Source organism: Streptomyces sp. NPDC029956 (genome assembly GCF_055574655.1).
Genome location: NZ_JBVHZJ010000001.1, coordinates 95,257 through 136,855, shown reverse-complemented (window position 1 = coordinate 136,855; position 41,599 = coordinate 95,257). Strand labels below are relative to the sequence as shown.

The following is a 41,599-nucleotide window of genomic DNA, read 5'->3' as shown; positions in this document are numbered from 1 at the left end:
CGAGCTGGACTCCGGCGAGGTAGAGCTCTCCGGGGACGCCGACGGGGACGGGTCGGAGGCGGGAGTCCAGGACGTGGACCTGGGTGTTCCAGACGGGAGAGCCGATCGATGCCGAGACGCCGGTGGAGCCGCCCGGAGGGCATGGGGCAGCCGTGACGTCGACCGCCGCCTCGGTCGGCCCGTACAGGTTCTCCAGGGCGATCGTGAGATCCCCGGCGGAGGCGTGGAATCGGGACACGAGCTCGGAGGGCAGGGCCTCGCCGCTGCACACGACGACCCGCAGACTCGGGCACGACACCACGTCGCCGCCGTCCAGGAAGGCCTGGAGCATCGACGGGACGAAGTGGATCACCGTGACCCGCTGTGCGCGGATCAGTTCGGCGAGGTAGTCGGGGTCCTTGTGGCCCTCGGGTCGGGCGATGACGAGGGGGATGCCCTGGGCGAGGGGCCAGAAGAGTTCCCAGACGGAGACGTCGAAACCGGTCGGTGTCTTCTGGAGGACCCGGTCGGCGCGCGTCAGCCTGTACGCGTGCTGCATCCACGCCAACCGGTTCACGATGGCCCGGTGTTCGACCATCACGCCCTTCGGGCGTCCGGTGGAGCCGGAGGTGAAGATGACGTACGCCGGGTGGTGCGGCAGCAGCGGCGCGACCCGGTCCGTGTCCGTCACCTCCTCCTCCGACAGCTCCTCCAGCTCCGCCCGTACCTCGGGCGCGTCCAGGACGACCGGCTCGGCCTCGCACGCCAGGGGCAGCCCTCCGAGCCGATCGAGGTCGGTCAGCACGCACACCGGCGCGGCCGTCTCCGTCATGTGGGTGAGGCGGTCGGTGGGGAGGGTGAGGTCGAGGGGGAGGTAGGCGCCGCCCGCGCGGACGACGGCGTGGATCGCGATGAGCAGGTCGAAGGAGCGGGGGAGAGCCACGCCGACGACGGACTCCGGTCCCACTCCGCGCCCGATGAGGAGCCGGGCGAGGCGGTTGACGCGTGCGTCGAAGTCGGCCCGGGAGAGGTCCTCGCCCTCGAAGACGAGGGCGGGTCCCTTCGGGTCCACGGCTCCGGCGGCGACCAGGTCGGCCAGGTTCGCCGGCCCGTCCAGGACGCGCGCGGTGTCGTTCCACACGTCGAGCCGCTGCTGCTCGGCCGCGTCCATGAGGTCGATCGAGGCCACGGGAGCACCGGGAGACGCCACCAGGCCCTGGAGCAGCCGGAGCAGACGCTCCGTCAGCCGTTCGGCGCCGGAACGCTCGAACAGGTCCGTGGCATAGCGCACACCGCAGGTCATGCCGGGCTCGCCCGCCCGGTCCGTACGCCGGAAGAGGATCTCCAGGTCGAACTTGGCCGCGCCGCCCCGGACTTCGTACTCCTCGGTGTCCGTTCCGAGGAGGCGGGAGATGTCCGGGCCGCCGCCCTCGTACGCCACCATCGTCTGGAAGAGGGGGTGACGGGAGAGGGAGCGGGCGGGGTTGACCGTCTCCACGACGGCGTCGAAGGGCAGGTCCGCGTGGTCGAGCGCGACGAGGTCGGTGGCCCGCACCCTGCGGAGCAGCTCCGCGAAGGTGGGGTCGCCACCGAGATCGGTCCGCAGGACCGCCGTGTTGACGAAGAAGCCGACGAGGTCGTCCAGGGCGCTGTCGCCCCGGCCCGCGACCGGGGTGCCGAGGGGGATGTCGTCGCCCGCGCCGAGCCGGTGCAGCAGGGTCGCGACGGCGGCGTGCACCACCATGAACATCGTCGCGCCGGACTCCGCGACCAGCCGGTCGAGTGCGTTCACCAGCTCGGCGGGCAACTCGGCCGTGACCGTGTCGCCCTGGTGCGAGGGTGTGGCGGGGCGTGGCCGGTCGGTGGGGAGGGTCAGTTCCTCGGGGAGGCCGGTGAGGGTCTCGCGCCAGTAGGCGGCCTGGCGTGCGGCCAGGGAGTCCTGGTCGTCCGCGTCCCCGAGCAGTTCGCGCTGCCAGAGGGCGTAGTCGGCGTACTGCACGGGCAGAGCCGCGAACTCCGGCGCGTGGCCGGCGGCGCGGGCCGTGTAGGCGGTGTCGAGGTCGGCGAGGAGCGGGCCGGTGGACCACTCGTCCGTCGCGATGTGGTGCAGCAGCACCACGAGGACGTGCTCGTCGTCGGAGGCACTGTCGTCGGACGGACCGAAGAGGACCGCGCGCAGCGGGAGTTCGGCCGTCAGGTCGAACACCTCGGTCGCCTCCGCCTCCACCAGCCCCGGCAGGTCGGCGGCCGGCACCCGCCGGACCGCGAGGGACACCTCGGTCTCGCCGGGCGCGAGAATCCGCTGGTACGGCTCGCCGTCGATCTCCGTGAACACCGTGCGCAGCACCTCGTGCCGGCCCACCACGTCCCCGAGCGCCGCTCGCAGCGCGGGCTCGTCCACCACGCCCCGCAGCCGCAGGGCGAGCGGGATGTTGTAGGTGGCGCTGGGGCCCTCCACGCGGTGCAGGAACCACAGCCGCCGCTGGGCGTACGAGAGCGGCAGGAGCTCCGGGCGCTCGGCGGCCCGGGCCAGGACCGGGCGGGTGTGCGACGCGCGCTCCGCGAGGCGGGCCGCGAGCGCCGCGACCGTACGCGCCTCGAAGACGTCCCGGACGGAGCAGGCCGCACCGGTCGCGCGGACCCGGGCGACGACCCGGGTGGCGAGCAGCGAGTGGCCGCCGAGGGCGAAGAAGTCGTCCTCGGCGCCGACGGACGCGAGCCCGAGGACCTCGGCGTAGACGGAGGCGAGTCGTTCCTCCGCCTCCCCGCGCGGGGCCCGCGACGGCTCGGCGGCCGTGAGGGAGGGGACGGGCAGGGCCGCCCGGTCGAGCTTGCCGTTCACGTTCACCGGGAGGACGTCCAGGGCGACGACCGCCGCCGGGACCATGTACTCCGGCAGTTCCTCGGCGAGGGCCCGGCGGACCTCCGTCGGGTCGGCCCCGCCGGTCACGTACGCCACCAGGCGGGGTACGCCGGGGGTGTCCTCGCGCACGACGACGGCGGCCGAGGCCACGTCCGGGCGGGCCGTGAGGGCCGCCTCGACCTCGCCCGGCTCGACCCGGAAGCCACGGATCTTCACCTGGTCGTCGACGCGGCCGAGGAACTCGACCGGGCCGTCGGCGCGTCGGCGGACCACGTCGCCGGTGCGGTACATGCGGCTGCCGGAGGGACCGTACGGGTCCGCGACGAAACGCTCCGCCGTGAGGGCGGGCCGCCCCAGGTAGCCGCGCGCGTTCTGGACGCCCGCGAGGTACAGCTCGCCCGGTACCCCGGGCGGGACGGGCCGGAGGCCGGCGTCCAGGACGTGGGCCCGGGTGTTGTCGAGCGGGCGGCCGACGACGGGCGTCGCGCAGTCCGTCACGCGGGCGACGAGCGCGTCGACCGTGAACTCGGTGGGACCGTAGTAGTTGACGGTCTCGACCCCCGGGATCTCCCGGAGTTCGGTCCACAGCGCGGGCGGCACCGCCTCGCCGCCGAGGAGGAACAGCGGGGGCCGCCAGGCGCCGGTGAGCAGGCCGGCGTCGATGAGGTGGCGGGCGTACGACGGGGTGACGTCGAGCGCGTCGACCCGCTGCTCGCGGACATGGGCGACGACGGCGTCGGCGTCCCGGCGGCCGTACTCGTCCAGGACGTGCAGTTCATGCCCGGCGATCAGCCACAGGAGCTGTTCCCAGGAGGAGTCGAAGGAGAACGAGGCGGTGTGCAGGGCGCGGACCCGCCGTCCGAGGCGCTGGGCGACCGGGAGGTAGAGCTCGCGCTCGTGGTCCCGGTACAGGTTGGCCAGACCGGCGTGGTGCAGGCCGACGCCCTTGGGGCGGCCGGTGGAGCCCGAGGTGTAGATGACGTACGCCAGGTCGTCGGGGCGCGGCGTGCGCGGCGCGGGACCGGAGGCTGCCGCGAGCCGGGCCCGTACCGCCGGGTCGTCCAGGGCGAGCCGGGCCACCCCGGGAAGCTGCGGCACCGCGCCGTCGACGGACGTCGTGGTGACGACGCAGACGGGTCCCGCGTCCCGCAGCATGTACTCCAGGCGTTCCGCCGGGTGGTCGAGGTCCAGCGGCAGGTGGGCGCCGCCGGCCTTGAGGACCGCGAAGGCGGCCACGACGGAGTCGGTGGACCGGGGCACGGCGAGCGCCACGACCGCGTCGGGGCCCACACCCTCCTCGGCGAGCAGCAACGCGAGCCGGGAGACGCGCTCGCCGAGCTCGGCGAAGGTGAGCCGCTCGTCGCCGCCGACCAGGGCGACGGCCTCGGGGGTCCGGGCGATCTGCCGGTCGAGGACCTCGACCACGCTCCGGCCGGAGTGGGCGACGGCGGTGTCGTTCCACCGTTCCAGGAGGTCCCGCTCGGCGTCGGAGCGCAACTCGTACGAGGAGACCGGGGCCGAGGGGTCGGCCACGGCCTGTGCGAGGAGGCGCAGCAGCCGCTCGGCGAGCGTCTCGGCGGTCGCCCGGTCGAAGAGGGCGGAGGAGTAGAACACCTCCAGGTCGAGCGCGTCGCCGTGGGCGGTGTCGGAGAACGTGATGTCGAGGTCGAACTTGGTGACGCCCGGGTCGACCCGGTCCACGCGCGCGTCCAGGCCGAAGAGGGCGCGGACGTCCTGGGTGACGGTGCTGTGCGACACCATGGTCTGGAAGAGCGGGTGCCGGGTGAGGGAGCGGACCGGGTCGACGGTCTCCACGACCGTGTCGAACGGCAGGTCGGCGTGGTCGAGCGCGGCCAGGTCGGCGGCGCGGACCCGCTCGAGGAGCGTCGTGAAGGCGGGATCGCCGGAGAGGTCCGCGCGGAGCACGACCGTGTTGACGAAGAAGCCGACGAGTGCGTCGAGCGCCGGGTCCGAGCGGCCGGCGACGGGGCTGCCGAGGGGGATGTCGTCGCCCGCGCCGAGGCGGTGCAGCAGGGCCGCGACGGCCGCGTGGACGACCATGAAGACGCTGCTGCCGGACTCGCGGGCGAGCCCGCGGACGTGGGCGGCGAGAGCGGCGGGCACCTCACGGTGGACCATGCCGCCCGCGTTGCCCGCGACGGTGGGGCGGGGCCGGTCGGTGGGCAGCGGTTGCTCGGCGGGGAGCCCGGCCAGGGTGTCGCGCCAGTAGGCGGCCTGACGGGCCGTGAGGGACGTGGGGTCGGCCGGATCGCCGAGGAGGTCCCGCTGCCAGAGCGTGAAGTCGGCGTACTGGACGGCGAGTCCGGCCTCGGGCCGGGCGAAGTCCGGGGCGTGGCCCGCACGGCGCGCCGCATAGGCCTGCTCGAGGCCCTTGAGGAACGGCCCCATGGACCACTCGTCGCTCGCGATGTGGTGCAGCACGACCACCAGGGCGTCGGTGCCGCGTTCGGCGTCGCGCACCACCGTCACCCGCACCGGCGCCTCGGCCGCCAGGTCGAAGAGGTGCCCCAGGGCGCCCTCCACCACCGCGTCGAACCGCTCCCGGTCGGTCTCCTCCACCCGCAGGCGGACGTCCACGTCCTCGGGGGCGAGGATCCGCTGCGAGGGCTCGCCGTCGCGGTCGGCGAAGACCGTGCGCAGCGCCTCGTGGCGGGCGACGACGTCCCACAGCGCCGCGTCCAGCGCCTCCGTGTCGAGGAGTTCGTCGAAGCGGGCCACGAACGGGATGTTGTACGTGGTGCTCGGCCCCTCCAGCTGGTGGAGGAACCACAGCCTGCGCTGAGCGTGGGAGAGCGGCAGCACCTCGGGCCGGTCGCCGGCCGTGAGCGCCGGCCGGGCCGGGGACTCCGCACGGGCGCCGAGGCGTTCGGCGAGGATCGCCGGTGTACGGGCCTCGAAGACGTCCCTGACCCCGCACGCGGTGCCCAGGGCGCCGCGGACCCGGGCCGCGACCCGGCCGGCGAGCAGCGAGTGACCGCCCAGGTCGAAGAAGTCGTCGTCGGGACCGACCGACCCGATCTCCAGGACGTCGGCGAAGACGCCGGTGACGATCTCCTCGCGCGCGCCGCGCGGGACCCGGCCGCCTGCCGCGGCCGGCCCGGCGAGGTCGGGGGCGGGCAGCGCCCTGCGGTCGATCTTGCCGTTGGCGGTGAGGGGGAAGGCGTCGAGGACCACCACGGCGGACGGCACCATGTACGCGGGCAGTCGCTCGGCGGAGGCCTGCCGCAGGGCGTCGGCGTCCGGGGCGCCGCCGTCGGCGGCGGTCACGTACCCGACGAGGAGCTGCGATCCCGGCACGTCCTCGCGCACCACGACGACCGCGCGCGCGACTCCCGGACGATCCGTCAGAACTCTCTCGATCTCACCGAGTTCGATGCGGAAGCCGCGGACCTTGACCTGGTCGTCGGCACGGCCGAGGAAGTCGATGCGGCCGTCGGGGCGGCGGCGCACCAGATCGCCCGTGCGGTACATGCGGCTGCCGGGAGGGCCGTACGGGTCGGCGACGAACCGCTCGGCGGTCAGTGCGAAGCGGCCGAGATAGCCGCGGGCGAGCTGGGCGCCCGCGAGGTACAGCTCGCCGGGACGGCCGTCCGGGGTGGGGCGCAGCGCGCCGTCGAGGACGTGGGCGCGGGTGTTCCAGAAGGGGAGGCCGATGTCCGGGGTGCCGGTGTGGTCGGGCGGCAGGACGGCGGAGGTGGCCCAGACGGTGACCTCGGTCGGCCCGTACACGTTGGTGACGGACGCGGCCGTACGGGTCAGTCGCTCGGCCAGGACGGCGGGCAGCGCCTCACCGCCGACGAGGACCCTCGTCGTACCGAGGCCCTCCGGCCGGCCGTCCTCGAGGAGGGCGTGCCACAGCGACGGCGTGGCCTGCATGACCGCGGGCCGGTGGGTGTCGACCAGGGCGGCGAGCGCGGCCGGGTCGCGGACGGTGTGACGGTCGGCGAGCACCACCGTCGCGCCGCTGATGAGCGGGACGTGCAGTTCGAGCGCGGCGATGTCGAAGGAGATCGTGGTGACGGCGACGAGCCGTTCGCCGGGGGCCATGGCCAGCTCGTGGGCCTGCATCCGGAGGAAGTTGGCGAGCGCGGCGTGCGGGACGACGACTCCCTTGGGGCGTCCGGTGGAGCCCGAGGTGTGGATGACGTACGCCGGGTGGTCGCCGGAGAGCGCGGGCGCCTCGGCCGCGTCGAGCGGGGCGGGAGAGAGGTCCGCGAGCGCGGCCAGGGTGTCGGGCGCGTCCAGGACGACGGTCTCGGTGCCGCGTACGTCCGGGGCGTCCGCCGCCCCCGCGAGGGTGGTGAGCACACAGGCCGGGCGGGCGTCGCGGACCATGAACTCCAGGCGGTCCGCCGGGTAGTCCAGGTCGAGCGGCAGATAGGCTCCGCCGGCCTTGAGGACGGCGAGGACGGCGACGACGAGATCGGTGCCGCGCGGCAGGGCGAGGCCGACGAAGGACTCCGGTCCGACGCCGTGCGCGACGAGCAGCCGGGCCAGCGTGTTGGCGCGGGCGTCGAGCTCGGCGTACGTGAGCTCGTCCCGGCCCGCGATCAGGGCGGTCTCCGCCGGGTGGGCGAGGGCCCGCGCGGCGAAGGCGTCCACGACCGTGCCGGACTCGATCTCCCGCTCCGTGACGGCGGCCGCATCGCGCAGGGCGGCCCGCCGCTCGGCGTCCACCAGGTCGGGCCGGCCGACGGGGGTGTCGGGGCCGGCGGTCGCGGCTTCGGTGAGGAAGCGGGCGAACTCGGCGGTCCGCGCCGCGAGCGAAGCGGCGTCGTAGGCCAGGGGGTTGGCGTCGAGTTCGAGGCGGATGCGGCCCTCGGTGGCGTCGTGGCGGACGGCCAGGGTGAGGTCGTCCACCGGCCCGGCGGCGATGTTGTGCACGGCCCCGGGGGCGCCGGCGAAGCCGAGGGCGTTGTCGAAGGCCTTCACGTTGACCATGGGACCGAGCGGGCCGCGGTCGCCGCCGACGAGACCGAGGTCCCTTCGGATGTCCTCGGCGCGGTAGCGCTGGTGGCGGCGGAGGTCGCGGATGCCGTCCGCGACCGCGGCGACCAGCTCGGCCAGCGGTTGCCCGGGCCGTACCGCGACGCGCAGGGGGAGCACGTTGACGACCATCGCCGGGACCGTGAGGGAGGCGGAGCCGAGACGGGCCATCGCGGGCAGCGACAGGAGCACGTCGCGGTCGCCGGTCGAGCGGTAGAGGAAGGCGGCGAACGCGGCCGTCACCACATCGGCCCAGGTGGAGCGCGTGGCCCGGGCGAGGGCCAGCAGTCCGGCGGTTGCCTCGGGGCCGACGACGGCCTCGGCGCGCAGGAAGTCGGGCGCCGCCGGGAACGAGGCGCCGGAGAGCGGCTCGTGGGCGGTGCGGCCTTCGAGGCGGGCCAGCCAGTGGGCGCGGTCATCGGCGTACCGCGCGCCGGCGCGGTAGGCGCTCTCCTCGTCCAGTACGGCGGACAGCGGGCCGAACGGGGTCGGACCGGGCTCCTCGCCGCGCGCGAGTGCCGAGTAGACCTCCGCGGTGCGACGGGAGACCAGCGAGAAGCCGTAGGCGTCGAGCGCGATGTGATGGACGCGCTGGTACCAGAGGGTGCGGCCGGGGGCCACGATGTGCAGGGCGAACGCGAAGAGCGGCGAGCCGGCCGGGTCGGCCGGCGTGCCCATGTCGGCGCGCATCCGGGTGAGCGCGGCGGCCGTGGGGTCGGGCTCCGCGCGGTGGTCGACCACCTCCAGGACCGGTCCCCGGCAGGGCCCCTCGGCCAGGATCTGCCAGGGGGTGCCCGACTCGTCCTCCACGAAGCGGACGGTGAGGGCCTCGCACTCGTCGACGACGCGGCGGACGGCCGCCTCGAAGAGGTCCACGTCGAGCGTGCCGTCGATCTCGACGTACTGGCCGACGTTGTAGACCGGGGAGTCGGGGGCGAGCCGCTGCCCGTACCAGACACCGGTCTGAGCCCCGGTGAGGGGGAGACGCCGCAAAGCACGCTCGGTCATGGATCTTGCTCCAGGTTCACCCGCGGCGGATCGGTGTCCGTCCGTGGGAAGGAAAAGGCGAGGAGGGGAGTGGGGGAGGCGGAGGGGAGTGCGGCCGGGGAAGGCGCGGGGCGCCCGGTGGCGGTGCCCGTCGGCGCGGGTTCTCCGGCCGGGGTCAGGCGGCGGCCGGCCGGACGTCCCCGGCGGGGACCGGGGCCTCGCTGCCGCCGGTGGGCGGCGCGTCGTCGTCGGGCTCCTCGCGGGGCAGGGTCGCCTTGCGCAGTCCGGGGACGGTGACGGCCACGACCACGGCGGCGACGGCACAGATCGCGCCGTTCGCGACGGCGGCGCCGGCCGGGCTGAACCAGCGGGCCACCAGGGACACTTCGACGTCACCGAGAATGCCGCCCGTGGTGCCCTGGGCGGTGACGACGCTGACGATCCGGCCACGCAGCCGGTCCGGGGTGTTGTGCTGGACGAGGGCGTACTCGAGGATCTCGTACACCGTCCCGGCCGCGCCGCCCACCACCAGCATCACGTAGGCGACGGTGGCGCTGCCGCTCAGGCCGAAGCCGATGACGGCCAGGCCGCCGACGAACGCCGCGGTCAGCAGCAGCCGTCCGGGGCGCGCGGCTCGGGTGATCCAGCCACTCGTCGCGGAGACGAGCACGGCGCCCACGGCGGGAGCGGTGTAGAGCACGCCGAGCATGACGTCGCCGCCGCCGAACTCCGTGTAGACCAGCTCGGGGAAGAGGACGACCGGCAGGCTGAACACCGCGTTCACCCCGCCGAGGGCCAGCAGGCCGCCGACGACGCGGTTGCGCACGGCGAACCGGAAGGCGGCGAGCGGCGAACCCGAGTCCTCGGCGCCGTCGGGGTCGTCCCCGTCCTCGTCCTCGAACGGGGGCAGCGGGCGCAGCCGGAGCAGCAGCAGGGTGGTGATGCCGGTGGTGACCGCGGTGAAGGCGAACACCGGTCCGGGGCCGGAGACGGCGAGCAGGATGCCGCCGATGAACGGGGCGGTGACGGAGCCGATCTCGCCGGTGAGGGAGATCAGTGCGCCGGCGGCGGGCAGTTGGTCCGGCCGGACCAGGGTCGGCGCGACCGCCATGAGCGCGGTGACGCTCACTCCGGTGGCCAGTCCGTCCCAGGCGACGCAGAGGTAGATCGCCCACAGCTCCGGGGCGGGCAGGAAGGCGTTGACCGCGAGGCCGGCGAAGGCGAGCGCGGCGGAGCCGCGGGCCCAGAGGATCAGCGTCCTCCGGTCGGTCCGGTCGGCCATCCAGCCGCCCCACAGGGAGCCGACGAGCACGGTGATGCTCATGATCATGCTGGAGACGGCGACCCCGAAGGTGGAGCGCGTCAGGCCGAAGACCTGGGCGGAGAGGGCCACGGTGGCCATGCCGAGACCGAACAGCGAGACCACGCGGGCGATGAAGATCGCCCGGAACTCGCGGCTGGTCCGCAGCGGACCGATGTCGATGAGGAGGTCACCGGCGCGCACGGGGTGCTCCCGTCGTCGTGCCCAACAGCTCGAACCACGCGTCGAGGGTGGGGCGTTCGGCCAGGTCCACGAAGCCGATCTCCGCGCCGTCCGCGCGCCAGCCCTCGACCAGGGTCATCAGACGGATCGAGTCGAGACCCTGCTCGATGAGGCTCTCACCCGGCTCGACCTCCGAGGCCTCGACGTACAACACGTCGGCGACGTCCCGCGTGAGCCGCTCGCGAGTGAACGCCTGCTGTCCGGCCGTGTCGACCATGGTCGTGTCCTCTTCCCGTCCGACATGTGAAGTGCTGCGAATGCTGTGAATGCTGCGATGAGGCAGGCTTGGTTAGGTAAGGCTTACCTAACTATCTATGGTGTGGTGGAGTCAAGCGGCGACGGTCCCGGTGAACCCGCCGCCTCCAACACCACGAGAGCGAGAAGCCGTTGACCACAGCCACGCCCCGCCCGGGCCTCCGGTCGGAGTCCGTCGCCGTCGTCCGCCCCGCCGGGCGGTCCGACGCCGCCGCCGTGCACCGGCTGTCCGTGCCCTTCGTACGCGAGGGGGCGCTGCGGGACCGTCCGGCGAGCCGGTACGCCCGAGACGCGGCGGACTTCCTCGTCGCCGAGACCGCGCACGGAGACCTGGCCGGCTGTGTCGCGTTGCGTCGCCGTATCGACGCGCACGGCCGGGCGGCCGCCGTGCTCTACAACTTCTGCGTGGCGGCCGGGAACCAGGGGCGCGGTATCGGCTCCGCGCTACTGCGGGCCGTGCTCGCCGAGGCCGCGGCCCGGGGGGCGTCCCGGGTGTTCACCGCGACCGCCGGCAGCGGGCTGCTCTTCCTGCGCCACGGTTTCGTCGTGGGCGGCGAGGGCGAGGCGCCCCCGGAATGGCGCGCCCGCCTCGACCCGGCGCGGGGCTCCCGGGTCCTGGTGCGCGTCCTGGCCTGAGCGCGGGTGGGGCCGGTACGGACGAGGTCCGTACCGGCGCGGACCCCCGGCGCCGAAGCCGGTGTCGGGGGTCTCGTGGCGGGGGTGTCGCGGGGCGGGCGGGAGTGTGACGGCAGGGCCTAGGCGCGGGCCGCGAGGCTCGCGGGGCGCATGTCGGTCCAGTGGGCGTCGACGTACCGGGCGCAGCCCTCGCGGGAGTCCTCGCCGTGCACGACGGTCCAGCCGCTCGGGACCTCGGCGAACGCCGGCCACAGCGAGTGCTGGTTCTCGGTGTTGACGAGCACGAGGTAGCGGGCGTCGGCGTCCTCGAAGGGGTTGGTCGCGGTCATGCTGGATCTCCTTGCGGGGGGCTGGCTGTGTGGTGCGGGGGAGTCGTCCCGAACGGGCCGACCGCCGGGCGGGGTCGAGAGTCCGACCGCCCTGACACCTGAGCAATTAGGTAAGGCTAGCCTAAGATCCGTGAGGGGTGAGGGGGTGTCAAGCCGACGCGAGACCCGCGGCGCGGGGAGCCGATGGCTCCGGACGGCGACTCAGGCCACGTGCTCCGGAAGGGAGTCGGCGTGCTCCGCGCGCCCCTTCACCCAGGCCCCCGGCGTGCAGCCGAAGTGCTTCCGGAAGGCCAGGATGTAGCCGTTGGTGCTGACGAATCCCACCCGTGCCGCGACCGCGCTCACCAGGTGTCCCCGGTCCAGTAGATCCAGTGAACGGTTCAGGCGGACCCGGGTGCGCCACTCCGAGAACGCCAGCCCCGTCTCGTTGCGGAAGGCGCGGCGCAGGCTGGTCGAGCTGGTGTGGAGGCTCTCCGCCCACTCCGTGGCGGTCCGCTGGTCGTCGGGCCTGCGCAGGAGCGCGCCGGCGACGGACCGGGCCGACTCGCTCGTCGGGCGGGGCGCGGGCAGGGCGGCGGACGGGAGTCCGGTCAGCGTGGCGAAGGTCGACGCCTCGTCCGCGCCGGTCCCCGTGCCCCGCGTCCGGGCGAGCAGGAGGCGCCGCTGCGCCTCGTCGATCCGGATCACCGTGGGCTCCGCGTAGGGGAGTTCGTGAAGGTCGGCGTCGAACGGCTCGGCGACCACCAGGGAATCGGGGTGGAAACGCGCGCTGTGCGGGGTGCCCGCGGGGATCCAGAGGGCCACGGATGGGGTGAGCTCATGGGCGACGCCGGGCGTGGAGACCGAGATCCGCCCCAGGGGCACGTAGAGCAGCTGGTGGAAGTCGTGCGTGTGGGTCGGGTGACCCCCCGCCGTGATGAAGTCCTCGTCCGTGGCCGCGGACGTTCTCTCCTGGGCCATGGCCCACCCCCTGGTCCATGGAGGCCGGGACGGATTCCTGGCCCCTCGGTGTGATCGGTCGAGCTCCCACTTGGATCGTCGGAGCTTAGGTAAGGGTAACCTAACTGGCTGCACGACTCGTGAGGAACAGGAACATCCCATGACAGATACGTCCCCGCCGGTGAGGGCTCCGTTGCCACCGGTACGGACCCGGCTCTCGCGCGGCGCGACCGTCGCGGTGATCGCCACCGCGGCCGTGATCGCGACCCTGCTGGCCGGAATCGCGCTCGGCTCCCGGGACATCTCTCCCCCGGAAGTCGTCCGCATCCTGCTCCACCCGGGAGGGGAGGCGTACAACTCCCATGTCCTGTGGACCGAACGCATCCCCCGGACCCTGCTCGGCCTCGCCGTCGGCGCCGCTCTCGGCGCCTCCGGAATGATCATGCAGGCGCTCACCGCGAACCCGCTCGCCGACCCGGGCATCCTCGGCGTCGAGCAAGGCGCCGCCATGTTCGTCGTGTTCGGCATCATGTTCCTCGGTGTCACCGACGTACGCGGCTACTTCTGGCTCGCCCTCGTGGGCTCCGCACTCGCCGCGGCCCTCGTCTACCTCATCGGCACCCGCACCGACGCGGGCAGTTCCGCCGTCGGCCTCGTGCTCGCCGGTGTCGCCCTCGCCGCCGTGATGTCCTCCCTCATCACCCTCCTCGTCATCCGCGACGACGAGGTCTACGCCCACCTGCGGTTCTGGTCCGTCGGCCAACTCACCGGGCGCGCCCCGATCATGGGCGAGATCATGCCCTTCGCGATCGTCGGACTGCTGCTCGCGCTGCCCCTCGGCCGCACCCTCAACATCCTGGGCCTCGGCGACGACACCGCCCGAGCCCTCGGCGTACGCGTCGAACGTGCCCGCCTGGCCGGCGCGGCCATCGCCGTCCTGCTCTGCGCCGCGGCCACCGCCGCCGTCGGCCCGGTGGCCTTCGTCGGCCTGGTCGCCGCCCACTGCGCACGGCTCCTCACCGGCCCCGACCACCGATGGTCCCTGCCCGTCTCCATGGCCGTCGGCGCCGTCCTGCTCACGGCCTCCGACACCGCGGGCCGGCTGATCCTCGACCACGGAGAGGTCCAGGTGGGCCTCATGACCGCGATCGTCGGCACCCCCTTCTTCGTCTGGCTCGCCCGTCGCCGCGACCTGGTGAAGATGTGATGACCACGATCGACACCCGGCCCCTGCGCCCGGACACACCGACCACGCCCGCCGTCGTCGCGCACCTGCGCTCAGGCCGTCGCGCCCGCAACCGCCGCACCGCCGTGGTCTCCGCCGTGCTCGCCGTCGCACTGCTCGCGCTCACGGCCGCCTCCGTCCTGATCGGCGGCATCGGCCGGGTCGACCCCGCCGACGTCCTGCCCGCCATGTTCGGCCTGCGCACCGGCCTCGCCGACTACATGATCTTCCAGCTGCGGATGCCGCGCGCGCTGGCCGCGCTCCTGGCCGGAGCCCTCTTCGGCCTGGCCGGCTCGCTCTACCAGCGGCTCATCCGCAACCCGCTCGCCACCCCCGACATCGTCGGCATCTCGGCCGGCGCGGGCGCCGGAGCCGCGACCGCGCTCCTCTACGCACCAGCGGCCTTCAGCGTCGGCGTCCCGGTCGCCGCGGTCGTCGGCTCCTTCGTCCTGGTCGCCGCCGTCCAACTGCTCAGCTGGCGGGGCGGGGTCGACACCTACCGGCTCGTCCTGGTGGGCATCGGACTGAGCGCGGTCTGCACCGCGTACACCAACTACCTGTTCACCGTGGCCGACCAGCAGAGCATCGCCATCGCCATGCGCTGGACCGTCGGCAGCACCAACGCGGCGGACTGGGACGGGGTCACCACCCTCGCCCTCGGCCTCGGCGTCTGTCTGGTCGCCGCCCTCCTCGTCGGCCGTTCCCTCGGCACCCTCTCCCTGGGCGACGGGTTCGCCGCAGGACTCGGCACCCGGGTGACGACGGTCCGCGTCGGCGTCCTGCTGCTCGGCGCCGCCGCCGCGGCCCTCGCCACCAGCGTCGTCGGCCCCGTCGGCTTCGTCTCCCTCATCAGCGGGCCCATCGCCGTACGGCTGGTGGGGGTCGACCGCTCGACGGCCGTCGCCCCGGCCGTCGGCGCCGTCATCGTGATCGGCGCCGACGTCCTCGCGCAGCACGCGCCCGTGATCAGTCCGGTGCCCACCGGGGTCCTGACCGCGCTGCTCGGCGCGCCCTACTTCGTCTGGCTCATCCTTCGACGCAGGCAGGGAGCCTCGTGACACACGCCGCGACACCGCAGACCGGGACGCCAGGGACCGACGGACCCGAGACCGGGACGCCAGGGACCGACGGACCCGAGACCGAGGCCGCGAGACCAGTGACAGCCGACACCGACACCGAGGCCGCGAGACCAGTGACAGCCGACACCGACACCGAGGCCGCGAGACCAGTGACAGCCGACACCGACACGCCCGAGACTCGGTCACCGAAGACCGTCACCCCGCCGCGCGCCGACGAGGCGGCGGCGGCCCACCGCCTCGAAGCCCGTGGCATCAGCGCCGGATACGGCGGCGCCCCCGTCATCGAGGACCTCTCCGTACGGATCGAGGCCGGCCGCATCACCGCGCTCGTCGGCCCGAACGCCTGCGGCAAGTCCACCCTGCTCAAGTCGATGGCCCGGATGCTGCCCCTCACCGCCGGCTCCGTCCTCCTCGAAGGCGCCGACATCCACCGTCTGCCCACCCGCGAGGTGGCCCGCCGGCTCGGCGTGCTCCCCCAGTCCCCGATCGCCCCGGAGAGCATCACCGTCGGCGACCTGGTCTGGCGCGGACGCCACCCGCACCGCCAGTTCGGCCGGCGCCGTGACGCCCACGACGACACCGTCATCGCCGAGTCGCTCCGGGCCACCGGCACCGCCGAACTCGTCGACCGCCCCGTCGACCAGCTCTCCGGCGGACAACGGCAGCGCGTGTGGATCGCCCTGGCCCTCGCCCAGGACACCCCGACCCTGCTGCTCGACGAGCCCACCACCTATCTGGACGTCGCCCACCAGATCGAGGTGATGGACCTCCTCGCAGAACTCAACGAAGAGACGGGCAAGACCATCGTGCTCGTCTCCCACGACCTCAACCAGGCGGCCCTCTACGCGTCGACCATCGTCGCCATGCGCGACGGACGTGTCGTCCGCCAGGGCACGCCCGAAGAGGTGCTCGACGCGGAGACCGTGGCCGAGGTGTTCGGCCTGAGGTGCGTCGTCGTCCCCCACCCCCTCACGGCAAGGCCGCAGATCTTCCCCCTCGGCCGCCACCACTCGCAGGAGAACTGACCATGAACCGCCTCGCAAGACCAGCCGCCCGACGGTCCACCGCCCGCACCCTGATCGCCGCGGCCGCGGCCGCCGCCCTGCTCGTCGGCTGCGGCGGAGGCAAGGACGACAGGACCGACAAGGCCGACGCCGGGAAGCCGGCCGGCGGCACCGCCGCCCCCGCGGCCGCCTTCCCGGTCACGCTCACCAACGCCTGGGGCAGGACCGAGGTCGAGAAGAAGCCCCTCAAGGTGGCCACCGTCTCCGACGGCGACACCTCCATCGCCCTCGCGCTCGGTCTGATCCCCGTCATCACCCCGGACGTGGAGGACGGCGGCCCCGTCCCCGAGTACAAGCAGCGCGCCCTCACCAAGCTCGGCGCCGGCAAGCTCAAGACGTACGACGACACCGACGGCACCGACTTCGAAGCCATCGCGGCCGAGGCCCCGGACATCATCCTCGGCATGAACACCTGGTCCATGGACACGGACTACGCCAAGCTCGCGCCGATCGCGCCGGTCGTCACCTTCGCCGACAAGAAGCACGCCGACAACCTGACCTGGCAGGAGCGGCTGAAGAACGCCGCCAAGGCGCTCGGCATGACGGCCGAGGCGGACAAGGTGATCGCCGCCAACAGCAAGGCCATCGTCGACGCGGCCGCCGCGCACCCCGAGTTCAAGGGCAGGACGTACACCTACGCGGTCGTCCACCCCGAGCAGCTCACCTTCATGTCCCACGCCGACCAGGACCCGGGGATCTTCGAGCAGATCGGCCTGAAGAAGACCGCCAGGTCCGCCTCCTACTCGGCGGACAAGAACTCCGTCAGCCTGGAGAACCTGGACGAGCTGGAGGCCGACGTCCTGCTGATGACGTACCCCTTCGGTGACAACGGACTCCTCAGCGCCTCCGAGCTGGAGAGCAACAAGCTCTTCCAGTCCCTCACGGTCGTCAAGGGCAGGCACTACGCGGTGATCCCGTCGGAGAACACCCTCTCCTCCGCCGTCGCCTACCCCGACGCCCTCAGCTTCCCGTGGATCGTCGGGAAGCTGACCCCCATCCTCGCCAAGGCCGTCGCCGGCACGTGATCCCCGCTCCCGCGAGGGAGCGACCACACCCGGCACCACCCACCCGCGCGGGCCCGGCGGACCGGACGGCGTCTCCACGCCACCGGTCCGCCCGGCCGCGCTTCCCGGCCCACCGCAGTGTCAGAAGGAGCCCCTCCATGTCCACCCGCAGCCCCCGCTCGGTCGTCACCTTCCCCATCGTGCTGAGGGAACTGACCGTCCTGCGCGCCGAGAACATCACCCCGGGGATGCGGCGCCTCACCCTCGGCGGAGCCCAGCTCGACGCCTTCGAGAAGGACGGACTCGAACTGCCCGCCCTGCGCACCGAGGGCTTCGACGACCACGTGAAGTTCTTCTTCGCCGACGAGACCGGCCGTCTGATCCTCCCCGGCCAGAACGTCGGCAGCCTCGACTGGCCCGCCGACGGCCGTCCCGTCGCCAAGGACTACACCCCCGTCCGGCACGACCCCGAGGCCGGCGAGATCGACTTCGACTTCGTCCGCCACGAGGGCGGCATCGCCTCCACCTGGGCCGAGCGGGCCGAGCCGGGCGACAGCGCCTGGATCGCCGGACCGAAGATGTCGCACAGTCACCCCGAGGGCGCCGACTGGCTGCTCGTGATCGGTGACGAGACCGCCCTGCCCGCGATCGGCCGGTGGCTGGCCGAGATGCCCGAGGGCACCAGGGCCCGCGTCTTCATCGAGGTCGGCGACGACAGTCACCGCCAGGAGCTGCCCACCCGGGCGGACGCCGAGATCGTCTGGCTGTCGCGCAAGGGCGCACCCGCAGGCACCACCGATCTCCTCGAACAGGCGGTCCGCACGGCCGAGTGGCTGCCGGGCACCGTGTTCGCCTGGGTCGCGGGCGAGACCCTCACCCTCAAGGGCATTCGCCGTCATCTCGTGGCGGAGCGTCAGGTGCCGCGCGAGCACACCCACATCACCGGGTACTGGCGGCGTACGGAACCGGCGCCGGCCGCCCCGTCCGACGGGGAAGCGGTGGTCACCGCCGAGGTGGAGCAGGACGGGGACGCGCACGAGCGGCTGCACGAGCTGACGGACCTGGCACCCGGGTACGCGATCCGGACGGCCGTCACGCTGGGTCTGTTCGACCTGGTCGACGGTGGGGTGCGTGACGCGGACGAGCTGGCCCGTCGGGCCGGGGCCCACGCGCCCACCCTGAAGGCGCTGCTCGACTACCTGGTCTCGATCGACCTCCTCGCGGCGGGGGAGGACGGCTACCACCTCACCCCCGTGAGCGAGGAGTTGGTCGAGGACGACCACTCGGCCGACGAGTACCACCTGGAGGGCGCCCAGGCGGCGTTCGACGCCTCGCTCTCCGGGCTCCTGCACACCGTCCGCACCGGCGAGGCGGGGTACCGCACGCTCGCCGGGCGGACCCTGACGGCCGCGATGGAGGACGAGCCGAGGCTCGCGGGCACCGCCCGCGCCGCCGTCGAGGAGGAGGCCATGTGGATCGCCCCCGGCGTGCTCCGGGCCCATGACTGGTCGGCCGTCACCGAGATGACCGCGACCGGCCACGGCGCGGCGACCGTCGTCAACGCCCTGGTCAAGGAGTTCCCCGCGCTGCGCGCCCGCATCGCGGCCATGCCGTCGGCGCTGCGCGTGCTGCGTGACCGGATCCTCGACAGCGACGTCCTGCCGCGGGTCGAGCTGGTCGCCCAGTCCGCGGCCGCTCCCGGTGGCACGGACACGCTGCTGATGTCCCGTCAACTGGAGTGGCTCGCCGACGAGGACGCCGTCCACACCCTCGCCGAGGCGTCGGCGGCGCTGGCTCCGGAGGGCACGCTGATCCTGGTGGAGATGGTCACCGCGGCCGACGCCGACGACGTCGACGCCGTCCTGCACCACCTGCGCCTCAAGTGCGCCTTCGGCTCCGGAGTGCGGGGGGCCGACGAGGTGTCCGCGCTCGTGGAGCACGCGGGCCTGGTCGTGAAGGACCGCAAGGACATCGGCTGGGACCACCGTCTCTGGATCCTCGGCCGGGCCTGATCCCGGGGGTGTGACCGCGGGAACGCCGGTGCCCCCTCGCCCATCGGGGCGAGGGGGCACCGGTCGTCGTGGTGGATCCGGCGGGTGGTCAGGACCCGGTGCGCGGAGCCGGCGGAGCGTAGCCGCGCCCGCGCGCCGCACCGCCCGGGGGCCGTTCGAGGTGGCCGTGCACGCGGCGCAGCAGGGAGCCGAGCTGCTCGCGTTCCGCCGCGTCGAGCGGGGCCAGGATCTCGTCGTCCGCGGAGGCGATCTCCGCGCTGAGGCCGGCGAGGTAGGTCCGGCCCTCCGGGGTGAGCTGGACGACGACACGGCGCCGGTCCGTCCTGTCGCGGACGCAGTCCACCTGCCCGATGCGGTCGAGGTCGTTGACGATCTTCACCAGATCGCTGGCGTTCATGTCGAGCCGCGACGCGAGGGCCGTCTTCATCTGCGGGCCGAGGTCCGCCAGCAGGGTCATCACGGTGAGGTGCCACAGCCGCAGCCCACGGGCCTCCAGCCGCTCCGTGAGCCTCCGGCGCGCGACCTTGCCGAGCGCGTACATGAGGTACGCGTTGAGGTTCAGGACGCTGGGGGGAGTCATGCTCATGGAGGGCGGAGGGATGGTGACCGCGGGGGTGTCGTCGTGTTCCGTGCCGGTGGCGGCCGCCTCGGCGACGGCGCGCAGCAGGGTCTGTTCGCCGACGCTGCGGCCCGTGGCCGCGTCGAGCGTCAGGTCGGCGTTGGCGAGGGAGCTGAAGACCTTCGCCCAGTCGGTCGGCATGGTCGATATGCCGACGACGGCGAACGTCGCCCCCGAGGCGTCGCACGCCACACCGTTGACGATCGGCTGTTCCATCGCTGTGCCTCACTGTCCGCGCGGTCGGTCACCAACCGCCGGGCCTGGCCGATAGGTTGGGTTAACCTACCGAGATCTGACACGGGGGCCGCGATGCGGCTCGGGCGGGACCGGCGACCCCCGTCGACGTGCTCGGAGCCCATGCCGTCAGGGACGGGCGACAAGGTAGCCGCCCATGGAGGTGAAGTACTCGGTCGCGGGGAGTTCGCGGCCGTCCTCCGTCCGGACGCGGGTGATGGCCAGGCCGTGGTTGCGGCCGGTGCGGGCATCGGCGCCGGCGACGATCACGACACCCTCGCCCTCGCGGTAGAAGATGCGTCCGGGGGTGCCGCCGTACCGGCCCTCGGAGACGACCGCGGAGAGGACTTCGAGCCGCTTGCCCCGGTGGAAGGTGAAGGCGCTGGGGTAGGGCGCGGACTGGGCGCGGACGAGCCGCTCCAGGGCGTCGGCCGGCCAGTTCCAGTCGATCCGGATGTCCTCCTCGGCCCGCTTGTGGAAGAAGCTGGCCTGGGAGCGGTCCTGCCGGGTGAACTCGGCCTGCCCGGAGGCGATCTGGTCGAGGGCGCCGATGGTGACCGGGGCGATGAGGTCGACCGTCTTGTGGAAGAGGTCGGTCGTGGTGTCCTTCGGCCCGACGGGGACGGCGTGCTGCTGCACGATGTCGCCGGCGTCGAGCACCTCGTCCATCATGTGGGCGGTGACGCCGACTTCGGACTCGCCGTTGACGAGGGCCCAGATGAGCGGCGAGAAGCCGGCGTACTTGGGCAGCAGCGAGTCGTGGATGTTCAGCGTGCCGTGGCGGGGCAGGTTGTAGATGTGCGGCGGGATCCACGTACGCCAGTTGTTGGCGACGATGATGTCCGGGTCCGCCTCCTTGAGGCGCGCGAACAGCTCCTCGTCGTCAGGCCTGTTGCGGATCACGACCGGGACGCCGTGCTCCTCCGCCAGGTCGGCGACCGAGTCGCTCCAGATCTTCTCGTAGGCGTGCTCGCTCTTGGGGTGCGTCACGACGAGCACCACGTCGTGTTCGGAGTCCAGGAGCGCTTGGAGGGTGCGGTGGCCCCAGGTCTGATAGCCGAACATGACGACCCGCATATGGGGTTCCTCCTCAGGAGAGCGATTGACCGTCAGCAAGTAAAGCAAGGCTTACCTAACAGTGCAACTGGCTTGATTTGTGCGGTCGTTCATGGGCAACCCTCGCTGCATGTCCGTTTCATCCCGTCGACAGTCGCGCTTAATCAGGTTAGCTTTACCTAAGTTATGTGGGGCTGCCGGTGAACACCGGTGTGCTCGATGCCCCGTTCCCCAGCTTCTTTCCCGCACGATGGGAGTGACATGTCGCAGGGTTCTCCTGGTGACGCACCTCTGGTCCACGACCTCATAGGCATCGGCTTCGGGCCGTCCAATGTGGCCATGGCGATAGCGCTCAGCGAGCACAACGCACGCGTCGGAAGAGAGGAAGCGGTCACCGCCCACTTCTTCGAGCGTCAGCCGCAGTTCGGCTGGCACCGCGGCATGCTGATCGACGACGCGACCATGCAGGTGTCCTTCCTCAAGGACCTGGTGACGCTGCGGAACCCGACCAGCGAGTACAGCTTCCTCTGCTACCTGCAGAGCAAGGGCCGGCTGATCGACTTCGTCAACCACAAGAACCTCTTCCCCCTGCGCGTCGAGTTCCACGACTACTTCGAGTGGGCCGCGTCCAAGGTCGACGACATGGTCTCCTACGGGCACGAGATCGTCTCGGTGGAACCGGTCGAGCGGGACGGCGTCGTCGAGTACCTCGACGTGACCGCCCGCGCCGGGGACGAGCTGGTCGTCCACCGCGCCCGAAACCTCGTGCTCGGCACGGGACTTCGCCCGAAGATGCCCGAGGGCGTCGAGCGCAGCGACCGCGTCTGGCACAACTCCGACCTGCTCCGCAAGGTCGAGGGCCTGGAGGGCACGAGCCCCGAGCGGATCGTCGTCGTCGGCGCCGGCCAGAGCGCCGCCGAGAACGTGGCCTATCTGCACCGCCGCTTCCCCGACGCCGAGATCTGCGCCGTCTTCTCGCGGTACGGCTACAGCCCCGCCGACGACAGCGCCTTCGCCAACCGGATCTTCGACCCCGACGCCGTCGACGAGTACTTCACGGCTCCCGACGACATCAAGCGCAAGCTGATGGACTATCACGGGAACACCAACTACTCCGTGGTGGACATCGACCTCATCGACGACCTGTACCGGCAGGCCTACCAGGAGAAGGTCCTCGGCACCGAGCGACTGCGCTTCATCAACATCTCCCGGCTCACCGGCGTCGAGGACGGCCCGGACAAGGTCCGCGCCTTCGTCACCTCGCTCGTCACCGGCGAGGAGTCCGTGCTCGAGGCCGACGTCGTCGTCTACGCCACGGGGTACACGCCCGCCGAGCCCCTCGGTCTCCTCGGCCCGGTCGGCGACCGCTGCCACCGCGACGACCAGGGTCGGGTCCGCGTCGAGCGGGACTACCGTCTGGCCACCGACCCCGAACTGCGCTGCGGGATCTACCTCCAGGGCGGCACCGAGCACACCCACGGCATCACCTCGTCGCTGCTCTCCAACACCGCGATCAGGGTCGGCGAGATCCTCGACTCGGTCCTCGACCGGGCCCCCGCTCCGGCTGCCCCCTCCGCCTCCGTCCCCGCACCGCCCTCCGCCGACGAGGTCAGGTCCGTGGTCGACGGCGTGGGTACGGCGCGCTAGCGCCACACCGCCCCACCCCCCACGCGTCGATCGCCGCTCCCGTCGCACGGCACACCGTGCCCCGGCGGGCGTGGCGGCACTGTGAATCCCCGAAAGGAACGTCCGTGTCCGCTGGTGCACGTCCCGCTCTGGCGCGGTTCGCCAGATCCGCTCCCCGCGTCGCCGTTCTCGCCGTGGCGGCTCTCGCCCTCTCCGCCTGTGGCGGCGGGACCGAGAAGTCCGACTCGCCGTCCCCCTCCACCACTTCGGCCGCCGCCGACGGCGGAGCCAAGCCCGCCGCGTTCCCCGTCACGGTCGAGCACAAGTACGGCTCCACGACCATCGACAAGGAACCGAAGACGATCGTCACCCTCGGTCTCTCCGACCAGGACGCGGTGCTCGCGCTCGGCGTCACGCCCGCCGGCTCGGTCGACTGGTTCAAGGAGAAGCCGTACGGCAAGTGGCCCTGGACCAAGGACAAGTGGGGAACGAACACCCCCGAGATCGTCGGTGAGCGCGACGAGTACAACATCGAGAAGATCGCGGCCCTCAAGCCCGACCTCGTGATCGCCCAGTACTCGGGGATGAAGAAGGAGCAGTACGACACGCTCTCCAAGTTCACCAAGGTCGTCGCCCAGCCCAAGGACCACCCGGACTACGGTGCCCCCTGGCAGCTGATGACCCAGCAGATCGGCAAGTCGCTGGGCAAGGACGCCGAGGCCGCCAAGCTGATCTCGGACATCGACGCCCGCTTCAAGGCCGCCCGCGAGAAGCACCCCGAGTGGGCCACCAAGACGCTCGCCGTCGCCGACAGCTTCGAGGCCGGCAAGTACTCGGCGTTCACCAGGATCGACCCCAAGTCGATCTTCTTCCAGGAGCTGGGCTTCAAGCTCAAGCCGGAGATCGACACGCTGTCCAAGCCGGGCTTCAACGTCGCCGAGCTCAGCGCGGAGAAGCTCAACGTCCTCGACGTCGACCGCCTCGTCTGGGTCACCTCGAGCACCGAGGCCAACGACCGGATCAAGGCCGAGCCGCTCTACAAGAAGCTGAAGGTCAACCAGGAGAAGCGCGACCTGTTCGTGCCGTACCAGGACCCGGACATCGGCGCCGCGTTCTCCTTCAACACCGTTCTGTCGATCCCGTACGCCATCGACCAGATCGAGCCGCTCCTCGCGGCCGTCAAGTGACACACACCAGCTGACGTGCCACCAGCCAACAGCTGACCCGACCGACGGCGTGGCGGAACTCTCGCCACGCCGTCGGCGCTTGTGCCGTCACCGTCTGCCACGCACCTCCAGGGAAAGGCCACTTCGTACGATGTTTGACGTCGAGTCGTCGGACCGGAACACCCCCTCCGGCCTCCCCGTCACCGGCGGGCAATCCGGCATCTGGCTGGCCCAGCAGATCGAACCGGACAGCTCCGCCTACAACATCGTCTTCGCGCTGCACCTCCGCGGTGCCACCGACCTCGACCGGCTGACCGCGGCCGTCCGCCAGGCCGTCGAAGAGGCCGAGTGTCTGCACGTACGGGTCACCCCCGGCCAGGACGGGCCGCGTCAGACGCCCCGTCCCGCCGCCGTCGACATCACCGTCGTCGACCTGCGCGCCGCCGCGGACCCCGAGGCGGCCGCCGCCGCGTGGACGGCCGCCGACCGCGAGCGGCCCGTCGACCTCACCCATGACACCCTCTTCGCCCACGCCCTGCTGCGGCTCGCCGACGACCAGGTCCTCTGGGTGCAGCGCTACCACCACATCGTGGCGGACGGCATGGCCGTCGCCCTCATCACCCGCCGCGCCGGCGAGTACTACACCTCCGCGGGCACCCCTGCGGGCACCCCCACGGGCACCCCTGCGGGCACCCCCACGGGCACCCCTGCGGGCACCCCTGCGGGCACCCCCACGGGCACCCCTGCGGGCACCCCCACGGGCACCCCTGCGGGCACCCCTGCGGGCACCCCCACGGGCACCTCCGCGGGCACCTCCGCCGATGAGGTGCCCGCGCGCCGCGACTGGTCCCTCGCCGACCTCGTCGCCGCCGACCGCGCCTACCGCGCCTCCGAACGGCACGCCGCCGACCGCGCCTGGTGGCTGGAGAAGCTGGCCGGACGGACCGAGCCCGTACGGCTCGTCGACCGGGCCGCCGGCCCCATGACCCGACGGCTGCGCCGCACCGCCGAACTGCCCCCGGAGACCGTCGAGCGGCTGAACACCGCCGCCGCGACCGGCGGCGTCCGAGCCTCCCGGCTCCTGCTCGCCGCCGTCGCCGCCTACCTGCACCGCGTGAGCGGCGAGCAGGACCTCGTCCTCGGCCTGCCCATCGCCGCCCGCGAGGACGAGGTCTCCGCCCGCGTCCCCGGCATGGTGTCCAACATCGTCCCGCTGCGCCTCGACGTCCGCCCCGGCACCACCGGCGGCGCCCTCGTCGCCCAGGTCCGCGAGACCGTGCGCGACGCCGTCGCCCACGGCCGCTACCGCGCCGAGGACCTCGCCAGGGAACTCGGCCTCGTCGACGGCGTACCCGAGCTCGTCGGCCCCACCGTCAACGTCCTGCCGCGCTCCGAGGACCTGGACTTCGACGGCCACGCGACCGAACTGCGGCCCGTCTGGCTCGGTCCGGTCAGCGACCTCGCGTTCAGCTTCGCCGAGTGCGCGGGCGGCGAGGGCCACGCCCTCCACCTCGACGCGGACGCCGACGTCTGCGACGAGGCCACCCTCGCCGACCACGAGCGGCGCTTCCTCGCGCTCCTCCACACCTTCGCCGGCGACCTCGACCTCCCCGTCGGCCGGATCGAGCTGACCTCCGACAGCGAACGCGTGCTCCTTCTGGAGGAGTTCGGCGCCGCACCCTGCCCGTCGCCCGAGCTGTCCTGGCCCGCCGCCTTCGAGGCCCAGGTCCGCCGCACCCCCCAGTCCGTCGCGCTCGTCTGCGAGGACCGCGAACTGACGTACGCCGCACTCGACGAGGCCGCCGACCGGCTCGCCCGGCTCCTCCGCTCCCGGGGCGTCGGCGCGGAGGACGTGGTGGGCGTGGCCCTGCCCCGCTCGCCGGAGCTCGTGGTGGCCCTGCTCGCCGTGATGAAGGCCGGCGCCGCCTATCTGCCGCTGGACGCCGACCACCCGCAGGACCGCATCGCCTACATGCTGTCCGACGCCGGGGCGCGCACCGTCGTCACCGTCGGCGAACTCGTCGGCGAGCTCCCGGACACGGCCGGTGTCACCCATCTGCTGCTCGACGACCCGGCCACCGTCGACGCCCTCGCCGGCGCGACCGACCCCGACCCCGGCCCGCCGGTCGCCCTCGACCAGGCGGCCTACGTCATCTACACCTCCGGCTCGACGGGCCGCCCCAAGGGCGTCGTCGTCTCGCACGACGGCGTCGGCAGCCTGATCGCCACCGCCACCGAACGGATCGGCATCACCGCCGGGAGCCGGGTCGTCCAGTTCGCCTCCGTCGGCTTCGACGTGACGGTCTGGGACCTGATCATGTCGCTCTGCGTCGGCGGACGGATCATCGTCGTCCCCGCCGAGCGCCGCGTCGCGGGCCCCGCGCTCACCGAGTACATCGCCCGCCACCGCGCCACCCACATGATCCTGCCGCCCTCGCTCGTCTCCGCGCTGCCGCAGGAGTGCGAACTCCCGCAGGGCGCGGTCCTGATCGTCGGCACGGAAGCGGTCCCCAGCGAGCTGATCGCCCGCTGGGGCGGAAGGCTCCGGGTCGTCGTCGCCTACGGACTCACCGAGGCGACGGTCAACTCCACCCTCTGGCTCGCCGACCCCGACCGTCCCGGCCCCGCCCCCATCGGCGAGCCCGACCCCAACACCCGCGCCTACGTCCTCGACACGGCGCTGCGGCCCGTCCCCGTCGGCACGGAGGGCGAGCTGTACGTCTCCGGGCGCGGCCTCGCACGCGGATACCTGGGCCGCCACGCGCTGACCTCGGAGCGGTTCGTCGCCGACCCGTACGGGCCGCCCGGCACCCGCATGTACCGCACGGGCGACCGGGTCCGCTGGGGCGCCGACGGCAACCTGGAGTTCCTCGGCCGCGCGGACGGCCAGATCAAGATCCGCGGCCACCGCGTCGAGCCCGGCGAGGTCGAGAGCGCCTTCATGGCCTGCGAGGGCATCGCCCAGGCCGCCGTCCTCGCCCGCGAGGACCACCGGGGTGTGAAGCGGCTCGTCGCCTACCTCGTCCCGGAGGGCGAGCACGCGGACCCGGGCACCGAGACGGCGGTGACGGACGCACGCGCGCGCGTGACCGACGCCCTGCCCGACCCCATGGTGCCGTCCGCAGTCGTCGTCCTCGACGGCCCGCTCCCGCTCACCCCCAACGGGAAGCTCGACGCGAAGGCCCTGCCCGAGCCCCGCTGGACGTCCCTGACCGGCACCGACACCCCGACCACACCGGCCGAGAGCGCCCTGGCCGCGCTGTTCGCCGAGGTCCTCGGGCTGCCCACGGTGGGGGTCCACGACAGCTTCTTCGAGCTGGGCGGCGACAGCATCGTCGCCATCCAGCTGGTGAACCGTGCCCGCGAGGCCGGCCTCGCCCTCACCCCGCGTGACGTGTTCCGGAGTCGGACCGTCGCGGCCCTGGCCAGGACCGCCGGGGAGACCCCCGCCGCCCCGGCCCGCCCCGAGGTCGTCCTCGACGCCGACGCCCTGCCCGTCTCCCCGCTCCAGGAAGGTTTCTTCTTCCACGCGGAGTTCGACCGGGAGGCCGCCGACCTCTACTTCGTCCAGGAACTCCTCGACCTCACCGACACCGTCGACCCCGTCCGCCTCCGCGCCGCCCTCCAGCACCTCCTGGACCGGCACCCGCTGCTGCGCGCCTCCTTCCGCCAGCTCCCCGGCGGCGAGGTCGTCCAGCGGCTGGCGGACCGGGTCACCCTCCCCTGGCGGGAGGCCGACACCGCCACGACCGGCCTGGACGAGATTCTCCGCGCCGACCGCGCCGAACAGTTCGACCTCGACCGGCCGCCCCTCCTGCGCGCCACCCTCGTCACGGATGGACCGCGCCACCGGCTGCTCCTCACCCTGCACCACATCGTCGCCGACGGCTGGTCGGTCGGCGTCCTGCTGCGCGAGCTGACCGAGGCCTACCGGGGCGCCGAGCTCCCCGCCGCCGCGGCCCCGGAGCCGTACCTCTCCTGGCTCGCCGGCCGCGACCGGGACGCCGCGGGCGAGGCCTGGCGGCTGGCCCTCGCCGGGCTCACCGAACCCACGAGGCTCCCCGAGCTCGCCACCCCGGACGACGCCGACGCGCCCGCCCGCCCCGAGCAGGTCGACACCCGCCTCCCGCGCGACCTCACCGACGCGCTGACCACCTACGCCAGGACCCAGGGCCTGACCCTGAGCAGCGTCCTCCACGGCACCTGGGGCCTGCTCCTCGGCGGCCTGACCGGCGGCCGGGACGTCGTCTTCGGCACCACCGTGTCCGGCCGCACCACCGAGGTCGCCGGACTCGACTCCGCCGTCGGCCTGTTCATCAACACCGTTCCCGCCCGGGTCACCCTGCGCCCCGAGGAGACCCTCACCGAGCTGCTCCGCCGCGTCCAGGACGAGCACTCCGCCCTCCTCGACCACCAGCACCTCGGTCTCGCCGAGATCCAGCGGATCGCCGGCGTCGGCGAACTCTTCGACACCCTCGTGGTGTTCGAGAACCACCCCACCGGCGACCAGCCGGCCGGGCAGGACGGCGACGCGCCGCTCATCACCGGCGCCGAGGTCTTCGACGCCGTCCACTACCCGCTCGCGCTCGTCGTCGAGCCCGCCGACGCCGGTCTGCTGCTCCGCCTCAAGCACGACGCGACCCGCCTCGACCAGGTGGCGGTGGCCGTCCTCGCCAACCGGTTCACCGCCCTGCTGCGGACCGTGGTCGAAGAGCCCGGCCGCCTCGTCGCCCGCACGGACCTGCTCTCCGCCCGTGAGCACGCGCACCTCGCCGAGCTCAACGCCACCGGCCACCCCGTCCCCGAGGCGACGCTCGCCTCGCTCTTCGCCGACCAGGCCGCCCGTACCCCGGACGCCCCCGCCGTCGTCTTCGAGGACACCACCCTCGGCTACGCCGAACTCGACCGGCGGGCCGAGGCCCTGGCCCGGCGCCTCCGGGCGCGCGGCGCGGGCCCGGAGCAGTACGTGGCCGTCGCGGTCCCGCGGTCGGCCGAACTGATGGTCGCCCTGCTCGGCGTCCACAAGGCCGGCGCCGCCTATCTGCCCGTCGACCTGGACTACCCCTCCGACCGAGTGGCGTTCATGCTCGCCGACTCGGGCGCGCGCCTCGTGGTGACGACCGCCGAGGCTGCCGGGCGGCTGCCCGCCGTACCGGACCTCGACCTGCTCGTCGTCGGCGAGGAGGACCGGGAAGAGGCCGCGTCCGACACCCCGGTGCGGGCCGCCGGCCCGGACCACCCCGCCTACCTCATCTACACCTCCGGCTCCACGGGCCGCCCCAAGGGCGTCGCCGTCACCCACCGCGCCATCGTCAACCGGCTCGCCTGGATGCAGGGCGCGTACGGGCTCACCGCCGACGACCGGGTCCTCCAGAAGACCCCGTCCAGCTTCGACGTGTCGGTCTGGGAGTTCTTCTGGGCGATCACCGAGGGCGCCACCGTCGTCCTGGCCCGCCCGGACGGCCACCGCGACCCGGAGTACCTGGCCCGCCTCATCGCCGAACGGGCCGTCACCACCACGCACTTCGTACCGTCCATGCTGGCCGCGTTCGTCCAGGTCATGGAGGCGGCCCCGGAGGCCCCGGACTGGGCGGCGAGCCTTCGCCGGGTGTTCTGCAGCGGCGAGGCACTCACCGGAGCGGACGCCCGCCGCTGGTGGGAGCTGACCTCTCGCTCCGGGCGCACGCCCGTACCGCTGCACAATCTGTACGGCCCCACCGAGGCGGCCGTCGACGTCACCTTCTTCCCCTACGAGGGAGGCACCGGGCCGGCCGTTCCGATCGGCCGGCCCGTCTGGAACACCCGGCTCCACGTCCTGGACCCGTTCCTGCGCCCGGTGCCCGACGGAGTCCCCGGTGAGCTCCACCTCGCCGGCGTCCAGCTGGCCCGCGCCTACCACGACCGCCCCGGCCTCACCGCCGAACGGTTCGTCGCCGATCCGTTCGGGGCGCCCGGGGAGCGGATGTACCGCACCGGCGACCTGGTGCGCCGCCGCGCCGACGGCGCCGTCGAGTACCTCGGCCGCACCGACCGCCAGGTCAAGATCCGCGGCAACCGCGTCGAGCTGGGCGAGATCGAGACCGCCCTGGCCGCGCTGACCGGCGTCGCCCGCGCGGCCGTGATCGTCCGCGAAGGAGCCCTCGTCGGCTACGCCGTCCCCGCCCCCGGGGCCACTCCCGCCTCCGAGGCCCTGCACGCGGCCCTCACCGAGGCGCTGCCCGCCGCGATGGTGCCGAGCGCCGTCGTCGTCCTCCCCGAACTGCCGCTGACGCCCAGCGGCAAACTCGACCAGAACGCCCTGCCCGCACCCGAGACCGCCCCCCGCGCCGCCGGCCGCGCACCGCGCGACGACCGCGAGCGCGCCCTCTGCACGATCTTCGACGAGGTCCTCGGGTTCCTCGGGGTCTCCGGAACCGGCGTCGACGACGACTTCTTCGTCCTCGGCGGCGACAGCCTCAGCTCCGTCGGCGTCGCCACGCGGGCGCGTGAGCAGGGCCTGACCCTCAGCCCCCGCGACGTGTTCGAGCACCGCACCCCCGCCGCCCTCGCCGCGGCCGCAGCCACTCACGGGGCAGCCGAGGCACCCCCGACCACCGACTCCACCGAGGTACCCGTGCACTCCGACGGCGTGACCGTCTCCGCCTCCGACGCCGGGCAGGCAGCCGCCGCCCTCCAGACCGTCCTCGCCCTCCAGCAGCAGTCCGGCGCCGCCGTCGACCCCGCACTGCGCGCCCTCCTCGACCAGCTGACCGCCGCCGCACCGCCCGCGCAGCCGGAGCCCCCGGCCCCCGCGCCGCTCGCCGGACCGGAGCTCAGCCCGGAGGAGACCGCCCGCGTCCACGCCGTCGCCGGGCTGCCCGTCGCGGACATCTGGCCGCTCTCCCCGCTCCAGGAGGGCATGTACTTCCACGCCACCTACGACGCGGGCGACGCGCTCGACGTCTACCAGTCCCAGGAGACCCTGGACCTCGACAGCCGGATCGACGCCGACCGGCTGCGCGCCGCCTGCCGCACCCTCCTCGACCGCAACACCGGCCTCCGCGCCGGATTCACCAGCGACGGCCTGCCCAGCCCCGTCCAGTTCATCGTGGACGGCGCCGAGATCCCGCTCGTCGAGGCCGACCTCTCCGGACTGCCCGCCGACCAGCAGCGGACCCGGACCGAGGAACTCCTCGCCGCCGACCGCAGGCAGCGCTTCGACCTCTCCGCCGCGCCCCTCTGCCGACTGCTCCTCATCCGCCTCGGCGACGGCCGCGACAAGCTCGTCGTCACCCACCACCTCATCCTCTGGGACGGCTGGTCCGCCTGGCTGTTCCTGGAGGAGCTGTTCACGCTGTACGAGCGGGCCGGCGACCCCACCGGCCTCCCGCTGCCCGGCTCGTACCGCGACCACCTCGCCTGGCTGGCCGCCCAGGACACCTCGGCCGCCCTCGACGCCTGGCGCGCGGCCCTCGCCGGCTTCGACGAGCCGACGCTGCTCGCCCCGTCCGGGCGCGACACCGGACCGGTCATCCCGGTGGACTTCGACGCCCTCCTCACCCAGGAGGCCGGCGACCGGCTCCGTACCGTCGCCCGTCGGCACGGACTCACCCTGAACACCGTCCTCAACGCCGCCTGGGCCCTGGTCCTCTCGGCCATGACGGGCCGCGCCGACGTCGCCTTCGGCACGGCCGTCGCCGGACGCCCCGCGGACGTACCGAACGTGGCCGGCACCATCGGCATGTTCCTCAACACGATCCCCGCCCGGGTCGCCTTCGCCCCCGACGAGCCCCTCCTCGACCTGCTGCGCCGCATGCAGTCCGAGCGCGCCGCCGTCATGCCGTACGAGCACGTGGGCCTGGGCACCCTCCAGCAGGAGTCCGGCCACCGCCGCCTCTTCGACACCCTCTTCGTCCTCCGCTCGGCCGACGGCGAGGACCGTGCCGCCGCCCTGCGCGAACACCACGGCATCACCGACGTGTCGAACGTGGACGGCACCCACTTCCCGCTCACGCTGATCGTCACCCCCGGCGCCCGCCTGAAGGTGACCCTGGCCGCCCGCCCCGACCTCTTCGACGCCGACGCCGCCGGCACGATCCTCGCCCGGTTCACGACGGTCCTCGACCGCCTCGGCGAGGCCCTCGCCGGCCCCACCGCCGCATCCGCGCGCACCGTCGGCGTGGACCTGCTGCTCCCGGAGGAGAACGCCGCTCTGCGCACCGCCCGGGAGTCGGGGCGCGAGCCGGTGCCGGACGAGACCGTCGCCGACATGCTCACCGCCCAGGTCGCCCGGACCCCGGACGCGGTCGCGCTGGTCTTCGGCGACCGCGCCCTCACGTACGCCGAACTCGACGCGCACGTCAACCGGCTCGCCCGGCTCCTGCTCGCCCGGGGCGCCGGGCCCGAGAAGGTCGTGGCCCTCGCGCTGCCCCGGTCCATCGAGATGGTCGCCGCGCTGTTCGCCGTCCTGCGGACCGGCGCCGCCTACCTCCCGCTCGACCTCGACCACCCCGCCGACCGGCTGCGACTCATGGCCGAGGACACCGGGCCGCTCTGCCTGCTGTCCACCACCGCCGTCGCCCCGACGCTGCGGCGCGAGGACGGCCCCGTCGCCCTCGAAGTCCTCCTCGACGACGAGGCCGTGCTCGCCGAGCTCGCCGCGCTGTCCGGGGACGGGATCACCGACGCCGAGCGCCCGGCGTTCGCCCATGGAGTGCCCGACCGCCTGGAGTTCCCGGCGTACGTCATCTACACCTCCGGCTCCACCGGCCGCCCCAAGGGCGTCGTCACCCCCTACCGGGGCCTGACGAACATGCAGCTCAACCACCAGAAGGAGATCTTCGACCCGGCCATCGCCTCCGCCGGAGGCCGGCGCCTGCGCATCGCGCACACCGTGTCCTTCGCCTTCGACATGTCGTGGGAGGAGCTGCTCTGGCTCGTCGAGGGCCACGAGGTGCACGTCTGCGACGAGGAACTCCGCCGCGACGCCGAGGCGCTGGTCGCCTACTGCGACGAGCACCGGGTCGACGTCGTCAACGTGACGCCCACCTACGCCCAGCTCCTCATCGAGGAGGGCCTCCTCGACCAGGACGAGGCCACGGGCAAGCACCGGCCGGCGCTCGTCCTGCTCGGCGGCGAGGCCGTCTCCGACACCGTGTGGACGCAGCTGCGCCGCACCGAGGGCACGTACGGCTACAACCTCTACGGCCCCACCGAGTACACGATCAACACCCTCGGCGGCTCCACCACCGAGAGCGCCACCCCGACCGTCGGCCGGCCCATCCGCAACACCCGCGCCCATGTCCTCGACACGATGCTGCGTCCCGTCCCGCCGGGCTGCCCCGGCGAGCTGTACATCGCCGGCACCGGTCTCGCCCGCGGCTACCACGACCGGGCCGCGCTGAACGCCGAGCGGTTCGTGGCCGACCCCTTCGGCGAGCCCGGCGAGCGCATGTACCGCACGGGCGACCTCGTCCGCGAGCGCCCCGACGGACTGCTCGACTTCCTCGGCCGCACCGACGACCAGGTCAAGATCCGCGGCTACCGCATCGAACTCGGCGAGATCTCCACGGCCCTCTCCGCCCACCCCGAGGTCGCCCACGCGGCCGTCGTCGTCCACGAGACCGCCGGTACGAAGCGCCTCGTCGGCTACGTCGTACGGGAGGAGGACAGCCACGCCGCGGCGCCCGGAGGCGCGGACGACGACCTCGTCAAGGAGCTCCGCGAGCACCTCAAGGCCCGCCTCCCCGACTACATGGTCCCGTCGGCCCTGGTCCCCGTCGCCACGCTGCCGCTGACCGTCAACGGAAAGCTCGACGTCAAGGCCCTGCCCGCCCCCGACCTCACCGGCACGGGTCCGAGCCGTGCCCCGCGCACCCCGCAGGAGGAGACGCTGTGCGGGCTCTTCGCCGAGGTCCTCGGCCTGGCCGAGGGCGGCGTCGGCATCGACAGCGACTTCTTCGACCTCGGCGGACACTCCCTCCTCGCCACCCGGCTCGTCAGCCGGGCCCGTACCGCCCTCGACGCCGAGCTGGCGATCCGCGACCTGTTCGAGGCACCGACCGTCGCCGAACTCGTCGAGCGGGCGGCCGCCTCGCGCGGCGCGGCCCGCCCGGCGCTCGTCGCGGCCGAGCGCCCCGAAGAACTGCCCCTCTCGCACGCCCAGCAGCGCCTGTGGGTCATCCAGCAGATCGAGTGCACCTCCGCCGCGTACAACTTCCCCCTGGTCATGCGGCTGCGCGGCACCTTCGACCGCGCGGCGTGGAGCGCCGCCCTCGCCGATGTGACCGACCGCCACGAGGCCCTGCGGACGCTCTTCGCCGAGCGCGAGAGCGACGGCCAGGCGTACCAGCGGATCCTGCCCGCCGGCACCGCCGCCCCCGCCGTGGAGCATCTGCGTGCCGACGAGGACGAGCTCCCGGGCATCGTGGACGCCGCCGTGCGGCGGCCGTTCGACCTCGCATCCGAGCTGCCGATCCGTGCCACCGTCGTGGAGGTGGCGCCCGACGAGCACGTCGTCGTCCTGCTGCTCCACCACATCACCACCGACGAGTGGTCCGACCGCCCCTTCCTGCGCGACCTGACCACCGCCTACACCGCCCGCCTCGCGGGCGCCGCACCCGACTGGGAGCCGCTGCCGGTCCAGTACGCCGACTACGCCCTCTGGCAGCAGAAGCTCCTGGGCGACCCGGCCGACCCCGACAGTCTCGCCGCCCGGCAGCTCGAGCACTGGCGCACGGCCCTGGCCGGCGCACCCGAGGAGCTGGAGCTCCCGACCGACCGCCCGCGGCCCGCCCGCCCGGCCTTCACCGGCGCCGAACTCGACATCACCTTCGACCGCACCGTCCACGAGGGCCTGCGGCGGCTCGCCCGCGACACCGGCGCCAGCATGTTCATGGTCGCGCACGCGGCCGTGGCCGCCCTGCTCCACCGGCTCGGCGCCGGCACCGACATCCCGCTCGGCGCGCCCATCGCGGGCCGCGGCGACGAGGCCCTGGACGAGCTCGTCGGCTTCTTCGTCAACACCCTGGTGCTCCGCACCGACCTCGGCGGAGACCCGTCCTTCACCGAACTCCTCGGCCGGGTCCGGGAGACCGACCTCGCCGCGTTCTCCCACGCCGACGTGCCCTTCGAGTCGGTCGTGGAGAAGCTCAACCCGACCCGCTCCCTCTCCAGGAACCCCCTGTTCCAGGTGATGGTCGGCTACCACGCCCGTACGGACGAGGTCCTGCGGCTGCCGGGACTCGAGGCCGGCTATCTGCCGCACCGGATCGGCACCGCCAAGTTCGACCTGGTGTTCAGTTTCACCGAGCGCACCACGGCCGACGGCGTCGCCGACTCCCTGGGCTGCCGTCTGGAGTTCGCCACCGAACTCTTCGACCGGGAGACCGCCGAACGCATCGGCGACCGCCTCGGCAGGCTGGTCGCGCTCCTGGTCGAAGCCCCCGACCGGCCGCTGTCCGAGGCCGGGATCCTCACCGACGAGGAACACGGCCTCGTCCTCGAGGGCTTCAACGGGCTGCCCCGCGAGGTCGACGAGGAGACCCTGCCGGTGCTCTTCGCCCGCTGGGTGGCCGAGCGCCCCGACGCCGTCGCCGTCGTCGAGCGGTCCCGCTCGGTGACGTACGCGCAGCTCGACGCCCGCGCCGACCGCCTCGCCCGGCTGCTCGCCGCCCGCGGCGTCGGCGCCGAGAGCGTCGTCGGCGTGGCCGTCCCGCGCTCGGTCGACATGATCGCCACGGTCCTCGCCGCCCTGAAGCTCGGGGCCGCGTTCCTGCCGCTGGACCTCGTCCACCCCGGCGACCGACTCAGCTACATGATCGAGAACTCCGGCGCCGCCGTCGTGGTCGGCACCGAACCGGTCGCCGGGAAGATCCCCGGTGTCGACGGCGTTCCGGTGCTGCTGCTCGACGCCCCGGACGTCGCCGCCGAGCTCGACGCCCTGCCCGCGACCCCGCCGGCCGGCGGGCCGGCCGGCCTCGACCAGGCCGCGTACGTGATCTACACGTCCGGCTCGACCGGTCGCCCCAAGGGCGTCGTCGTCCCACACGAGGGCATCGCCAGTCTGGTCGCCACGGCGGTCGACCGGATGGGCCTGGAACACGACAGCCGGGTCCTCCAGTTCGCCTCCATCGGCTTCGACGTCTTCGCGTTCGAACTGGCCATGGCCCTCTGCCACGGCGGACGGCTCGTCCTCATCACCGACGAGGCCAGGGTCGCCGGACCCGCCCTCACCGACTTCCTCGAAGACCAGCGGATCACCCACATGATCCTGCCGCCGTCACTGGTGTCGGCCCTCCCGCCCGGCTGCCGGCTGCCCGAAGGGTCGACCGTCCTGGTCGGCACCGAGACCGTGCCGCCGGACCTCTTCGAACGCTTCGGCGCCACCGCCGACCTGATCTGCGCGTACGGGCTCACCGAGGCGACCGTCAACTCCACCCTGTGGCCCGCCCGCGAGCACGGCGGCCGCGCCGCCGGCCGGGTGCCCATCGGCCGCCCGGACCCCAACACCCGCTGCTACGTCCTCGACGAGCACCTCCGGCCCGTCCCGCCGGGCGTGATCGGCGAGCTGTACGTGGCCGGGCGCGGCCTCGCCCGCGGCTACCTCGGGCAGGCGGCGCTCAGCGCGCAACGGTTCGTCGCCGACCCGTACGGCGCCCCCGGCAGCCGCATGTACCGCACCGGCGACCGGGCCCGCTGGCGCGCCGACGGCAACCTGGACTTCCTCGGCCGGCTCGACACCCAGGTGAAGATCCGCGGCTTCCGCATCGAACTGGGCGAGATCGAGGCCGCCCTCGCCGGACACCCGTCGGTGGCCCAGGCCGCAGTCCTGCCCGACCGCGACGGCGACATCGTCCGCCTCGTCGGCTACGCCGTACCCGAACCGGGCGCGGCCCCCGCGCTCGACCCGCAGGAGCTCCGCGCCCACGTCGCCGCTGTCCTGCCCGAGTACATGGTCCCCGCCCTCGTCGTACCGCTCGACGGCCCGCTGCCGCTCACCCCGAACGGCAAGCTGGACCACAAGGCGCTGCCCGCGCCCGACTGGTCGGCGATGACCGGAGACGCCGCACCCGCGACCGAGACGCAGGCGCGGATCGCGGAGCTGTTCTGCGAGATCCTCAAGCTGGACACCGTCGGCGTGCACGACAGCTTCTTCGCCCTCGGCGGCCACTCCATGGCCTCGATGCGCCTCCTGGGCCGCATCCGCGCCGAGTTCGGCGTCGAGCTGAGCATCCGCGACGTCTTCGACGCACTCACCGTCGCCGGCATCGCGGGCAAGCTGGAGGGCGCGAGCGCGGCACGTCCCGCCCTGCGACCGGCCGAGCCCGCGGCCACCGACGGCACCGAGCCCCCGGTGGCGCCCGTACAGCGCTGGCAGTGGCAGGCCTACCGGCGCGCCCCCGGCTTCGACCACGCACTCGTCCTGCGCTCACCCGGCGGCCTGGACGCCGACGCGCTCGCCGCGGCGATCGCCGACGTGACCGCCCGCCACGAACCGCTCCGCACCGCCTTCACCGACCGCGAGGGAACCCTGGTCCGCCGGGCCGTCGAGGCCCCTGACCTGGCCGTGGAGCAGTGCGCCGACCTCGACGTACGGCTCACCGGGCTCGCGGCCGGCGCGCCGGACCTGGAGCGGGAGGCCCCGCTGCGGGCCCGGCTCCTCACCGACGCGGACGGCGCCCAGGCGGTGCTGCTCACCCTGCACTACCTGGCCGTCGACGAGTGGTCGGTGGTCCCGCTGTTCCGCGACCTCACCACCGCGTACGGGGCACGGACCGCCGGGCGGGCGCCCGACTGGCAGCCGCTCCCCGTGAGTTACGGCGACTACGCCCGCTGGGCGAGCGAGGTCCTCGGGGACCTGGCCGACCCCGACAGCCGGGGCGGACGCCAACTGGCCTACTGGCGAAGGACGCTCGCCGAGGCTCCACGCGAGCTGGCCCTGCCGGCGGAGACCGGTGCCTCCGTGCCCGCACAGCGGGGCAGCCGGGCCGCCGGAGTCGTCGAGTTCGTGCTCGACGAACGACTGCACGCGGATGTCGACCGGCTCGCGCAGGCCACCGGCACCAGCATGTTCATGGTGCTGCACGCGGCCCTCGCCGCCCTGCTCACCAGCCACGGGGCGGGCACCGACCTGCCCATCGGCACGATGGTCGCCGGCCGCGGCGACGACCAGCTCGCCGACCTCGTCGGCTGCTTCTTCAACACGGTCGTGCTGCGTACCGACACGGCCGGCGACCCCTCGTTCGCGGAGCTCCTGACCCGCGTACGGGAGACCACGCTGAGCGCCCTCGACCGCCAGGACGTGCCCTTCGACGAGGTCGTCCGCACGGCCGGCCTGCGACCCGAGGGCCCCCAGGTGATGGTGATCCACCACGAGCAGGCCGACCTGGAGCGCCTGGAGGGCGGCGTCGGCGACCTGATCGCCGTGCCGACCGGATCCACCCGCGCGGAGCTGACCCTCAGCTTCTACGAGCCCCGCGGAGAAGGCCCCGTGCACTGCGGCCTGATCCACGCGGAGGAGCGGCTCGGCGCGGAGAGGGCGCGGCTGCTCGCCGAAGAACTCCAGACCCTGCTGCGCACCGTGACAGACGACTCCGAACAGCCCCTGTCCCAGCTGTTCGGCGTGACACACAAGAGGAGTGAGAACGCATGAGCACCAACCCGTTCGAGGACCCGCAGGGCCGTTTCCTGGTTCTGGTCAACGACGAGAACCAGCACTCGCTGTGGCCCTCCTTCGCCGAGGTCCCCGCCGGATGGCGGACCGTCTTCGGCGAGGACACCCGCGAGGGGTGCCTGGCCTACGTGGAGGCGCACTGGACCGATCTGCGCCCGGCGAGCCTCATCGCCCTCCAGGACTGAGCCAGCGCCCTCACCCGCGCACCACCGGCACCGCCACCGACCGCCGCCCGCGGGGGAGTTCCCCTCGCGGGCGGCGGTGTGCGTGGTGGGTGGTGAGGGGCGCGGTGTGGCGCGGCGGAGCGCCGCGCGCGCGACGCGGCCGGGCGCGGCGTGCGGCGGGGCGTGCGGCGGGGCACGGTGCCGTGCGACACGACCGCCGAGGGATGCCGCCCGCCGCGCGCCCGTGCCCCTCGGACGACGGGGGCCGGCCAGGGCGCCGACAGCTCGAAAGGGGGCGGTACGACTCTCGTCGTACCGCCCCCTTGGGCGTGCCGCCGCCGGTTCTCAGGCGACCGGTGAGGCCTGGGCGTCGGGGTCCGGCGCCTGCCGGGGCACCTGCTCCCCGGGCTCCCGGCGGCTGGCCGACCACGCGGCCCACAGCACGGCGTACCGGCCGCCCGCCGCCACCAGTTCCTCGTGCGTGCCGGTCTCCACGACCCGGCCCTGGTCGAGGACGACCACCCGGTCGGCGGCCGCGGCCTGCGGCAGCCGGTGCGCGACGAGCAGCCCCGTGCGGCCCTCCAGGGCCCGCGCCGCCGCCTCCTCCAGGACGCGCGCGCCGGCGCTGCCCGCGTCGGCGGTGGCCTCGTCGAGGATCGCGATCGGCGGGTCCGCCAGGACCAGCCGGGCCAGAGCCAGGTGCTGCGCCTGCGTCACCGTCAGCCGGTGCCCGCCCTCCCCGACGACGGTGGCGAGACCCTCGGGCAGCGCCTCGGCCCACTCCAGCGCGTCGACCCGGTCGAGCGCCGCGCGAAGCTGCTCGTCGTCGGCCTCGGGCCGGGCGAGACGCAGGTCGTCGGCGAGGGTCCCGGCGAAGACGTGCACCTCCTGGCTGATGAGCGCCACCGCACGGCGGACCCCGGCCGGGCCCAGTTCCCCGGTGTCGATCCCGCCGAGGGCGATCGAGCCCCCGGTGGGGCTGTGGACGCCGGCGATGAGCTTGGCCAGGGTGGTCTTGCCGGCGCCGCTCGCGCCCACCAGGGCCACCCGCTCCCCGCTCCGCACCCGCAGGTCGACCTCGTGCAGGACGGGCGCGCCGGAGCCGTACGCGTGGCTGAGCCCGGACACCTCGACCGAGCCGTCGGCGAGGGCGTGCGCCTCGCTCTCGGCGCGCTCCTCGGGGAGGTTCGACACACCGACGAGGCGGGCGAAGCTCGCCCCCGCCGACTGGGCGTCGTCCAGGAGGTACAGGGTCGCGTTGATGGGGTTGAAGAGGCTGTGGAAGTACAGCGCGGCGGCCGTGGCCGTACCGATGCTGACGGAGCCGTTGTCGACCAGGACGAACCCGGTCGCGAGCATCGCGGCGAGACCGATGAACTCGCCGAGGTTGAGGCGGGAGAAGAAGCCGGTGACGATGTGGATGCCTCGCAGGCCCAGGTCACGAGCGGCCGCGGACCGCTTCTCCAGCAGGTCGGCGTGGGTGGCGTCGAGACGGAACGCCCGTACGGTCCGGACGCCGCCGACGCTGTCGAGCAGCTGGTGCTGCAGGGCCCCGGTGGCGACGCGGTGCTCGCCGTACACGGGGGCGGCCCGGCGCATGTACCAGCGCACCGAGATCACCTGGACCGGGGACGCGAGGAGCGCCGCGATCAGGAAGCGCCAGTCGAGGACGGCGAGTCCGACGAAGGTGAGCAGGATCGTCAGGGCGGAGCGGCTGAACTCCGGCAGTGCCTGCCGTACCGACTTCCCGATCATCGACACGTCGCTGGTGACCCGGGAGACCAGGTCGCCCGAGCCGGCCGCCTCGACCCGGTCCAGCGGCAGCCGCAGCGCCCGCTCGATGAACTGCTCCCGCAGCGCGGCCAGGACGGTCTCGCCCAGCCGGGCCACGAGGGTGCTGCCGACGGCCGCGGCCGCGCCCCGCGCGACGGCGACGACGACGAGCAGGACCAGGGGGAGGGTGAGTGCTGCCGCGCCCTTCTTGTCGACCACGAGGTCGACGATGTGTCCGAGCAGGGGAGCGGTGAGCAGTCCGACGGCGGTGCCGGCGACGAGGACGACCATCGCCACCGCGGCGAGGAGCCGATGGCCGTGCAGCATGGTGCGGAGCGCCGCGACGGAGTCGGCGCCGGTGGCGGTCGGCAGGAGCACGCGGTCCGGGCTGGTTCCGCTCATCGTCTGTTCCGTCTCTCTCGTCCGTCCTTCGTCCTGCCGGGGCCGGCTGTCGGTCCGTGTCTCGTCGGCGAGCGTCATGCGAGCACCGCCGCCCGGTACGTCGCGTCGGCCGCGAGGAGTTCGGTGTGGCGGCCGGTCGCCTGTACGGCGCCGTCCTCCAGGACGATCACCCGGTCGGTCACGGCGAGGAGGGCGGGGCTGGTGGTGACCAGGATCGTGGTGCGGTCGCGGCGGACCTCGCGGAGCCGGGCGGCGATGTGGGACTCGGTGACGGTGTCCACCGCGGTCGTCGGGTCGTGCAGCACGAGGACGGGCCGGTCGGCGGCGAGCGCACGGGCGAGGGCGACGCGCTGGCGCTGACCGCCGGAGAGCGAGCGGCCGCGTTCGGCGAGGAGGGTGTCCGCGCCGTCCGGGAGGAGCCGGGCGACGTCGTCGGCGGCCGAGGCCCGGAGGGCCCGCTCGACGGCCGGGGCGTCGTCGGCGGCCCCGGCCCGGACGTTGTCGAGCAGCGTGCTCTCGAACAGGTCGGCGTCGTGGTGGGCGACCAGGACGACCCGGCGCAGCGCGTCGGGGTCGAGCGAGGTCAGCGGAGTGCCGTCGAGCTCGACGGCGCCCTCGGAGGGGTCGGCCTCACGGGCCAGGCAGACGAGGAGGTCGTTGGCCGCGGCGGCGTCCCGGGCGACGATCCCGGTCAGGCTGCCGGCCGGGAGTTCCAGGTCGACGCCCCGGAGCGCGCCGAGCGTCACCCCGCGCAGGGCGACATGTCCGGCGGCCCCGTCGGCGGGCACGTCGTGTCCGGTCCCGACGGCCTCGGGCGAGGCGAGCACCTCGGCGATCCGCTTGGCGGAGGCGCGGCCCTGGGCGAGTTCGGCGTTCACGTAGCCGAGCAGCTGGAACGGGCCGAGGAGGAACTGCGCGAGACCGACGGCGGCGACCAGGTCGCCGACGCTGATGGTGCCGTCCATGGCGAGGTACGCGCCGACC

At 73.6% G+C, this 41,599-nt stretch carries 19 protein-coding genes (1 of these 19 cut by a window edge); 10 read left to right on the top strand and 9 right to left on the bottom strand.

What is annotated here, in order from left to right:
* The 3 genes from ACZ4XX_RS00470 to ACZ4XX_RS00460 all read right to left on the bottom strand — a co-directional run.
* Positions 1-8,857: amino acid adenylation domain-containing protein (locus ACZ4XX_RS00470; RefSeq protein WP_468505780.1), on the bottom strand; the 8,857-nt coding region annotated here is incomplete at its 3' end.
* A 154-nt stretch (positions 8,858-9,011) separates the two neighbouring features.
* On the bottom strand, positions 9,012-10,340 hold the full coding sequence (entS, locus tag ACZ4XX_RS00465) for an enterobactin transporter EntS (protein ID WP_468505779.1): 1,329 nt from the start codon (positions 10,338-10,340) through the stop codon (positions 9,012-9,014).
* Positions 10,327-10,596 carry a phosphopantetheine-binding protein gene (locus tag ACZ4XX_RS00460; RefSeq protein WP_468505778.1) on the bottom strand — a complete coding sequence of 90 codons (270 nt, stop codon included), beginning with the start codon at positions 10,594-10,596 and terminating at the stop codon, positions 10,327-10,329. The genes entS and ACZ4XX_RS00460 overlap by 14 nt, the downstream gene beginning before the upstream one ends.
* A gap of 170 nt (positions 10,597-10,766) precedes the next feature.
* Between ACZ4XX_RS00460 and ACZ4XX_RS00455 the strand changes: the two genes are divergently transcribed.
* Entirely contained in the window at positions 10,767-11,270 is a 504-nt protein-coding gene (locus tag ACZ4XX_RS00455; protein WP_468505777.1) for a GNAT family N-acetyltransferase, read from the top strand.
* Positions 11,271-11,389: 119 nt separating this feature from the next.
* Here ACZ4XX_RS00455 and ACZ4XX_RS00450 read toward each other — a convergent pair whose 3' ends face one another.
* Together ACZ4XX_RS00450 and ACZ4XX_RS00445 are read right to left on the bottom strand one after the other, a co-directional pair.
* Positions 11,390-11,599, bottom strand: coding sequence for an MbtH family protein (locus ACZ4XX_RS00450; RefSeq protein WP_468505776.1), 210 nt, complete (start codon positions 11,597-11,599; stop codon positions 11,390-11,392).
* 201 nt (positions 11,600-11,800) lie between these two features.
* Positions 11,801-12,559 (bottom strand): helix-turn-helix transcriptional regulator, encoded by a 759-nt coding sequence (locus tag ACZ4XX_RS00445; RefSeq protein WP_468505775.1) that lies wholly within the window; start codon positions 12,557-12,559, stop codon positions 11,801-11,803.
* Positions 12,560-12,698: 139 nt separating this feature from the next.
* Between ACZ4XX_RS00445 and ACZ4XX_RS00440 the strand changes: the two genes are divergently transcribed.
* The 5 genes from ACZ4XX_RS00440 (at position 12,699) to ACZ4XX_RS00420 (ending at position 18,922) form a co-directional block, all read left to right on the top strand.
* Positions 12,699-13,745 carry a FecCD family ABC transporter permease gene (locus tag ACZ4XX_RS00440; RefSeq protein ID WP_468505774.1) on the top strand — a complete coding sequence of 349 codons (1,047 nt, stop codon included), beginning with the start codon at positions 12,699-12,701 and terminating at the stop codon, positions 13,743-13,745.
* Positions 13,745-14,821, top strand: a complete 1,077-nt coding sequence (locus ACZ4XX_RS00435) for a FecCD family ABC transporter permease (RefSeq protein WP_468505773.1) — start codon at positions 13,745-13,747, stop codon at positions 14,819-14,821. Before ACZ4XX_RS00440 ends, ACZ4XX_RS00435 begins: the two co-directional genes overlap by 1 nt.
* Positions 14,822-15,093: 272 nt before the next feature.
* Positions 15,094-15,867 (top strand): ABC transporter ATP-binding protein, encoded by a 774-nt coding sequence (locus ACZ4XX_RS00430; RefSeq protein ID WP_468505926.1) that lies wholly within the window; start codon positions 15,094-15,096, stop codon positions 15,865-15,867.
* A 2-nt stretch (positions 15,868-15,869) separates the two neighbouring features.
* Positions 15,870-16,931, top strand: a complete 1,062-nt coding sequence (locus ACZ4XX_RS00425; RefSeq protein WP_468505772.1) for an ABC transporter substrate-binding protein — start codon at positions 15,870-15,872, stop codon at positions 16,929-16,931.
* Positions 16,932-17,068: 137 nt separating this feature from the next.
* Positions 17,069-18,922, top strand: coding sequence for an SIP domain-containing protein (locus tag ACZ4XX_RS00420; RefSeq protein ID WP_468505771.1), 1,854 nt, complete (start codon positions 17,069-17,071; stop codon positions 18,920-18,922).
* An 88-nt stretch (positions 18,923-19,010) separates the two neighbouring features.
* Here the strand turns inward: ACZ4XX_RS00420 and ACZ4XX_RS00415 are convergent, their stop codons facing one another.
* A complete protein-coding gene (locus tag ACZ4XX_RS00415) occupies positions 19,011-19,757 on the bottom strand; it encodes a MarR family winged helix-turn-helix transcriptional regulator (protein WP_468505770.1) in 747 nt (248 codons plus the stop codon).
* Positions 19,758-19,904: 147 nt separating this feature from the next.
* Positions 19,905-20,852, bottom strand: coding sequence for a methionyl-tRNA formyltransferase (locus ACZ4XX_RS00410; protein WP_468505769.1), 948 nt, complete (start codon positions 20,850-20,852; stop codon positions 19,905-19,907).
* A gap of 240 nt (positions 20,853-21,092) precedes the next feature.
* Between ACZ4XX_RS00410 and ACZ4XX_RS00405 the strand changes: the two genes are divergently transcribed.
* From ACZ4XX_RS00405 to ACZ4XX_RS00390, 4 genes are all read left to right on the top strand, one after another.
* Entirely contained in the window at positions 21,093-22,478 is a 1,386-nt protein-coding gene (locus ACZ4XX_RS00405; RefSeq protein WP_468505768.1) for a lysine N(6)-hydroxylase/L-ornithine N(5)-oxygenase family protein, read from the top strand.
* Positions 22,479-22,582: 104 nt separating this feature from the next.
* On the top strand, positions 22,583-23,644 hold the full coding sequence (locus ACZ4XX_RS00400) for an iron-siderophore ABC transporter substrate-binding protein (RefSeq protein WP_468505767.1): 1,062 nt from the start codon (positions 22,583-22,585) through the stop codon (positions 23,642-23,644).
* A 130-nt stretch (positions 23,645-23,774) separates the two neighbouring features.
* A complete protein-coding gene (locus ACZ4XX_RS00395) occupies positions 23,775-38,255 on the top strand; it encodes an amino acid adenylation domain-containing protein (protein WP_468505766.1) in 14,481 nt (4,826 codons plus the stop codon).
* Positions 38,252-38,461, top strand: a complete 210-nt coding sequence (locus ACZ4XX_RS00390) for an MbtH family protein (RefSeq protein WP_073904918.1) — start codon at positions 38,252-38,254, stop codon at positions 38,459-38,461. Before ACZ4XX_RS00395 ends, ACZ4XX_RS00390 begins: the two co-directional genes overlap by 4 nt.
* A gap of 324 nt (positions 38,462-38,785) precedes the next feature.
* Here ACZ4XX_RS00390 and ACZ4XX_RS00385 read toward each other — a convergent pair whose 3' ends face one another.
* Positions 38,786-40,615: an ABC transporter ATP-binding protein gene (locus ACZ4XX_RS00385; protein WP_468505765.1), complete on the bottom strand. Its 1,830-nt coding sequence runs from the start codon at positions 40,613-40,615 to the stop codon at positions 38,786-38,788.
* 74 nt (positions 40,616-40,689) lie between these two features.
* Positions 40,690-41,599, bottom strand: partial view of an ABC transporter ATP-binding protein gene (locus tag ACZ4XX_RS00380; protein ID WP_468505764.1) — the 3' portion only. The gene runs 788 nt beyond the window's last position; the window shows 910 of its 1,698 coding nt (coding positions 789-1,698); its start codon lies off the right edge, out of view; the stop codon is at positions 40,690-40,692.

Bases quoted from the DNA above. Each gene is read 5' to 3' on its own strand.
- ACZ4XX_RS00390 (WP_073904918.1), top strand. From the start codon at position 38,252: ATGAGCACCAACCCGTTCGAGGACCCGCAGGGCCGTTTCCTGGTTCTG.
- ACZ4XX_RS00420 (WP_468505771.1), top strand. From the start codon at position 17,069: ATGTCCACCCGCAGCCCCCGCTCGGTCGTCACCTTCCCCATCGTGCTG.
- ACZ4XX_RS00395 (WP_468505766.1), top strand. From the start codon at position 23,775: ATGTTTGACGTCGAGTCGTCGGACCGGAACACCCCCTCCGGCCTCCCC.
- ACZ4XX_RS00425 (WP_468505772.1), top strand. From the start codon at position 15,870: ATGAACCGCCTCGCAAGACCAGCCGCCCGACGGTCCACCGCCCGCACC.
- ACZ4XX_RS00415 (WP_468505770.1), bottom strand. From the start codon at position 19,757: ATGGAACAGCCGATCGTCAACGGTGTGGCGTGCGACGCCTCGGGGGCG.
- ACZ4XX_RS00435 (WP_468505773.1), top strand. From the start codon at position 13,745: ATGACCACGATCGACACCCGGCCCCTGCGCCCGGACACACCGACCACG.
- ACZ4XX_RS00405 (WP_468505768.1), top strand. From the start codon at position 21,093: ATGTCGCAGGGTTCTCCTGGTGACGCACCTCTGGTCCACGACCTCATA.
- ACZ4XX_RS00445 (WP_468505775.1), bottom strand. From the start codon at position 12,559: ATGGCCCAGGAGAGAACGTCCGCGGCCACGGACGAGGACTTCATCACG.
- ACZ4XX_RS00460 (WP_468505778.1), bottom strand. From the start codon at position 10,596: ATGGTCGACACGGCCGGACAGCAGGCGTTCACTCGCGAGCGGCTCACG.
- ACZ4XX_RS00450 (WP_468505776.1), bottom strand. From the start codon at position 11,599: ATGACCGCGACCAACCCCTTCGAGGACGCCGACGCCCGCTACCTCGTG.
- ACZ4XX_RS00410 (WP_468505769.1), bottom strand. From the start codon at position 20,852: ATGCGGGTCGTCATGTTCGGCTATCAGACCTGGGGCCACCGCACCCTC.
- ACZ4XX_RS00385 (WP_468505765.1), bottom strand. From the start codon at position 40,615: ATGAGCGGAACCAGCCCGGACCGCGTGCTCCTGCCGACCGCCACCGGC.
- ACZ4XX_RS00440 (WP_468505774.1), top strand. From the start codon at position 12,699: ATGACAGATACGTCCCCGCCGGTGAGGGCTCCGTTGCCACCGGTACGG.